The organism is Flavobacterium sp. OHVDL-2026-0007, assembly GCF_059882335.1.
Map to the genome: position 1 here is coordinate 230,687 of NZ_CM187612.1, position 57,671 is coordinate 288,357.

At 36.0% G+C, this 57,671-nt stretch carries 49 protein-coding genes (2 of these 49 running past the window's edge); 24 read left to right on the plus strand and 25 right to left on the minus strand.

The window, feature by feature from the left end:
* From AC51AA_RS01005 to AC51AA_RS01040, 8 genes are all read left to right on the plus strand, one after another.
* Positions 1-1,188, plus strand: the final stretch of a protein-coding gene (locus tag AC51AA_RS01005) for a SusC/RagA family TonB-linked outer membrane protein (RefSeq protein WP_500703884.1). The gene continues 1,842 nt to the left of window position 1, outside the view; the window shows 1,188 of its 3,030 coding nt (coding positions 1,843-3,030); the start codon falls outside the window, past its left edge; the stop codon is at positions 1,186-1,188.
* A gap of 4 nt (positions 1,189-1,192) precedes the next feature.
* A complete protein-coding gene (locus AC51AA_RS01010) occupies positions 1,193-2,668 on the plus strand; it encodes a RagB/SusD family nutrient uptake outer membrane protein (protein ID WP_500703885.1) in 1,476 nt (491 codons plus the stop codon).
* 73 nt (positions 2,669-2,741) lie between these two features.
* On the plus strand, positions 2,742-4,112 hold the full coding sequence (locus AC51AA_RS01015) for a glucoamylase family protein (RefSeq protein ID WP_500703886.1): 1,371 nt from the start codon (positions 2,742-2,744) through the stop codon (positions 4,110-4,112).
* A 13-nt stretch (positions 4,113-4,125) separates the two neighbouring features.
* A complete protein-coding gene (locus AC51AA_RS01020) occupies positions 4,126-4,827 on the plus strand; it encodes a carboxylesterase family protein (protein ID WP_500703887.1) in 702 nt (233 codons plus the stop codon).
* 10 nt (positions 4,828-4,837) lie between these two features.
* Entirely contained in the window at positions 4,838-7,138 is a 2,301-nt protein-coding gene (gene bglX / locus AC51AA_RS01025) for a beta-glucosidase BglX (protein ID WP_500703888.1), read from the plus strand.
* Positions 7,139-7,286: 148 nt separating this feature from the next.
* Positions 7,287-8,069, plus strand: coding sequence for a glycerophosphodiester phosphodiesterase family protein (locus tag AC51AA_RS01030; protein WP_500703889.1), 783 nt, complete (start codon positions 7,287-7,289; stop codon positions 8,067-8,069).
* A 2-nt stretch (positions 8,070-8,071) separates the two neighbouring features.
* Entirely contained in the window at positions 8,072-9,994 is a 1,923-nt protein-coding gene (locus tag AC51AA_RS01035; protein ID WP_500703890.1) for a family 43 glycosylhydrolase, read from the plus strand.
* 263 nt (positions 9,995-10,257) lie between these two features.
* Positions 10,258-11,646: a M20/M25/M40 family metallo-hydrolase gene (locus AC51AA_RS01040; protein WP_500703891.1), complete on the plus strand. Its 1,389-nt coding sequence runs from the start codon at positions 10,258-10,260 to the stop codon at positions 11,644-11,646.
* 111 nt (positions 11,647-11,757) lie between these two features.
* Here AC51AA_RS01040 and AC51AA_RS01045 read toward each other — a convergent pair whose 3' ends face one another.
* The 14 genes from AC51AA_RS01045 to AC51AA_RS01110 form a co-directional block, all read right to left on the minus strand.
* Positions 11,758-12,441, minus strand: a complete 684-nt coding sequence (locus tag AC51AA_RS01045; RefSeq protein ID WP_500703892.1) for a YiiX family permuted papain-like enzyme — start codon at positions 12,439-12,441, stop codon at positions 11,758-11,760.
* Positions 12,442-12,563: 122 nt separating this feature from the next.
* Positions 12,564-13,454: a hypothetical protein gene (locus AC51AA_RS01050; protein WP_500703893.1), complete on the minus strand. Its 891-nt coding sequence runs from the start codon at positions 13,452-13,454 to the stop codon at positions 12,564-12,566.
* Positions 13,455-13,473: 19 nt separating this feature from the next.
* Entirely contained in the window at positions 13,474-14,292 is an 819-nt protein-coding gene (kdsA, locus tag AC51AA_RS01055) for a 3-deoxy-8-phosphooctulonate synthase (RefSeq protein WP_500703894.1), read from the minus strand.
* A gap of 197 nt (positions 14,293-14,489) precedes the next feature.
* Positions 14,490-15,287: an arylamine N-acetyltransferase family protein gene (locus tag AC51AA_RS01060; protein WP_500703895.1), complete on the minus strand. Its 798-nt coding sequence runs from the start codon at positions 15,285-15,287 to the stop codon at positions 14,490-14,492.
* 338 nt (positions 15,288-15,625) lie between these two features.
* Complete coding sequence (locus AC51AA_RS01065) at positions 15,626-16,078, minus strand: 2-dehydro-3-deoxyphosphooctonate aldolase (protein WP_500703896.1); 453 nt, start codon at positions 16,076-16,078, stop codon at positions 15,626-15,628.
* Between the two features lie 161 nt (positions 16,079-16,239).
* Positions 16,240-16,917, minus strand: a complete 678-nt coding sequence (locus AC51AA_RS01070; protein WP_500703897.1) for a lysoplasmalogenase — start codon at positions 16,915-16,917, stop codon at positions 16,240-16,242.
* Positions 16,918-16,923: 6 nt separating this feature from the next.
* A complete protein-coding gene (locus tag AC51AA_RS01075; RefSeq protein WP_500703898.1) occupies positions 16,924-18,195 on the minus strand; it encodes a sterol desaturase family protein in 1,272 nt (423 codons plus the stop codon).
* Positions 18,196-18,259: 64 nt separating this feature from the next.
* Positions 18,260-18,535: an ATP-dependent Clp protease adaptor ClpS gene (locus AC51AA_RS01080; RefSeq protein ID WP_500703899.1), complete on the minus strand. Its 276-nt coding sequence runs from the start codon at positions 18,533-18,535 to the stop codon at positions 18,260-18,262.
* 37 nt (positions 18,536-18,572) lie between these two features.
* A complete protein-coding gene (prmA, locus tag AC51AA_RS01085) occupies positions 18,573-19,406 on the minus strand; it encodes a 50S ribosomal protein L11 methyltransferase (protein ID WP_500703900.1) in 834 nt (277 codons plus the stop codon).
* A 142-nt stretch (positions 19,407-19,548) separates the two neighbouring features.
* The gene (tpiA, locus tag AC51AA_RS01090; protein WP_500703901.1) at positions 19,549-20,301 is read right to left on the minus strand and encodes a triose-phosphate isomerase; all 753 of its coding nucleotides are present in this window, start codon (positions 20,299-20,301) and stop codon (positions 19,549-19,551) included.
* Between the two features lie 98 nt (positions 20,302-20,399).
* Positions 20,400-20,894 (minus strand): TlpA family protein disulfide reductase, encoded by a 495-nt coding sequence (locus AC51AA_RS01095; protein WP_500703902.1) that lies wholly within the window; start codon positions 20,892-20,894, stop codon positions 20,400-20,402.
* Positions 20,895-21,290: 396 nt separating this feature from the next.
* Complete coding sequence (locus AC51AA_RS01100; RefSeq protein WP_500703903.1) at positions 21,291-21,944, minus strand: YqiA/YcfP family alpha/beta fold hydrolase; 654 nt, start codon at positions 21,942-21,944, stop codon at positions 21,291-21,293.
* Between the two features lie 30 nt (positions 21,945-21,974).
* On the minus strand, positions 21,975-23,075 hold the full coding sequence (locus AC51AA_RS01105) for a BT_3928 family protein (RefSeq protein WP_500703904.1): 1,101 nt from the start codon (positions 23,073-23,075) through the stop codon (positions 21,975-21,977).
* A 28-nt stretch (positions 23,076-23,103) separates the two neighbouring features.
* Positions 23,104-23,652, minus strand: coding sequence for a DUF1599 domain-containing protein (locus AC51AA_RS01110; RefSeq protein ID WP_500703905.1), 549 nt, complete (start codon positions 23,650-23,652; stop codon positions 23,104-23,106).
* A gap of 171 nt (positions 23,653-23,823) precedes the next feature.
* Between AC51AA_RS01110 and folP the strand changes: the two genes are divergently transcribed.
* Positions 23,824-24,648: a dihydropteroate synthase gene (gene folP / locus AC51AA_RS01115; protein ID WP_500703906.1), complete on the plus strand. Its 825-nt coding sequence runs from the start codon at positions 23,824-23,826 to the stop codon at positions 24,646-24,648.
* A 61-nt stretch (positions 24,649-24,709) separates the two neighbouring features.
* Here the strand turns inward: folP and AC51AA_RS01120 are convergent, their stop codons facing one another.
* The 8 genes from AC51AA_RS01120 to AC51AA_RS01155 form a co-directional block, all read right to left on the minus strand.
* A complete protein-coding gene (locus AC51AA_RS01120; RefSeq protein WP_500703907.1) occupies positions 24,710-25,192 on the minus strand; it encodes a CHRD domain-containing protein in 483 nt (160 codons plus the stop codon).
* A 242-nt stretch (positions 25,193-25,434) separates the two neighbouring features.
* Positions 25,435-25,908, minus strand: a complete 474-nt coding sequence (rlmH, locus tag AC51AA_RS01125; RefSeq protein WP_500703908.1) for a 23S rRNA (pseudouridine(1915)-N(3))-methyltransferase RlmH — start codon at positions 25,906-25,908, stop codon at positions 25,435-25,437.
* A gap of 9 nt (positions 25,909-25,917) precedes the next feature.
* On the minus strand, positions 25,918-26,220 hold the full coding sequence (locus tag AC51AA_RS01130) for an antibiotic biosynthesis monooxygenase family protein (protein WP_500703909.1): 303 nt from the start codon (positions 26,218-26,220) through the stop codon (positions 25,918-25,920).
* A 3-nt stretch (positions 26,221-26,223) separates the two neighbouring features.
* On the minus strand, positions 26,224-27,642 hold the full coding sequence (locus AC51AA_RS01135; protein ID WP_500703910.1) for an amidohydrolase family protein: 1,419 nt from the start codon (positions 27,640-27,642) through the stop codon (positions 26,224-26,226).
* 313 nt (positions 27,643-27,955) lie between these two features.
* Positions 27,956-28,240: a GNAT family N-acetyltransferase gene (locus AC51AA_RS01140; protein ID WP_500703911.1), complete on the minus strand. Its 285-nt coding sequence runs from the start codon at positions 28,238-28,240 to the stop codon at positions 27,956-27,958.
* Positions 28,241-28,246: 6 nt separating this feature from the next.
* Positions 28,247-28,642, minus strand: a complete 396-nt coding sequence (locus tag AC51AA_RS01145; protein ID WP_500703912.1) for an OsmC family protein — start codon at positions 28,640-28,642, stop codon at positions 28,247-28,249.
* Between the two features lie 3 nt (positions 28,643-28,645).
* Positions 28,646-29,527 carry a pirin family protein gene (locus tag AC51AA_RS01150; protein ID WP_500703913.1) on the minus strand — a complete coding sequence of 294 codons (882 nt, stop codon included), beginning with the start codon at positions 29,525-29,527 and terminating at the stop codon, positions 28,646-28,648.
* A 238-nt stretch (positions 29,528-29,765) separates the two neighbouring features.
* Complete coding sequence (locus AC51AA_RS01155) at positions 29,766-30,866, minus strand: DNA alkylation repair protein (protein WP_500703914.1); 1,101 nt, start codon at positions 30,864-30,866, stop codon at positions 29,766-29,768.
* Between the two features lie 323 nt (positions 30,867-31,189).
* On the opposite strand from AC51AA_RS01155, the gene nadC reads away from it, so the two are divergent.
* The 5 genes from nadC (at position 31,190) to priA (ending at position 36,757) form a co-directional block, all read left to right on the plus strand.
* Positions 31,190-32,047 (plus strand): carboxylating nicotinate-nucleotide diphosphorylase, encoded by an 858-nt coding sequence (gene nadC, locus AC51AA_RS01160; protein ID WP_500703915.1) that lies wholly within the window; start codon positions 31,190-31,192, stop codon positions 32,045-32,047.
* Positions 32,048-32,167: 120 nt separating this feature from the next.
* Complete coding sequence (locus AC51AA_RS01165) at positions 32,168-33,094, plus strand: YihY/virulence factor BrkB family protein (protein ID WP_500703916.1); 927 nt, start codon at positions 32,168-32,170, stop codon at positions 33,092-33,094.
* The gene (locus AC51AA_RS01170; RefSeq protein WP_500703917.1) at positions 33,091-33,522 is read left to right on the plus strand and encodes a DUF2147 domain-containing protein; all 432 of its coding nucleotides are present in this window, start codon (positions 33,091-33,093) and stop codon (positions 33,520-33,522) included. The genes AC51AA_RS01165 and AC51AA_RS01170 overlap by 4 nt, the downstream gene beginning before the upstream one ends.
* A 12-nt stretch (positions 33,523-33,534) precedes the next feature.
* Positions 33,535-34,275 carry a subclass B1 metallo-beta-lactamase gene (gene bla-B1-FLAV / locus AC51AA_RS01175; protein ID WP_500703918.1) on the plus strand — a complete coding sequence of 247 codons (741 nt, stop codon included), beginning with the start codon at positions 33,535-33,537 and terminating at the stop codon, positions 34,273-34,275.
* A gap of 31 nt (positions 34,276-34,306) precedes the next feature.
* Positions 34,307-36,757 (plus strand): replication restart helicase PriA, encoded by a 2,451-nt coding sequence (gene priA, locus AC51AA_RS01180; protein ID WP_500703919.1) that lies wholly within the window; start codon positions 34,307-34,309, stop codon positions 36,755-36,757.
* Position 36,758: 1 nt separating this feature from the next.
* Here the strand turns inward: priA and AC51AA_RS01185 are convergent, their stop codons facing one another.
* Positions 36,759-37,457, minus strand: coding sequence for a LytR/AlgR family response regulator transcription factor (locus tag AC51AA_RS01185; RefSeq protein WP_500703920.1), 699 nt, complete (start codon positions 37,455-37,457; stop codon positions 36,759-36,761).
* A 176-nt stretch (positions 37,458-37,633) separates the two neighbouring features.
* Between AC51AA_RS01185 and rpsF the strand changes: the two genes are divergently transcribed.
* The 9 genes from rpsF to AC51AA_RS01230 all read left to right on the plus strand — a co-directional run bounded on the left by rpsF (position 37,634) and on the right by AC51AA_RS01230 (position 55,423).
* Positions 37,634-37,975, plus strand: a complete 342-nt coding sequence (rpsF, locus tag AC51AA_RS01190; RefSeq protein WP_007810575.1) for a 30S ribosomal protein S6 — start codon at positions 37,634-37,636, stop codon at positions 37,973-37,975.
* Positions 37,976-37,980: 5 nt separating this feature from the next.
* A complete protein-coding gene (rpsR, locus tag AC51AA_RS01195) occupies positions 37,981-38,277 on the plus strand; it encodes a 30S ribosomal protein S18 (protein WP_002987043.1) in 297 nt (98 codons plus the stop codon).
* 66 nt (positions 38,278-38,343) lie between these two features.
* The gene (gene rplI, locus AC51AA_RS01200) at positions 38,344-38,784 is read left to right on the plus strand and encodes a 50S ribosomal protein L9 (protein WP_500703921.1); all 441 of its coding nucleotides are present in this window, start codon (positions 38,344-38,346) and stop codon (positions 38,782-38,784) included.
* Positions 38,785-38,869: 85 nt separating this feature from the next.
* Positions 38,870-39,343: a DUF6495 family protein gene (locus tag AC51AA_RS01205; RefSeq protein ID WP_500703922.1), complete on the plus strand. Its 474-nt coding sequence runs from the start codon at positions 38,870-38,872 to the stop codon at positions 39,341-39,343.
* A gap of 2,146 nt (positions 39,344-41,489) precedes the next feature.
* Positions 41,490-49,559 (plus strand): Ig-like domain-containing protein, encoded by an 8,070-nt coding sequence (locus tag AC51AA_RS01210; RefSeq protein ID WP_500703923.1) that lies wholly within the window; start codon positions 41,490-41,492, stop codon positions 49,557-49,559.
* A gap of 46 nt (positions 49,560-49,605) precedes the next feature.
* A complete protein-coding gene (locus AC51AA_RS01215; RefSeq protein WP_500703924.1) occupies positions 49,606-50,538 on the plus strand; it encodes a PorP/SprF family type IX secretion system membrane protein in 933 nt (310 codons plus the stop codon).
* 11 nt (positions 50,539-50,549) lie between these two features.
* Positions 50,550-52,484 carry an OmpA family protein gene (locus AC51AA_RS01220; protein WP_500703925.1) on the plus strand — a complete coding sequence of 645 codons (1,935 nt, stop codon included), beginning with the start codon at positions 50,550-50,552 and terminating at the stop codon, positions 52,482-52,484.
* Positions 52,485-52,734: 250 nt separating this feature from the next.
* Complete coding sequence (gene ligA, locus AC51AA_RS01225) at positions 52,735-54,741, plus strand: NAD-dependent DNA ligase LigA (RefSeq protein ID WP_500703926.1); 2,007 nt, start codon at positions 52,735-52,737, stop codon at positions 54,739-54,741.
* Positions 54,728-55,423, plus strand: a complete 696-nt coding sequence (locus AC51AA_RS01230) for a lysoplasmalogenase family protein (protein ID WP_500703927.1) — start codon at positions 54,728-54,730, stop codon at positions 55,421-55,423. The genes ligA and AC51AA_RS01230 overlap by 14 nt, the downstream gene beginning before the upstream one ends.
* Here the strand turns inward: AC51AA_RS01230 and AC51AA_RS01235 are convergent.
* Entirely contained in the window at positions 55,409-56,320 is a 912-nt protein-coding gene (locus AC51AA_RS01235; protein ID WP_500703928.1) for a bifunctional metallophosphatase/5'-nucleotidase, read from the minus strand. The genes AC51AA_RS01230 and AC51AA_RS01235 overlap by 15 nt on opposite strands.
* Positions 56,321-56,373: 53 nt before the next feature.
* On the minus strand, positions 56,374-57,153 hold the full coding sequence (locus AC51AA_RS01240) for a 5'-nucleotidase C-terminal domain-containing protein (protein WP_500703929.1): 780 nt from the start codon (positions 57,151-57,153) through the stop codon (positions 56,374-56,376).
* Between the two features lie 47 nt (positions 57,154-57,200).
* On the opposite strand from AC51AA_RS01240, the gene AC51AA_RS01245 reads away from it, so the two are divergent.
* Positions 57,201-57,671, plus strand: partial view of a DUF6913 domain-containing protein gene (locus AC51AA_RS01245; protein ID WP_500703930.1) — the 5' portion only. It continues 42 nt past the right edge of the window; only the first 471 of its 513 coding nucleotides appear in the window; its start codon is at positions 57,201-57,203; the stop codon falls past the right edge of the window.

Below are 57,671 nucleotides of genomic sequence, written 5' to 3' on the forward strand. Positions count from 1 at the left end.
TGGATTATGACTAAAGAAAGTTTCTTGTCAGATATTAAGGGAGTTGATCTTATTAAATTAAGAGGTTCTTGGGGTAAATTAGGAAATCAAAATGTCCCATTAAACAGCCAGGCTTACGCTTCAGGACTAGATAGTTATTTAGGAGGTTCAATTTTGTATCCTGGTACTACAATAAACTCTCAAATTGATCCAAGCTTATCTTGGGAGATTACAGAAGAAGCTTCTGCGGGTGTTGATTTTGAATTTTTAAATAGCAGATTAAAAGGGTCATTTGATGTTTATGATAAAAACACTAGTAATGTAATTTTAAATACAAAACCGTATATGCCTTCAGGAATGACCATTGCCACTCCTGCACACGTTGGTGAAGTTTCCAATAAGGGTTACGAAATTGCTTTGCGTTGGGATGATAAAATTTCAGAAAACCTAAGCTACTGGGTTGGTGGGAATTTCTCTCACAATAAAAATGAGCTTTCTAGTTTAAAAGATTTTGATATTTCGCCTATCATAGGAGGGAATTTAGGAAATGGTCAAAACACTAAAATACTAGATAAAACTTCTGTTGGTCAGCCATTAGGTAGCTTTTATTTATATGAATATGCTGGCATTGATCCTGCAAATGGAAAAATGCTATACTATAATGAAGCGGGAGCAAAAGTAACTCAAGGGGCATTAGATGCTAATAAAGATCGAAAATACGCTGGTTCAATTTTGCCAAAAAGTAATTATGGTGTGACATTAGGAGTAAACTATAAAAACTTTGATTTATCTGTTGATGGATATGGTACTGGTGGAGCTAAGGTGTACAATGGTAAAAAAGCGCAGCGTTTTACAGGTGAAAATATTGAAGCATCATTAACAAATAATTATTGGACAGCTTCTAATACAACAGCCTCAAATCCTGCCCCATTTAATGAAGTACCAGTTGCTTCTACCTATTATTTAGAATCAGGTGATTTCTTCAGAATCAATAACATAACTTTTGGATATAAACTTCCAGTTTCAGGTACTTTTATTGAGTCTTGTAGATTATATGTAAATGCAATTAACCCATTTATTACTCAAAAATTCTCTGGTTTTTCTCCAGAATTAAACGGAAATGGTGATCCATACGGAACTCAAGGAATCGAGCTTGATGCTTATCCTACTTTAAGATCTTTCGTTATAGGTGCTAATTTAAAATTTTAATATTATGAAAAAGATATATATATCAATGTTTGCTCTGTCGGCATTGTTTTTTACGGGCTGCGCAGACGACTTTTTAGATGTTAATCCAACACAAGCTATCCCTACAACAGACGTTGAATTATACAATAGTGACAGTGGAGCAAAAACATTTGTTACGGCAATTTATAGCAAGTTCCTTGACTGGGATATGAGTTCATTTGGTTGGATTGGGTTAGCGAGTATTACTACTGATGACGCTGATAAAGGTTCATCACCAGGAGATACAGGAACGGATAAAGATGTTTTGGATGCTTTAACTTATAATTCATCTAATCCATCTGCTGAAAGTACTTTTATTGCTCAGTATGATGGTATAAACAGATGTAATCAAGCTTTAGAGATTATCCCTAAATTAGATAAAGTAGATGCTACTTTAAGAGAAAGATTAATGGGAGAGGCTAAGTTTTTAAGAGCTTTTATGTATTTTACTTTGGTAAAATGCTACGGTGGTGTTCCTATTGTAGATCGCTTACAAAGTCCTACTTCTGAAGAGGATAAAAAAATGTTACTTACTCGTAAACCTGTTGCTGAAGTTTATGCTTTTATTGAAAAAGATTTAGCAGAGGCAATTACCGTTTTACCAAGCAGAGCGGCTTATTCTGGAGATGAGAAAGCAAGAGTTTCGAAAGGTGCTGCTTATGCTTTGTTAGCTAAGGTTAGTTTGTATCAAAAGAAATGGCAACAAGTTGTAGACAATTGTAATTTAATTACAGGATATTCATTAAACCCTAGCTATGCTAAAATGTTTAGATTAGAGGGTGAAAATGATATGGAATCTATATTCGAAATTAACGGATATGGTACTGTGCCAGCAAGAGGAATTCAAGGGTATTCAAACACTCAAGGTGCTCGTGGTGCCGGAGGATGGGGATGGGGTTTCAATACACCATCACAAAGTTTATTAAATGCTTATGAGTCTGGAGATCTTAGAAAAAATGCTACTATTATTTTTAGAAACTCAACTTTATATGATGGTAGAGTTGTTCCTGAAACAGTAGAAAATCCAATGTATAACTTCAAAGCGTATTCTTCTTCATTTACGGATGGTTGGGAAACGGATGCTAACATTAAATACTTGAGATATGGTGAAGTAGTGTTGATGAAAGCTGAAGCACTAAACGAGTTGAACCAAACTTCTGAGGCAATTCCTTTATTAAATCAAATCAGGCAAAGAGCTGGATTAGGAGATACTCCTGCAACATCTCAAGGGGCAGTTAGAACTGCCATCTGGAAGGAGAGAAGAGTCGAATTAGCTTTTGAATTTGATAGATTCTTTGATTTAGTTCGAACAGGACAGGCCAAAGCTGCTTTTGCTGCTGATAAAAGTGAATTTTTCCCTAACGGAAGAACATTTACAGAAGGTAAAAATGAATTATTCCCAATTCCGGCATCATTCCTTTTACAAGCCAATGGTTTATCTGAACAAAACCCTGGATATTAATTTATAATTCTAAAATCACTTCCTTCAAAAAGAAGGAGGTGATTTTTTATTAATTTTTATTAATTTTTTTATAATGGTTAGAATTTCATTTATACTTCTATCATTTGCTTTTTTAAGTTGTGGCTCACATACAGGAGATACAAATAAAGAAAGTACAGTATCAGCTGCTTCAAAATTATCAGATGAGGAACTTTTAGCAACTGTTCAAAAACAGACCTTTAAATACTTTTGGGATTATGCTGAACCCAATTCAGGTTTAGCCAGAGAACGTTATCATCCAGATGGAATTTATCCTGAAAATGATGCTAACATTGTTACAACAGGAGGTTCCGGTTTTGGATTAATGGCAATCGTTTCAGGAATGTCTCAAGGATACATTACCAAAGAACAGGGAGTTGAAAGATTAAATAAAATTGCAGATTTTTTAGGCAAAGCAGATCGTTTTCATGGAGCATGGTCACATTGGATCGACGGAAATACAGGAAAGGTAAAACCTTTTGGAACCAAGGATAATGGTGGAGATTTAGTTGAAACTTCATTTTTGGTTGCAGGAATGATTACAGTTCGTGAATACCTAAAAGAGGGCTCTGGAAATGAAAAAGCGGTAGCTCAAAAATATGATGCACTTTGGAAAGGAGTTGATTGGCAGTGGTATACCAATAATAAAAATGTGTTGTATTGGCATTGGTCACCTTCTTATGACTGGCAAATGAATTTCCCTTTGGAAGGTTATAACGAATGTCTCATTACGTATATAATGGCTGCATCTTCACCAACACACAGCATTGACCCCAAAGTGTACCATGAAGGCTGGGCGAGAAGTGGTGGAATTGTTTCGACTAAAACAAAATACAATATTCCGTTACTGCTAAAACACAATGGAGCTGAGGAATTTGGTGGACCATTGTTTTGGGCACACTATTCTTATGTAGGACTTGATCCAAATCAATTAACAGATAAATATGCTAACTATTGGGATTTGAATGTAAATCAAGTTAAGATAGATTATGAGTATTGTATAGAAAACCCTAATAAATTTAGTGGTTATGGACCTGATTATTGGGGATTAACCGCGTCTTATTCTAGAAACCCTGATGGATCAATAGGATATAATGCGCACTTTCCAACTAATGATGTTGGTGTTATATCTCCAACTGGAGCAATAAGCTCAATTGTTTATACTCCAAAAGAATCAATGGCCGTGATCAGGAATTTATATGACAACTATAATAAAGAAACTTGGGGAGAAGCTGGTTTTTATGATGCAGTTAGTTTACAAAATAATTGGGTAGCAAAACGGTATTTGGCAATCGATCAGGGACCGGAAGTGGTGATGATTGAAAATTATCGCACTGGTTTATTGTGGAAATTGTTTATGAATGCTCCAGAAGTAAAACAAGGTTTAGTGAAACTTGGTTTCAAATCTGGGAAGTATGGAATTTAAGATGAAGGGCAAAATGGCAATACTAGTTTTTTTATTTTCTGTATGGGGTTTTGGACAGACTCAAACCACCGGAAAAATCAAAACGGTAGTGGTCACTAAATATGAGTTGGGTTATGTCTTACACAAACCAGCCAATAGCCAAGAGAAAAAAGCATTAATAGTTTTTATTTCGGGGGACGGTGAAAAAGGAACTGATCTTGAAAAAGTAAAAATTCATGGGCCTTTAAAATATCTTAAAACACATGAGTTAGATGCTTATGTTTTAGCACCACAATGTAAAGAAGATGAAAATTGGAATATCGAATCCATTTATGAATTGATTTTAAAAATTCAAAAAGAGAACCCTATAGATGCCAACCGAATATATGTGACAGGTTTGAGCTCAGGGGGGTGGGCGGCATGGAATTTAGCCCTTAGCCATCCTGACACCTTTGCGGCCATAGTGCCTATTGCAGGTTTTGTTGATTTGATACCGTTAGAAAGCAGCTGCAAGATTGCGAAGATTCCAACGAGAATCTTTCACGGATTATTAGATGATGTGGTTAAAGTGGATTACGCGATAAGCATTTACAAGGCATTACAAAAATGCGATGCCCATAATGCTGAATTGACCATTTTTGATGATGCAGGCCACGATAGTTGGTCAAGAGTATATGACAACCAAGAAATTTACCACTGGATGTTGAAACAGACAAAAAAGAATACGAACAAATAAAATTTTTAGAATGAAAAACAAATTAGTCTTACTTTTTTTAGGATGTGCTGTTTTGGGTTATGCTCAAAAAAAGAACACTAAGAATACGGTAAAAATTAAGCCGAAATCAGAATTCGTATCCGAATTAATGGCTAAAATGACATTGGATGAGAAATTAGGTCAGCTAAATTTACCCACTTCAGGGGATATCACCACAGGGCAAGCCAACAGCTCTGATGTGGCTAAAAAAATTGCTGAGGGTAAAGTAGGAGGCTTATTTAATATTAAATCTGTTCAAAAAATTAGAGAGGTACAACGAATTGCTGTAGAGGAAAGTCGATTGAAAATCCCATTGATTTTTGGTATGGATGTGATTCATGGTTATGAAACCACCTTTCCAATTCCCTTAGGATTGTCGTGTACTTGGGATATGGGTTTAATTGAAAGAAGTGCTCAAATTGCCGCGCAAGAAGCCAGTGCTGACGGTATCAATTGGACATTCTCTCCTATGGTGGATATTTCACGCGATCCACGTTGGGGAAGAGTTTCGGAAGGCTCAGGTGAAGATCCGTATTTAGGAAGCCAAATAGCCAAAGCGATGGTCAATGGGTATCAGCAACACGATCTTTCCAAGAATAATTCCATTATGGCCTGTGTCAAACATTTTGCTTTATACGGTGCTCCTGAAGGAGGACGTGACTACAATACAGTAGACATGAGTCATATCAGAATGTTCAATGATTATTTCCCTCCTTACAAAGCAGCTGTTGAGGCTGGAGTAGGTTCAGTGATGGCCTCTTTTAATGAAGTGGATGGTATCCCTGCCACTGGAAATAAATGGTTGATGACAGATGTCTTAAGAAAACAATGGGGTTTTAAAGGTTTCGTTGTGACGGACTTTACTGGAATCCCAGAGATGATCGAGCACGGAATGGGGGATTTACAAGCGGTTTCTGCTTTATCACTTAACGCTGGTGTTGAAATGGATATGGTGGGAGAAGGTTTCTTGACTACTTTGAAAAAATCATTGGACGAGAAAAAAGTCACTATGGCCACTATTGATAACGCGGTTAAACTTATTTTAGAAGCCAAATACGATTTAGGTTTGTTCCATGATCCTTATAAATATTGTGACGAAAAAAGAGCTAAAACGGAAATCTTTACTGCAAATAGCCGAAAAGAAGCAAGATCTATTTCAGCACAATCTTTGGTTTTGCTAAAAAATCAAAATCAGTTATTGCCTCTTAAAAAATCGGGAACTATTGCCCTTATAGGGCCCTTGGCAGATGCTAAGGAAAATATGCCAGGAACTTGGAGTGTAGCCACTAGAATGGAAACTGCCATTTCGTTATTAAAAGGGATTAAAGAAGTAGGGGGGGCATCGACAAAAGTATTGTATGCAAAAGGAAGTAACTTAGATTATGATGAAACCTTCGAGACCAACGCCACCATGTTTGGAAAAACATTACATCGTGATGCTCGTTCTAAAGAAGAACTTTTGGCGGAAGCTTTACAAGTAGCCAATCAAGCTGATGTCATTGTAGCCGCTCTTGGAGAATCTGCTGAAATGAGCGGAGAATCAAGCAGCCGTACCAATTTAGAAATTCCACAAGCGCAAAAAGATTTATTAAACGCTTTATTAAAAACGGGTAAACCAGTGGTATTGGTTTTATTTGATGGTCGACCTTTAGTGATCAAGGAAGAAAACGACACCGTTCCCGCCATTTTGAATGTGTGGTTTGCAGGTAGTGAAGCCGGTTATGCTATTGCAGATGTTTTGTTTGGAGAGGTGAACCCTTCTGGAAAATTGACCTCCACTTTTCCAAGAAGCGTTGGACAATTGCCTATTTATTACGCGCAGAAAAATACAGGAAGGCCCCTAGTGAATAAAGAAGGGAAATTCGAGAAATTCAGATCAAATTATATTGATGAGAGAAACGAACCTTTATTTCCATTTGGGTTTGGATTAAGCTATACCACTTTTGAGTATTCAAATTTGAAAATTTCGTCTGATAAAATAGATGTAAATGGCAAACTAAAAGTGAGTGTGGACCTTAAAAACACAGGTAACTATGATGGGAAAGAAACGGTTCAATTGTACATCAGAGATTTAGTGGGGTCAGTAACAAGACCAGTTAGAGAACTGAAAAATTTCCAAAAGATAGCCCTTAAAAAGGGAGAAAAGCAAACGGTGACTTTTGAGATTACTGTTGAAGATTTAAAATTCTATAATTCTGATTTGCAATTTGTTGCAGAACCAGGACAGTTTGATGTTTTCGTGGGTGGAAATTCAAATGCCGATCATAAAGTTAGTTTTGAATTAACGAAATAATTCGGTTAGTTAGTATTGCTCGGCCCTTCGTATGAAATTAACGAAGGGCTTTTTTTAGTCTTTAGAAAAAGGATGCGTATTAGAGTTTGGAACTCAATTTTTGGAGTAAGTAATTTATAAATAAAGGATAATTTTTAATTTCTAGAATATGAATACTAATAAAAGATATCAAGTATTCCTTTTGCTAATAGTAGTTGTTTTATCTTCTTGTCAGGCTACAAAGAATGGTATTGTGGCGCACCGTGGCGCATGGAAAAAAAAGGGCTTACCGGAAAATTCGATTGCTGCTCTTCGACATGCTATTGATTTAAAATTGGCAGGATCAGAATTTGACGTTTGGAGAACATTAGATGATACTCTTGTAATCAATCACGATGCACATTATAATAAACTTCTCATAGAAGAAACCAATTATGCGGACTTAATAAAATTTAAACTTTCAAACGCAGAGAAGTTGCCCACTTTATACGAATATATTACAGCGGGTAAAAGAAATAATAAACACACACTTTTAGTCTGTGAGATCAAACCTTCGGTTATTAGTCAAGAAAGAGGTAGAGAGACTGCTTTAAAAGTCGTTGAAACGATCAAGAAGCTTAAGGCGGAAAAAAGAACTTCTTATATCAGTTTTGATTATGAAATTCTAAAGCAGATAAGAGCAGTAGATACGAAAACTTCTTTGCAATATCTCGAAGGCAATAAATCGCCAAAAGAAGTAAAATTAGATCATATTTCAGGAGTTGATTTTCACTACTCCGTTTTTCAAAAACATCCCGAGTGGATAAAAGAAGCAAAAGAGCATAACATTATTCTAAATGTCTGGACAGTTAATGATGCTGATGTGATGGATTGGATGATTGAAAATGAATTTAATTATATCACCACCAATGAACCTGAATTATTAAATCAAAGAATAAAAAGCAAGAAGTAAAAATGAGAAAATCGTATGTCATTCCGTTTTTGTTGTTTCTAATGGGATTCCAAAGCCCTATAGGGGCACAAAAGAGTATCATATCAGGAAAAACGGCTTGGTTTGATCCAAACAAGCCAGTAACTACTTACTGTAATCCAGTCAATATTGGCTACAATTACACCACAGAGAATCACAATGGAATTCCAGAATCACGTCGTTCGAGTGCAGATCCTGTGATTATCACCTACAAAGGGGACTATTATTTATTTGCCACGAATCAAGCAGGATTCTTTTGGAGTAAAGATCTCTCCAATTGGGAATTTGTCTACGGTAGTTTTCAACGACGTCCAGCAGATGATGACCAATGTGCGCCAGCTGCTTGGGTGGTCAACGATACGCTGTTTTATGTAGGGTCCACTTGGAAAAAGGATCGTCCAATTTGGAAAACCGCCGACCCTAAAGCAGGTCGATGGATACGGCATGTCGATACGGCTATGTTGCCTACTTGGGACCCTGCAATTTTTCAAGATGACGATAAAAAAGTGTATATGTACTACGGTTCAAGTGGGAAATTACCCTTAGTAGGTACCGAAGTAGACTATAAAACCTGGTTGCCTGTAGGGGATCAGGCGGATTATGCCCAATTGTATACCGCTACGGAAGTGGAGGATATTCAACGTCCCTATGGACAGATCAAAGAGGTGGTAGGTTTAGATCCCAGCGCTCATGGTTGGGAGCGTTTTGGCCCGAATAATGATATGGAACCCGCGCCTTGGGGTAATTTCATAGAAGGAGCTTGGATGACCAAACACAACGGAAAGTATTATATGCAATATGGAGCACCAGCCACTGAATTTAAAGGGTATGCCAATGGGGTTCACGTAGGGGATCATCCCTTAGGCCCATTTGTTTATCAAAAGCATAATCCGATGTCTTATAAGCCTGGAGGTTTTGTCATTGGAGCAGGGCATGGCAATACTTTTTCGGACAATTACGGCAATTATTGGAATACAGGAACCTGCAAAATTTCGATAAAAGATCGTTTCGAGCGCCGCATCGATATGTTTCCGGCGGGATTTGACAAAGATGATGTCATGTATTCGATTACGGCTTATGGTGATTTTCCAATACTACTTTCAACAGGGCAACGTGATCAAACCAAAGGGGCTTCTTCAGGTTGGATGTTACTTTCGTATAAAAAGCCCGTGACGGTTTCTTCTCTTGAAGATTGTAGGGAAGTACAGACCCATAGAGTGGATACGGGAGGAAAAAAAGTGTTCGAAAAATTTTGTTATGATGGCGCCAACTTAACCGATGAAGATATTCAAACCTATTGGTCAGCCAAAACCAGTAATCCAGGGGAATGGTTGCAATTGGATTTAGGGAGAAAAATGGAGATCAAGGCCTTACAAATTAATTATGCTGATCATAAAGCGACCCAATACAATAAAGCCATGGATATCTATTATCAATATAAAATCTATATGTCTGATGATGCGGTAAATTGGACCCTAGTGATCGATAAATCTAAAAATGATAAAGATGTTCCTCACGATTATGTGGAGTTAACAAAATCGATTAAAGCGCGTTACATCAAGATGGAAAACATTCACAATGCCTCAGGGCTGTTTGCAGTTTCCGATTTTAGAGTTTTTGGAGATGGCTTGTTAGAAAAGCCAAAAGCAGTTTCGGGCTTTAAAGTGAAAAGAGTGCAATCAGATTCTCGAAACGCTATGATTTCTTGGAAAAAGCAAGCCGATGCAGTGGGCTATCATATTTATTATGGAATCAGTCCTGATAAATTATACAATAGTATTCAGGTATATGGAACCAACAGCTATGACTTTAGAGGTTTGGATAAAGGCACCCAATATTATTTCACCATTGAGGCTTTTAATGAAAATGGCATTAGTCCTAAAAACAAAAGTGTAGTGGTCAAATAAGAAAGGCAGTGCTGTCTTTCTTCAAAGCAAAAAACAATCCGTATTCTAATAAAAAAGGGATAGCTTCTGCGAGTTACTTAAAACTTTGTTTAGCATTATATAACCTACAGGGATCAAATTAAAATGATCTTTTGTAGGTTTTATTTTTTCGAAAAGCCCTAACAAAAGGGGAGGTGATTCTAAATAATTTCGTTCCTTTGTTTGACTTTGTTAGAACTTTAGTTTGTTCAACGATTAATTAAACCCAAAATGCTCGTAACCCTATGAAAAAAACATTTCTTTTAACTGTTTTACTTGTAAACGGATTGACCTCTTTTGCGCAGTCAAATGATGAAAAAAACATTAAATTATTCTATAAAAAAGCATTAACCGAGGCTAAATGTTATACCTGGTTAGAATATTTGTCTAACGATATTGGACCTCGTTTGTCTGGTTCTGCAAATGCGGAGAAAGCAATTGCCTATACCAAATCTCAGTTAGAAACTTTAGGACTTGACAAAGTATATTTACAAGAGGTGATGGTGCCAAAGTGGGTACGTGGAGAAAAAGAAACGGCTTATATTTTAGATAATAAAGTAAAAACGCAGGTGCCTATTTGTGCTTTAGGGGGATCGGTAGCGACTTCAAAAGCAGGATTAACAGCAGAAATTATTGAAGTGCAAGGGATTAATGAATTGGCTGCCTTAGGAGCAAAAGTAAAAGGCAAAATTGTGTTTTACAACCGTCCAATGAATCCTGAAAATATTGAAACCTTTACTTCCTACGGTGCTTGTGTAGATCAAAGATATGCAGGTGCTCAAGAGGCGGCAAAATTAGGAGCAGTAGGAACAATTGTTCGTTCAGTGAACCTGCGTTTGGATGATTTTCCACATACAGGAGCTCAAAGTTATGGTAATTTAAAACCAGAAGAGTATATTCCAACAGCTGCCATTAGTACAAATGGTGCGGAATTATTGAGTAAATCTTTGAAAGCCAACCCAACATTGAAGTTCTATTTCAAACAATCTTGTGAAACATTCGCGGATGTATTGTCTTATAACGTGATTGGAGAGATAACAGGAACGGAAACGCCAAATAATATTATGGTGGTTGGTGGTCATTTAGATTCTTGGGACTTGGCCGACGGTTCTCATGATGATGGTGCTGGAGTAGTACAGAGTATGGAAGTAGTTCGCATTCTTAAGAACTTAAACTACAAACCTAAAAATACCATTCGTGTTGTTCTTTTTATGAACGAGGAGAATGGAGGAAGAGGTGGAGCGAAATATGAAGAAGTTTCTAAACAAAAGAAAGAGAATCATATTTTTGCTTTAGAGAGTGATTCAGGAGGATTTAGTCCGAGAGGTTTCTCTATTGATGCGGATGATGCGAACTATAAAAAAATAGCGGGATTTAAGGATCTTTTTGAGCCTTATTTAGTGCATAGTTTTACTATTGGGCATGCTGGCTCAGATATTGGTCATTTGACTTCTAAAGCGATCGTTAAGGCGGGTTTAAAGCCAGATTCTCAACGTTATTTTGATTACCATCATGCAGCAAACGATAAATTTGATGCAATCAACAAAAGAGAGTTAGAACTTGGAGCTGCTACCATGACCACTTTGATGTATTTAATGGATCAAAACGGCATTACGCTTCCAACGGCAAATTAATTCTAGGAAAATAAGATATTGCAAAAGCTATGAGTTTAACTCATAGCTTTTTTTTTAGCTATTCCTTGTCTAAACTTGGATATTAGGGCTTTAAATCGCTTAAAATTAGCTTTAATAGGTATCTATTATAGTGGTTAATAAAGGAGATTTCACTAAGTCCGAAGGAGCTACTACTTTTTCATCAAAGGGAATTTTGTTCCCATATCGTTCTTGGAGTATTTTTTGAACCCTTTGATCCGTTAATTTAAAATCTTTCAATGGGTGCAATGTGGTCAATTCGATCTGGGCGCCATTTTTATAAATTTTCCAAATCAATTCCGAACAATATAATCGGGTATCGGTCCATTCAAAATAGGGGTCGTAGGGTTTGCCCATAAATTGTTGGCTATAGTCTTTCATTTTTTGCAGCGTAGTTGAGGTTAATTTGCTAGCCGCATTTTTTAATCTTAGCACTACAAACTTTTGATCTTTTCCCTGCTGGATCCAATGGGCAATTGGTGTCAGCTTTACAGGTTGGGCCGCTTCAAAGACAAACAAATCTCCGTTTATTTTATAAAGGATTCCACAATGTGAAAATTTTGAATTAGTCGCCAAACTCACCGCCTGAGACTGGCTGGATTGCGAGGTTTGAAAAATAAGGTCAGCATCTTGAATTTTATCTAGTAAAGTAGTGGCTGCTTTTGTTTTGGTTTGTGAAAAGGGATTAATTGGAAAAACTTGTAAGGCCACATACAAAGCGCAGCCAAAGCTTAGTAAAAAGGTAAGGCCTATGAAGATGTTTTTTGATTTTTTCATGTGTACAGGATAAGAATTGTGATTTGATGATCCATTCTTTGATGATCAGTCAAGCAAATTAAGGGCAAAAAAAAATAGTTACCAAAATGATAACTATTTTTTAGATTGTTTTTTATAAACGATTAGAGTCTGAAAATTCCTCCTACAGCAATAATTCTTTGTAAAAAGAAAAAGTCTTGTGAGGCTTTGTCTTCGCTGCTTTTTGTTGTTCTAATGTCTTGCATGTTGATATAACCTGTTTTCAATTCTCCTTGCACATAAAAGTACTTGAAGAAAGTAAAGTTAATACCCGCTTTTGCAGATAAACCATAACCAGAAATATGAAAATCATCATGACGTTCTTTTCCTAAAAGTGTAGTGTTTGTTTTAGGGTATAAAACGCCAATTCCCAAACCTTCAGTTAAATTAACCTGAAATTTATCGGTATTAGGCAAACCTAAGAATTTTGAAATATCATCATGTCTTGAAACCTCAGTATTGATGTAGTTCAAACCATCTGTATGTTCGTACATTAAAAATGCAGTACCACTTCCTGGATTACCACCTTCCTGGGCACCCCCTTGAGACATATCTACAGGTGTATTATTATAGAGTCCGTTGTAGATAGATCCAGCTTGATCAGCAGGTAAGTTTATATCTCCTGTTACATTTGCTATTTGATTCTGTGACATCACATATTTCATGTGGTCCCATCCAACAGAAACGCTGTAGTGATCGCTAATGAAATAACCCATTCTGAAATTGGTTTGTGGAATGGTCATGTTTGCTGGGTTGATGTAATCCACATGCCAACCTTTAGGTTTATCATGAGCTTTCATATCGGCAACGGTAAAGTTGTAATCTTTCCCTCTGAAATTAACATCAGATTTACTGTAACTTTCTCTGTTTCCTCCCCAGGAAACGAAAAATTTCCCTTTATTGTGTGCGGTGTACTTTTGTACTGCTATTTCTTCTTGGGCAAAGGTGTTCATAGAAAAACACACGAAGAAGAAAAATAAAATTTTTGTTTTCAATGAAGTAAATATTAGAAATTTAAAATGCGTTAACGGTTTGTCTGATAGCAACCAATTTGGTCATTAGATCTTCAAAATAATCTAAATGCAACATATTAGCACCGTCACTTTTCGCATTTGCAGGATCAAAATGTGTTTCGATAAAGATACCATCAACACCTACAGCAATACCCGCTTTGGCTACTGTCTCGATCATATCAGGTCTACCACCAGTAACTCCAGCTGTCTGGTTAGGTTGTTGCAACGAGTGCGTTACATCCAAAACCGTAGAAGCATATTGTTGCATAGTAGGAATTCCTCTAAAGTCAACAATCATGTCTTGGTAACCAAACATAGTACCACGGTCGGTAACCATTACGTTTTGATTCTGGCAATCTAATACTTTTTGTACCGCGTGTTTCATGCTTTCTGGACTCATGAATTGTCCTTTTTTCAAGTTCACCACTTTTCCAGTGTTAGCCGCAGCTACAACTAGATCAGTTTGACGTACTAAGAAAGCAGGTATTTGTAAAACATCTACGTACTGTGCCGCCATATCAGCATCTTCATTGGTATGAATATCTGTTACGGTAGGAACATGAAAAGTTTCAGAAACTTTTCTTAAAATTTTTAAGGCTTTTTCGTCACCTATTCCAGAGAAACTATCAATTCTAGAACGGTTGGCTTTTTTAAAGGATCCTTTAAATACATAAGGGATCTGAAGTTTGTCGGTAATACCAACTAATTTTTCAGCAATTCTAAGAGCCATTTCTTCTCCTTCAATAGCGCAAGGTCCCGCCAGTAAAAAGAAATTACCACTATCAGTATGCTTAATTTGTGGAATATGTTGTATGTTCATAATATGATTTTTTGACAGTGCAAAGGTAGTTATGATTTATGAATAGCAGATGAAGATTTATGTTTTTTTTAAGAAGCTAATCCTGTAGTTTTTTCAATCTTTTGCATCGAACCTCGGCACAAAAGGATTTTCTCTCCCATGAGGGCTAGGGCTTTAGAAGAATTACAAGTTTTTAATAAATTTAGACGATCAAAGTTCTAAGATTGTATTTTTAAATTAAATTCTGATTCCAAAATATTTTCCAATTGATTTTCTTCAAACGAAACAATTTCAGATGTACCGTTTGTTACAGATTTTATGGAATTTTTAAATAATATTTTCTTTCCCAACGGATTTTGCAAAACCACAATTAAGTTTTGGGTAAAAAAGGAATCTGGATGCGAGTAATTGTAATGATTGGCGGGTTTAAAATCGATCCATCTTTGGGGTGTCAAGTCAAATGAATAAAGGTTAGACCATTCTTTTCCAATTAATATTTGCAGTAAATAGTCATTGTCTGCTGTTTTGACCAAAGTAAAAATGTCAGAATCGTGCTGAGTCTCAGTTCCAATTTCACTCAGTTTTAAAGGTTCTCTAATACTGTTTCCACCAAATCCGAGATCAATCAGATATTCTTCATTTTCTATAGTGGCAATGATACCCAAATGAGTTTTAGGGTTTTGTCCGGGATTAACCAAAGGGCGCGCCGCAACATAATAATGCGGAACACCAATTTGCTGCAAAGCCAATGAAAACAAACCATTTATCTGATAACAATATCCGCCTCGATTTAGATTCACAATTTGATTTACAATATCATCACCCTTAAGGGATATTACTTTTCCAGCCTGAACATCAATATTTTCAAAAGGAACACTGAATAATTGGCTACGCATGAGTTTTGTAATGCCTCCAATATTCAATTCAATTTCACCTGAAAATTTGATTCTGTCTAAGTATTGCTGTAAATTGAAACTTGGTGCTTCAATTTTATATTGATTTTTTGATTGTTCCATTTTAGTTTTTTTGCCTATTGAGAAATGTTTCTAGTAGAATCAAAATTAAAGCATTTATTTAAGTAGAAGGTAGAGTTTAACTTATTTTTTGGGGATTTCCAGAGTAATATATCGTACCAAATTAACAGTAACAACACCTAAAAAGTAAGACATTCAATTAAAGAAACGGTAATCATTTTCAATTGCTTTTCTTTTTAAAAGAGATATAATTAGACTGTGCAAAATAGTAGTATTCCAGTGGTTTAAATAACGATAACCACGATTTACCTTCATGGCATCGTCTTTGAAATAAATCGTATTATTACAAGGCCTGCAACTATTTTTTTTTGATTATTTTATTACTCCTTCTTCAAGCTCAATCCCATCGGAACCATCAAGACTCCTTTTTCGTAAATATTCAAATAGAGTTTTAGAGGTTTTTTTTGACCCTCCCATCGTAATTCATACACATTCAAAAATCCAGCTCCCATATCACTTCGTTTAGTAGGGAAAGGGCAGCAAGTTTCTAGACGAGTATAGGTGATTTTTTCTCCATTTGGCCCTGCTAAGGCATTTAGAAAACGTGTTTCGTTTAGGGCTTCATCTCGGGTATTTCGAAAAAAAATATTAACCGGATAATCGGGGTGGTAACCGTATTTTTTATCCTTACTAAAAAGGCTAATTAAAAAGGTGTTGTTTTTGTTTAAAACTAAATCGGGCGCATTGTCATCCACATTTTTCAAAGTTGATTTGGAACTAATGCAAGAGCTTACAGTAAGTAATAAAACGATAAAAAGGACTATTTTTTTCATATTCTAAGATTGTTGGTCATACAAATGTAAAAGGTAAAATACTTTTGAGCACGAATTTCAGCCCTTTTTTCTCCTGTGTAAGAAGTCAAAAAATCAGCCAAAAGCTTTGAGTTAAAAAGCAATCCTCTTGAATCTGTTTTGACCGCACGATATTTAGGGTGTTATTCGACTTTTTTGAGATTCAGCTTAAGTATACCCACTACAATCAGATATTGTGCCACAAGATAGGTTAGCATAATTAAAAAAGAACTTCTTTCAATTGGCTCGTAAAATTTATTAATAGCCAGTAAGCTGTCTGAAACAACAAAAGAGATAGCACCAACAAAAACATATTTATTTCCAGGTTTTTCCCAGGACAAATAACCATTAAAAGCCAATAAGAGCATCATCGAGATGACCGTGGCATAGACTATTACGGGAATCTTTAAATCTCCTAAACTAGGGATTAAAAGAGCGAGCATTCCGATTAAATAGCAAGCAATAATTAGGCTTCCCAGAGCGAAAAAAGCACTGTTTTTCTTTTTCTTAGTTTTGGACTGTTTGTTGAATAAGGTACTGTAAATCAGGTGTGAGATTAAAAAGGAAACCAATCCCAAAATAAAATAGATTTCAGCAATATCAGCAAAAAGTAAAATAACGTCACCTATCCATGAAAAAAGCAAGGCCGCTAAAAGAGTGTTTTTTAAGGGGAACTTTTCATGGAAATAAACGGCAAATCCCAATAAAGGAATCAGCATGGGTTTTAGAAATAAATCTAAATTTTGTTGTCCAGCTAGTAAAACAAGCAGGTATAAAAGGCTAAATCCAATATAGATTTTTAAGAATAAAGTGTTTTTCATATACAGTTATGAATTAATGAGTTGGTGCTGAGAAGTTTTAAAATCTATGGTTACAAAATAAACAGATATCAGTAGCGATAGACTCAAGTAAGCTAAAATGATATAATTGCCTAGCGGTAATAGGTGGTTTAAACCAAACCAGTCGCCATAATAGCTTATAATGCAAATGGCCATCATCAAACGCAATCCTTCCCAGTAAGCCGCATACTTACTTTTGTCCATCAATTCCGTGTAGCTGTAAATAGTGATCAGTATAAAAAAACCATAAATAAAGATATTGGGTAGGCCAATTTTGGCAATATTATCAAAGAGATAGGTAAGAAATAAAAGGGTAATCAACATCTGTGTTACAGACCAATAAATCAGTTTTTGAGAGTTCTGCGTACCGTATTTGTCAAAGTTAAAAACATCCTCAATTTTGTTTACAGGATATTGTTCTTCAAAATTTTCTGGACGCCAACCTGTTGGTTTGAACCAAATAGTCAATTTGTCTTTCCAGCTTTTACTGCGCCATGCATCTTTGATTAATAAACTAAGATGTTGGAAATTAATACGAATTGGGTTCCAAGTATTGGCCGGTCTGGTAATACCAAAAACGGGAGGTACATCGTCTAATTCAGCTTGAAAAGTGCCAAAAAGTTTATCCCAAAATATAAAAATCTGAGAATGATTTTTGTCTAGATATTCCGGATTGATCGCGTGATGTACTCGATGATGGGAAGGGGTAACCAATACGTGTTCTAAAATCCCCATTTTGTTGATGTGTTTGGTATGGTACCAAAATTGCAAAAATAAATGCAGAGGTAAGGTAATGGCAATAACGGTAGCTGGAACGCCTACTAAGGCGGCAGGAATCAATAAAAAAGTGAATAGGTTCACTAAGCTAGCAACGGGTTGTCTTAACGCACAGGCTAGGTTAAACTCCTCACTACTATGATGAATGGCATGTTTATTCCAGAGGAAATTAATTTGATGGGCCCATCGATGGCTCCAATAACCGTAAAAGTCAATAACAATAAAGCCAATACAGTAGGCCAGAACGTTGGCTTCTAAATGGAAAAGGGCAATTTTAGAGACTAACCATTCGTAAGAGATAAAAGTCAAGCTCAATCCCAAAACATCTTTGACCGAGTTGGTCATTCCTGAGGTAATACTCGATACGCTGTCGATCAAAGGAGCAGTATCGTTTTTTTTATACAGGCCGTAAATTTTTTCAAGTATAATTAAAACTAAAAAAATAGGCGTGGCAATAATTAATATTTTTCCGTACTCTTCCATAAAAAAAATATTCTAATTTATTCAAATATAGAATAAATTAGAATATTTTTTACACAATATTCAATTAAACAATTTCGGCACTAAGACCAGCTTCCAAAAGTTGTGTGCATTGCGGTTTTAATTTATCCATTGGCCCTGTTTTCACAGTGCATTTCCCGTTGTAATGTACAATTAAGGAACATTGTTCTGCTTGTTCTGGTGTATGACTACAAACCCGCATTAAAGTTTCAATTACGTGATCAAAAGTGTTGACATCATCATTATAAACTATGATTTCGTTATTGAAACTAGTCGCTTCCTTTTCGCGAACTCTTTCTCTTACTTTTTCTTTAGTACTCATTTTTTTGAGGTTTTTGTACTGTTGTAATTTCGACTACCTAATTTACGTATTTTAATGAAACCCAGTTGTTTCTTTGAAATTTTTTAACATATGTTAATCCCTTTTCGGTGCAAGAGGCATCAATAAAAGGAATGTCTTCTTCATAAAAACCACTTAAAAGTAAAGTACCTTTTGGGTTTAGACAATCAACATAAGACTGCATGTCGTTTAGTAATATGTTACGGTTGATGTTGGCAATAATTAAATCGTATTTTTTACCTGCTAACAAAGCTGCATCACCTTCGTAAACCGTAATGTGTTTACAATTATTACGCTCTGCATTTTCGATAGAATTCAAATAACACCAGTTGTCAATATCAATAGCATCAATTGGCAGGGCTCCTTTCATCTCCGCTAAAATAGCTAAAATGGCAGTTCCACATCCCATATCCAAGGTTTTCATTCCTTCCACATTGGTTTCCAATAAATGTTGAATCATCATGTGAGTGGTTTCGTGATGACCTGTTCCAAAACTCATTTTAGGCTCAATAACAATATCAAATTCAGCCTCCGTTTTCGGATGAAAAGGAGCACGAACATGACATTTTCCATCTACCTCAATAGCTTCAAAATTCTTTTCCCATTCTTCGTTCCAGTTTACCTGATCGATTTCTTCAACAGTATATTCAATTTTAAATTCTGCTGATTGCAAAATATAAATGTCATCCAAAATAGTCTCATCCCATAAATCTTTCTTCACATAAGCGGATATTCCGGTTTCGGTTTCGGTAAAAGTCTCAAACGCTTTTTCTCCTAATTCCGCAATTAAAATTTCTGATCCTGGTTCTTTCGGCTCAATGGTAAAATGATAGCCTAAATAGATATTTGACATAAATAATTTTTTTGCAAAGGTAAGAATAGAAAGCAGAAGTTGCTTATAAATTGAAGAGAACATTGTTATTTTAAACTTAAATTTTGACCACAAAAAAAGCGATACCGTGAAGTATCGCTTTTCAAAATAGGGAATCTAAAAATTAGATCGCCGTTACTATAGCTAAAAAGTCATCTGCTTTTAAGGCAGCACCTCCAATTAAACCACCATCTACGTCTGGTTTAGAGAAGATCTCTTGAGCGTTATCTGGTTTTACTGAACCACCGTACAAAATAGAAACTTCCTCAGCGATATCCGCTCCAAAAGCTTTAAGTACTGTTGCTCTAATAAATTCGTGCATTTCTTGTGCTTGTTCTGGTGAAGCTGTTTCTCCAGTTCCAATAGCCCAAACAGGCTCATAAGCTAAAACAACTTTAGACCAAGATTCTTTGGCAATATGAAACAAACCATCACGTAATTGATTTTCTACAATGTTGAAGTGATTTCCTGATTGACGATCTTTTAATTCTTCACCAAAACAGAAAATTACAGTCATATCATGTTTCAAAGCAGTATCTACTTTGTTCGCGATCAAAGCATCTGTTTCGTTGAAAATAGCTCTACGCTCAGAGTGACCTAAAATTACCGTGTTAACACCAATACTAGTTAACATATCAGCAGAAATTTCTCCTGTAAAAGCACCACCTTCAGCTTGGTGTACGTTTTGAGCCGCTACAGCAATAGTAGTGTTTTTTAATTTTGAAACTGCACCAGCTAAGTTTACAAAAGTTGGGGCAACAATTACTTGAGCGTTAGTTTTAGCAGGTATTTTAGCGATTAATTCGTTTAATAATTCTTCAGTTTGTCCTGCGTTTTTATGCATTTTCCAGTTTCCTGCAACAATCTTTTTTCTCATTTTGGTAGTTTTTATTTTATTCTTTTTTCTTTTTTATTCGTGTGTGGATTAGGACAGCTGCCTTGTGTTTTAACGATGGCCCTGTCTTAAATAGGGTTCTATTTTAAACTGTTTAAAGTTTCGTTGATTTTATCAAAATCAGTTTCAATGGCGCGGTACAATACAATTTTACCTGTTTTATCCACGATGATATAACGCGGAATCCAATCCAAATCCATGGCTTTACCAAAAGCACCTTTCATACCGTCGTTGATCATAAAGTGGTCCCCTTGTATTTGGTGTTTTTCAATTCCAGTTTTCCATTTTTCAGCTGTTTTATCTGCAGAAAGGAATACATATGAAACCTCAGGGTGATTAGCTTGTAAGTCTTTTACTTTTGGCATTGCTTTTATACAATCACCACACCATGAAGCCCAAACTTCAATCACCAAAGTTTTGCCTTTGTGTTTTTTCAGTATAGATTTAAATGCAACCTGACTTCCGTCAGTGGCTAATAATTTTTCAGACAAAGCTTCTTTTGAAAAATTTGTTTTCTGAGCTTGAGAACAAGAAAAAGTAATAAACGCAATAGCGATTAAGGCAATTTGTTTCATAAGTAGATAATATTTGCTTTTTAATGGAATATGCGATCACCATTCTCGTTCCAGTATGTGATTTGGAATCAGGGCAATTTCATATAATTAAGATTTCGAACAAAGTTAAACAAACAATTGGAATGAGAAATCATCATTAACAAAATTTGAAGAGACCTTTATTTTATCACAAAACAGAAAATTTCGGTTAGAAAAAGGCCAATGAAATCGTAATAGTCGGCTTGAAAAAGGAGAATTTTTGAAAATTTGTGTACTAGAGGATAAAAAACAGCCTGCTTTTTTTATCAATGCGGCTATTTTGGACGTCAAAAAACGTCAGCGGTTTCTAAAAAAAAGTCTTCAATAAGCGGATTTTTTTCCTTTATTGAAGACTTCGTAAGTTTCGCTTTTGAGGGATTAGTTCAAATCATAATGACCATTTGCCCATTTTTTACAAGGAACAATCCATTGATCTGAAGCTAGGTACAAAAAGCCATGTTTGAGGTTGGTGTGCAACTCTATTTCTTTAAAATGATTGATTTTTAAGGTAGAAGTTTCTTTTCTTCTCAGGGCAGAAACACCATAAATATCTGATTTTTCGTAAATCGTGAGGATATTTCCACAGTAATTAATTTCCGGAATTTCCGCTATATCTACATCTCTAAAGCAGCCGATAAAAACAAAATTCACATCTGGATTGGCTAAATAAGTAGATACGAATTGCGCAATATATCCCCCTTTTGAGGTACCGATAACAGTGATGTTACTAGGGGAGACACCTCTCTGGATAAGTTTTTTGATTTGCTTGACCAGCTTTTGAGCATAGGCTGCTGCGTTGGTGTTTTTGGCTCTTATTTCACTGAAAACAATAAAGTCATCGTTCTTAAAGGCATTTAGAATTTCATTGTATTGGGCCTTTCCATACTCAGGATGTACCGCATCTACATTGTTTTCTTCTAGAAAACGATTGTGCAAAAAGAAGATATAACGTTGGTCTTGCTTTTGACTATATCCCATAATGCCCAAAAGCATAATGAATAAAAAAATAAATAGTTTAAATGTTTTCTTCATTATGCTTTTGAATTAGGTGCTTGTAAAAAATTACAATTTCAAGTCCTGGATGTCGTTGTAATGTACTTTTTGAACTATAGTACCGTTTTGTACAACCACTATACTTGGATTGGCTCTTTCGATAGTTTTTAAGGCTATGGCATCACAGAAATAAAAGTCGACGTTTAGGTTATATTGTTTTTTAGTTTTTGCTATTTGAACTGTATCAGAAGCTGTCATTGCAATTACTTTATAGCCTTTTGCTTTAGCTTCTTTGTTTACGGTTTCTAGCTGTTTCATACCCTCTGGATTAGATAAAGTCAAGTCGTAAGTAACAAATATTACTAATTTCGGAGCTTTTAAGAATTCCTCTTTATAATCAGTATCCTCTTTTACCATCGTAAAATCATGAATTGGCGGTACGTAGCCTTCTGTGATCACTTTGTCTTTTCGGTCCACAAAAGTGGCTCCTTCAGGGATATTCATTAGGTCTTTTTCAGTAAATTCTTTATCAACGCCATTTACTTTGTAGATAAAGACCATCTCCACTACTGATTTAGGGGCTCCTTCAGGAATTTCCATTGCTTTTTCAATATTAGTACCCACTTGGTAAGGACGGAAATCCTTGATTGGATTGTGATTTAAAACCCAAACTGCCATGAATACACATAAAACAATACTTAAGAAAGTAAGCATAGTACCGATGGTTTTTGAAAATAAAGGTTTTACTAATTTTTTATTGAAAAATAAAATTAAGATAAAGAAAAGTAAGATGATGTCTTTGGTAAAGGACTGCCATGGGGTTAAGTGCAGGGCATCTCCAAAACAACCACAATCTTTCACAACGTCAAAATAAGCAGAGTAGAAGGTAAGGAAGGTAAAGAGAACAATCAGTATGAATAAGGCTGAAATCGTGAGTTTTGACTTACAACCTACCAGTAACATAACACCCAAGACCACTTCAAGAATAACTAAAAATAAAGCTAATCCTAAGGCTAGAGGCTCTAAGAAAGGCATGTTAAAAACAGGCTCACTAAAATATTCAGCTAATTTATAAGAGAAACCCACCGGGTCGTTTAGTTTTATTAATCCGGAAATAATAAATAATACGCCGACAAATACTCTAGAGAATTGGGTAATGATATTTTTCATTTTTAAAATTTGGGATTTATTTCGAAATTTAGGATTTTGGTGTAAGCGGATTCAAAATCAAAGCAAAAACAGCGTAGTTGATCATGTCTTGATAATTGGCATCAATACCTTCAGAAACTAAAGTTTTCCCTTTATTGTCTTCAATTTGTTTGACGCGAAGTAGTTTTTGTAGAATAAGATCGGTCAAAGAACTCACACGCATCTCACGCCAAGCTTCCCCATAATCGTGGTTCTTGGCTTCCATTAATTCTTTGGTCAATTTGATTTTAGCATCATAGAGTTGCGTCGCTTTTTCAACATCTAAATCGGGCTGATCCACTACACCTAATTCTAATTGGATCAGGGCCATGATGGAATAATTGATGATTCCAATGAATTCGCCTTTTTCGTCTTCGTCTACTTTACGGATGTCGTTTTCTTGTAAACTTCTGATTCGTTGCGCTTTTATGAAAATTTGATCGGTTAGTGAAGGCAATCTTAAAATGCGCCAAGCACTACCGTAATCTTTCATTTTATTGATAAATAAGGTACGACAAACCGTAATTACATTATCATATTCTAGGGAAGTATTCTTCATTTATTGCTGTATATTTGCTAAAATTTCTTCAAAAATAAGGATAAATTTTTGAACGAGTTTACAGTTTTTAGAAATTAAAGGTTTTGAGTTTCTAGTTTTGTTTGTTTGCCGTTTGTAAATAGACTAGGGACTAGGGAACTTGAAACCAGAAACAAAAAAGAAACAAAAAGCATGACCATAAACTGCAAAGGCCAACTCATTGATTTGTCCATTCCTAAGGTAATGGGGATTTTAAATGTGACGCCAAACTCCTTTTTTGATGGAGGGAAATATAAAAATGAAGGAGAGATTATCTCTCAGGTGGATAAAATGCTAGCAGAAGGGGCAAGTTTTATTGATCTGGGTGCCTATTCCAGTAAACCAAGCGCAGAATTTGTTTCCGAGCAGCAGGAGATTGAGCGAATGGTGCCTACTATTGAGTTGATTTTAAAACATTTTCCAAAGGCTTTATTATCGATTGATACCTTTAGAAGCGAAGTAGCTAAAGCCAGTATAGAAAGTGGTGCCGCGATGATCAATGATATCGCAGCAGGAGAATTGGACGATAAAATGTTTGAGGTAATCGCCCATTATAATGTACCATATATTATGATGCATATGCGTGGTAATCCACAGACCATGCAAAGCCTAACGAGCTATGAAGATATTGTAAAAGAAATACTTTTTTACTTTTCTGAAAAGATCAACAAAGCCAGAAGTTTAGGGATTAATGATGTAATATTAGATCCGGGTTTCGGATTTGCCAAAACAACCGATCAGAATTATGAAGTCTTGCAAAAAATGGAGCTTTTTAAGATGTTGGATGTAGCTGTTCTAGCAGGTGTTTCAAGAAAATCTATGATTTATAAAACCTTAGATATTAGCCCTCAAGAAGCTTTAAATGGTACTACTGTTATTAATACCATAGCCTTGACTAAAGGGGCTAAGATTTTGCGTGTTCACGATGTAAAAGAAGCAATGGAATGTGTTCGCTTGTTCGAAAAAATAAAAGAATAAAAAATAAAACCAGTCTATTTTTAAGAAAAGGCTGGTTTTGTTTTTTTAGCTGTTCACGGAATTAATAACCTCCGCCTCCTCCGCCGGGAGCTACATATTTGATAAGTTGACCTCTTATTTCCCCAGCAGGGAATGCAACACTATGAATATTAACATAGTATAAATTGGACATAAGATCCGCTTCTTGAGCGCTTGTTAAGGCTATACTAGTATAGTTTATTGGAGAGGTAAAACTGCTAAAAGGAAAAACTACATCTCCACTAACGCCAACGGCTCCTTTGTGTATATGTCCATTTGTAGCAGTAACTCCAGAATAAGTAACCGTAACTGAAAGTATTTTTGTACTGTTGTTAAAGGTGGCTGTTGCTGTTCCAGTAGCCGTAGAGGCATTAGGGGGAACTTCGCTAGATCCGTTTAATGTTGCATTAAAAGTGGTAGTGGTTGGTGGTGGAGGTGTGTAGTCATCATCATTATATCCGCCACTACAGGAAAGCAAACTTGTGATAAAAAAACAAGTAGCCCATCGTTTGATCATATTTTTCATGATTCAAAATATTAAAAATTTGTTTTTAAAATAGCCAGAAACAACTAATAAGTAGTACTTCGTTAGTTGTCAGTTGATTATCGCATTACGAACTTTAGGTCTAGATTGAATTTCTACTATAAAGATATGAAATTTAATGATTAAGAAGTGGATAAGGAGTAGGATGTTTTAGTGCACTTTTAGTGTAAAAAAGTCGTTTTTTAGAACTAAAACAAAGATAAAGTAGCTCTTAAGCAAAGCTTTTATTGATGGTGATAAGGTTCGTTTCTTAAAATGGTAAAGCCGCGATAGAGTTGTTCGATAAAAAATAAACGCACCATCTGATGGGAAAAGGTCATCAGAGATAGTGAAATTTTCCCTTGCGCTTTACTGTAGACAGTATCGGAGAATCCATAAGGTCCCCCAATAACAAAGACAAGCGTTTTGACACCAGAATTCATTTTCTTTTGTAGTTCTTCTGAGAAACCAACGCTGGAGAAATTTTTCCCATTTTCATCCAATAGGATCAATTGGTCAGTTGCGGACAGTTTGGATAGAATTAATTCACCTTCTTTCTCCTTTTGTTGACTCTCTGATAAATTCTTCACGTTTTTAATATCAGGAATGATCTCCAAATCAAATTTGATATAAAACGACAAACGTTTGGTGTAATCGTCGATTAAAGTTTGAAGTGATTTATTGTCAGTCTTGCCTATGGCTATAAGTTTGATGTTCATCTGGGGAAATTAAATTTTATTTTCAAATACAGTTTCAAAATGCTCTACAATGGGAAATGGCTCATAGTAATGGTGCAATATCTTCTTCCATTCTGCATAGGCAGCAGAAGTTCTAAAACCTACTGTATGGTCTTCTAGTGTGTGCCAATCTACTAATAGAAGGTATTTGTTTTCGACTTCCAGACATTTCTCTAAACGATGCCCTAGATAACCGTCTATGGAAGCGATATAGTGGCTTGCCTTGGCAAAATCAGCTTCAAATTGAGTAGCGAAATCAGGTTTTACAAATAAAAAGGCCGCTTCTAAAATCATAGTTTATTTTTTAGAAAATTGATTTTCAAATGTCTTGAACCTGGCATCTAAGTCCTTTATTAATTGTTTTTTAATCGAGGGATCTTGAATGAAACTATAAGTAATACTGTTGTAAACATATTGTTTTAGTGTTGCATAGGAAACATCTGAATATCTCTTGACTAATAAAACATATTGTTCGGTCATATTGGTTCTCAAAATTCCGGCATCGTCTGTACTGACGACTATTGGCACATTAAATTCTTTATACAGTGTAAAGGGATGACGGCCCTCTTTGACTTTTAAAATGAATTCGTTGCTCGTTAAGTTGATTTCAATGGGAATATTGTTTTTGGCCATGAAGCGCAATAAATCATAGGCGTTTTCTTCATAGGCGATATCTACTCCGTGACCAATTCTGTTGGCTCCAGCGGTATGAATTGCCGCATTGATATGCCAGGTTAGGTCTTCAGGTTGTACGAGTCCTAAGGTTAATTCTCCTGCATGAAGTGTGTATTTTACCTCTGGAAACTTGCTGTGACAGTATTTAAACATCACCATATGCAACCAATAGTCTTTCATTGAGTTTTCTCCATGTTCGGGTGAAACGATGTTGACCCCTGCTACCAATTGGCTATCCTGTGCAGAGATAAAAGCGATGGTGAGGTTTTTAAATAAATCGACGGGATCCATAAAACGAAGCACAAAATTTTGATAACGCATCGTAAAACGATCGTCGTCCATTTTTAAGTCTTTATGCAGTTTTACGATGAAATTGTTGTTGAAATCAAGCGCATATTTTTTAGCTTCTTTCTCTTGAAGCGCTTTATACAATTGGTCCAAAAGTTTTAGCACTGCTTTTTCGTCTCTTTGGGAAGCCGCCTGACGTAGTTTTGAGTTGAAATCATTCAGATCAGTAACCTTCATATCGCAGGGAATTGTGGCTAATTGGGTTTCAATATAGCTCACATTTTCACTCAGGGCACGTTTTTTCAATTCCATTAAACCTTCAGCGAAATGACCGTCGATTAGCGGAGAGAATTTATCAAATGAATCAAAGAATAAATCATCAGAGGGCACTGCCACACCATTGTAATCTTTAGCAGACCAGGTTTGCATAATTTGTTGCTGGTAAAAAGCGAGTTTTCCACTATTTTTCAAGGAAGAAAAAGTTTCCCAATTCCCTGAGCTAGGTTTGTTTTTGGATACTTGCATCGTTTCTATATTTAAATAGAAATCTTCAGCTATGGCTCTTTCTAAAAGAGGTTCTGCATAAATGGATCCTGAAAAATGATGGTGTAAATCCCCACCTTTAGGCATTTGTTGAAAGAAAGCGGTTAAGAGCGCTTCGTTATTTCTGATTTTTTCTAGATAGAGATCAGCGGATTGTGAAAAGCCAGTTTGTGCAATGAAAAAAAAGAAAAGTGTAATTATCCTCGTCATACTCTAAGTTTAAATTACATGCAAATGTAATGGATTTTGAGGACTTTTTAAAATGCAGCTCAAAATAGCCATGAGAATGAGTTGGTTGTCCAGTGGAACATGCAGTCAAGGGCCCTTGTAGGGAAGGGTGATATTTCATGCTGTTACCAACAGTGGTGCTCGAGGTATTTGATGCCGCGTTGGAGCAGAAAAGCGCTGACTATAAAGACACAGTCCTAGCGTTTGACTTTTGGGTACAAGTTCGCTAGGCTGTCTCTTGCTGCTTAAATTTTAGGTTCTTATCAAGGTCAACCGTATGGTTTGATGCGGAATCTTAGGAAAAAAGCACATCGCGAATTTCTACTGTTTTATCGAATACACTTTTGGCAAAAGGACAAAGTGGAATGATTTTTAGATGATGGGTGCGGGCATAACCGACGGCTTCCATTACCAGTTTTTTACCCACACCTTTGCCATTAAACTCAGGATTTACTTCCGTGTGATCAATGATGAATTTAGAATCACCAGCCCAGGTATACGTCATTTTACCAGCTTGTTTTTCGTCTTCAACAGCTTCAAAATAGCCTTTTCTTGTGTCGTTGATTTGATGTATAGTCATAATATATTAGCTTAAGGAGGTTTGAATCTCAATGGTATTGGTTAGTGTTTTATGAATGGGACAACCATTGGCGATGGTGGTTAATCGCTTTCTTTGGGCTTCGTCCACTTCACCTATAATTTCGATTTTACGCTTGAGTAACGTGATGGGTTGGTCGCTATTACGCTCAAAATCGACCGTAATATTAATTGCTGAAACATCCCATTTTTTGTGGTTAATGTACATACGTAATGTAATTAAGGTGCAAGCAGCCAATGAGGAGGCTAAAAGTTCAGTGGGACTAAAACCGAGATTTTCGCCTCCAACTTCTAGGGGTTCATCTGCAATGACGATATTTCCACTAGCTGATTTTATTTCGGTGCGATACAAACGGGTGTCAATTTTAGCTGAAATGGTTTTCATATCTTATTTTAATTGAGGTTTGGGTAAAGGGACAAATTCGGTTTCACCAGGGACTTTAGGAAAAGTCTGAGCTAGCCAGTCATTTTTTGCTTTTTCAATGGTGTTTTTGTCTGAAGAAACAAAATTCCAAAAAATGAAGTGTTCTTCGGGTAAGGGCGTTCCTCCAAAGATATAGATGGTGGTGTTTTCGGATATTTCGAAGGCACATAAGGTACTGTCGTTGGTAATGAGGATCTGTTTTGGACCGTAAACATACTCGCCACTTTTGATGCTTCCTTCTAAGATATACAAGCCACTTTCACCAAATAAATCGTTTCCAATGTTTATTTTTTGAGGACTTGTACTTTTGATTTCAATAAAGTATAAGGGATTATAAACCGGAACGGGTGATTTTTTGCCAAAGGCTTCTCCGGCGATTAATTTATAGGAGACACCATCTTTTTCCCAACTCGGGATATCGCTTTGTTCTACATGGACAAAAGTGGGATCCATTTGTTCGAGTTCTTTGGGTAATGCCACCCAGATTTGTAAACCGTGAAGCATTTTATCGGAAGCTCTTAAATACTCCGGTGTGCGTTCAGAATGTACAATTCCTTTTCCAGCAGTCATCCAGTTTACGGCACCAGGTTTTATCTCCAACTCAGTTCCTAGACTATCGCGGTGCATAATACTTCCTTCGAATAAATACGTAAGGGTGGATAGTCCAATGTGCGGATGAGGAGGGACATCTAAATTTTGATATTCCTTTAAATAGGCTGGCCCCATATGATCGATAAATACAAAAGGTCCAACCGCTCTTTTTTGTATGAAAGGCAATAGTCGGCCTACCATGAAATTACCAATATTGGCGGCGCGTTCTTCAATGATTAAACTAATATTTGACATAAGGTGTTTTGTTTGAGAACAAAATTACAGTGGTCATGACGCGCTGTAACTTAATTTAGATTATGAAATTTCATTTTAGATGGTAGTTATAAAAGTAAGGAAAAGGACAGTATCTTTTTTAAAGTGCACATTAAATTTAACAGCTGTTGGTATAGAAAGCATGATTTCGTTCCTATGAGGTGAACTTTACCAAGTAGTGAATGGCTGGTTTATAAAGGATGACAAAGGGTAGTGTCTACTACTGAATCAATTCAAAGGGCAGAACTTCGTTTTCTGTTCCATTAATGATAATGGAAAGTCCGTGTGTCCCAGTATGAAAAACACGAGTAGTGATGATTTTAAACGATTGCTTTCTCTCGACTTTAATGACTTGATTGGGTGGGTAGTTTTTCTCGCTAATTTTAAAAACTTTTTTGGCTAAATGGCCTTTTGCTTTTTTGTAGTGGACGGCATACTCTAAGCGAATTGTTTTCGCCTGATTGTTTTTGTTGTTTAAGCAAAACTGAAACTGCAAGGAATCGCCAATTTTTACAACAGGCGTTTTGATTGCAAAGGCTGACAGTTCAAGATCAGTACTCTCTAGGCCATAATGACGCAGAATTTCGGGCTGTCCTTGTTTGAGAAGGGTACGGCAACCGTGTTTGATGATGCTATCGGTCTCTTGGCTGATGCCTTTCCATTGGCTGGCGATTTGGATGACGATTTGTGGATTGTCTTTGGTGATGTCGTTTAAGTGATTGGCTACGCTTTTGCGGACATAAACAGAAGGATCATTTTTTAGGTTATCTAAAATGGGAAGTACCGAAGTAGGATCTTCTTTTAAGAACGGAATGGCCATGGCCCAGGGCAAGCGTGATCGACTACCTTCGCTTGACAATCGGCGCACATGATGGTTTTCATGCAGGGACCATTGGATCATCTCAGCGATCATTTTTTCTTTATATTTTAAAATGAAAGGACGTACGGCAAATTCACAACTAATAAATTGAGTGATTGATTCAAAAGCTTTTGTTGAAGTTTCAAAATGATCTAAACCATACATTTCAATATAATCAGCAAAAAAGATAAAAGCCAAATTACTTTCTGCAAAGTTGTTTCTCTTTAGGTTTTCGATGATTTTATCCAATAGTAGAACTGCTTCTGAGAAATTTTCGGGCATGAATTGATGCAAAACGACAGTAGTGTGTTTCATTCGGTCTTTCCATTCTTTTTGGGTGAAATCACCTTTGTATATGGTTTCGATAAAAAGTTGCTTGTTGAAGGTTGGATGTACTTCAGCTACAACCTGACTGAATTTTTCGTAAAAAGTAACCGAATAAATATCTTTGATTAATGCCATGATGTGGTTTGAATGAATTTCAAAGATATTTAATGTAAGGCACTAAATGAAATAGATTTCTTTAATAAGAAGTCAAGAGCGACGAGAATTTAGAGAAAGAATGACTCTAGAAAAGAGTAGATTGTTTTTTGGATTGGTTATGCGTGTCTACTCAGGCTAGACAAGATTGCTTTTGCAGCGATTCAAAAAGGGAGGATTAGAGGGGTGTTTTTTTTAAATAGTCGAACCGATTATTTTTTTGGTTTGTAAATTTTGAGAGGGGTTAAACTTTTAAATCCACAAAATAAATCCTACTTTAGCATTTCATAAAATGTAGAAAAAAAATGATTAGCGAAGCACAGTTTCAGGCCGAATTACAACTTTTGATTAGTAACGCAATTCGAGAAGATGTTGGTAAGGGAGATTATAGCTCGTTGGCTTGTATTCCTGAATCAGCACACGGACAAGCTAAATTATTAGTGAAAGATCAAGGAATTATTGCAGGTGTTGAACTTGCTAAAATGATTTTTGAATATGTAGATCCTTCTTTGAAAGTAAAAACGTTCATTGAAGATGGTACACATGTGGAATTTGGAGAAGTTGTTTTTGAAGTTTCAGGAAGTTCGCAATCGATTCTAAAGTCGGAAAGAGTGGTTTTGAATACGATGCAACGTATGTCTGCTATTGCGACAAAAACCAATCAATATACACAAATGTTGGAAGGTACAGGAGCTAAAATCTTAGATACACGTAAAACGACACCAAATTTTAGAGTAGCGGAAAAATGGGCGGTAAAGATTGGAGGAGGAGAGAATCATCGTTTTGCACTTTATGATATGGTGATGTTAAAAGACAATCATCTTGACTTCGCAGGAGGGATTACCTTGGCTATTGCCAAGACAAAAGCCTATTTGAAAGAACATAATTTGGACTTAAAAATTATTGTTGAAGCTAGGAATTTAGATGAAATTCGCGAAATTTTGTTAAGTGATGGTGTTCATCGAATCTTGATTGATAACTTCAATTATGAAGATACTAAAGAAGCGGTTGCGTTAATTGGTACTAAATGTCAAACAGAATCTTCAGGAAACATCAACGAAAAGACAATTCGAGAGTATGCCTTGTGTGGTGTTGATTATATTTCTTCAGGAGCCTTAACACATTCCGTTAACAATATGGATTTGAGTTTAAAAGCTTTTTAATAAAAAGTGATGCGTTATTAATGGTGGTTTTAAGAGTGAAAATCTATTATAAAAAGCAAAAATAGATTTCGAAGTGTAGGTACATCCAATAATTCAAGTAGTCTAAAAATCTAAAACAATATGTCTCAAGAGATAGAAGATCGGCTCGAGAAGTTTCCAGTAATACGTTCCCTTGCTCGTTTATTAAAACGGATAAAATTGCCTTGGTTAGAAGGTTTGTCGTTATACGATTTACTCGAAATGTATATCATAGGGATTATCGAGGGGGCATTTTCTTACCATGCGAGCGCAGTTTCGTTTAGCTTTTTCATGGCCTTGTTTCCCTTTGCCTTGTTTATTTTGAATTTGATTCCCTTTATTCCTATTGAGGGCTTTCAGCAAGATTTCTTGCAATTTGTACAAGAAGGAGTACCACCCAATACCTATGACGCCATTAGTAAAATCATTAGTGATATTTTAAACAATAGTCACTCGGGTTTATTATCCTCCGGTTTTTTATTGTCTATTTTTTTGATGGCCAACGGTATCAATGGTATTCTTAGTGGTTTTGAATCCTCCAAGCATGTTTTTGATAAACGGGGGTTTTTTAGTCAATATTTAGTGGCATTAGCCATTTCGCTAGTAATGACCATTATCTTGTTTGTAACGGTGGCTACCATAGTTGTTTTTGAGGTGGTGATTCAGAAGACCATTATTCAGGACGTGCTCAGTGAGCGCATTCCACTGATTATTTTAGGGCGGTATTTGTTTGTGATTTTGATGATTTTAATAACTTCCTCAGTGTTATTGCGTTATGGCACTAAGCAGTATAATAAAGTGCCTTTTATTAGTATTGGATCTGTTTTTACCACGATCTTAATTGTTATATCTTCGTTCTTTTTTGGGATTTGGGTTATAAAATTCTCAAAATACAACGAACTTTATGGTTCGATCGGTACATTATTAATTCTAATGTTTTATATTTGGATCAACTGTATGATCCTACTTTTAGGATTTGAACTGAATGCGACCATTAGAAAATTAAAACAAAAACATAAAAAAATATGAAAAATTTGATCTTAACACTTGGTGTATTTTTTTTGACATTAGGGACAATTCAGGGCCAGACTGTTATTGGAAAATGGAAAACAATTGATGACGCAACAGGTGAGGCGAAATCCATAGTAGAAGTTTACGAAAAATCAGGAATGATCTATGGTAAAATTGTGGACATTCTTCGCGCGGATCATAAAAAAGACCTGTGTGTTAATTGTAGTGGTGCAGAAAAAAACAAACCCATTATAGGTATGGTCATTATCAATGGTCTGAAAAAAGATGGTTCAGAATATAATGGCGGAACTATTTTGGATCCTACCAATGGAAAAAAATACAAATGTTATATTACTTTGGAGTCTGCTGATAAATTAAAACTTCGTGGTTACGTTGGTATTGCACTAATGGGAAGAACGCAGTATTGGACACGAGTAAAAAATTAAACAAAATAAAAAATGCGAAAATTAGCTTCATTAATTTTATTCTTACTGACGCTTTCTACCAGTTTTGGACAACCTAAGAACTCGCCATTACAAATAAGTCATCTTACGGGTGACTTTTATGTTTATAGGACATTCCACGAATATAAAGGAACGATGATTTCGGCAAATGCCTTGTATTTGGTTACCGACAAAGGAGTAGTTTTGTTTGATTCGCCTTGGGATAAAACACAATTTCAACCTTTGTTGGATAGTATTAAGGCCAGACATCATAAAAAAGTAATCATGTGTTTTGCGACGCATTCTCATGAGGACAGAGCTGGAGGTTTGGGATTTTACAGAGATAAAGGAATTAAGACCTATACGATTAAATTAACCGATGATATTCTTCAACGCAATAAGGAAAAAAGAGCTGAATTTATACTACCGAATGATAAAACTTTTACTGTTGGACAGTATACTTTTGAAGTGTATTATCCCGGTAAAGGTCACGCCCCAGATAATGTAGTGGTTTGGTTTGCTAAAGAAAAAGTGCTTTATGGTGGTTGTTTTATAAAGAGTACTCAGGCAACCGACTTAGGGTATTTAGGTGATGCAGCTGTGAAGGAGTGGGGGAAATCGATTAAAAAAGTGCAAGCAAAATTTAAAAATCCTAAATACATCATTACTGGTCATGATGATTGGGTTGATAAAGAGTCTTTGAATCATACTTTGAAACTGGTTGACGACTATTTAGTCAAACAATCTAAAAAGTAGTTTTTTAAATCGCTAAAAAAAAAGAAAATACATGTTTTTTGTTGAAGTTATTTTACCGCTTTCCTTAGCGAAAACCTTTACGTATAGTGTTACTGAAGCTGAATTTCATTTTATTAAAAAAGGAATGCGGGTAGCGGTACCTTTTGGTAAAAGTAAAATGTATACGGGCTTAGTGATTGAAATACATCAAAACGCGCCTAGTTTATACGAGGCAAAAGAAATTCATCAAATTTTAGACGAGCAGCCTATAGCTACTGAAGTACAATTGAAACATTGGCTTTGGATAGCTTCTTATTATATGTGTGGTATTGGCGATGTATATCGCGGTGCTTTTCCAAGTGGATTGTTGCTAGAGAGTGAAACCGTCGTTTCGTATAAGGCTGATACGGTAGTGAATCAAAATGAACTTTCGGATGAAGAATTCTTGGTTTATGAAGCGCTGCAACAGCAGAGTTCACTGAAGGTTCAAGATATTATTTCGATTTTAAATAAAAAGAATATCTTTCCTGTTCTTCAAAAAATGATCACTAAAAATATAATTGTTTTAGAAGAAGAGATTAAAGAAGGGTATAAACCCAAATTGATTCGATACGTAAAACTGCATAGTAAATACGAATCAGATAAAGGTTTGGGAGAATTACTAGAACTACTGAAAAATGCCAACAAACAAAAGGAAATTGTTTTGGCTTTTTTTCAAATTACCGCCTCAGAGAAGAAACCGATTACCGTAAAAAAGCTAGTTGAAGTATCTAATTCTTCATCTGCAGTGGTCAAGGCTTTAATTGAAAAAGAGGTTTTTGAAGAGTATTTTTTGCAGCACGATCGAGTTTCCTTCGGAGGTAAGAAGTCTGAAAAAGAACTACAATTAAGTGAGGCTCAGGAGACAGCTTTTCAAGCTATAAAAAGAGATTTTGTAGAAAAAGAAGTTTGTTTGCTTCATGGTGTTACCTCTAGTGGGAAAACAGAGATCTATATCAAATTGATTGAGGAGTATTTGGCGACGGGGAAACAAGTTTTGTATTTGTTGCCTGAAATAGCCTTGACTACGCAATTGGTTTCGCGCTTGCGACTTCATTTTGGAGATAAGGTGGCTGTTTTTCATTCCAAGTATAGTAATAATGAAAGAGTTGAGGTTTGGAAACAAACGTTGGATAATGCTGAAAAAGCGCAAATTGTGATAGGAGCGAGGTCGGCCTTATTTTTGCCTTTTGCCAATTTGGGCCTGCTCATTGTGGATGAGGAGCATGAACAGACGTTTAAGCAAGTAGATCCTGCGCCACGATATCATGCACGCGATTCAGCCATTGTCTTGGCTAATTTTCATAAAGCAAAGGTGCTTTTGGGATCAGCGACTCCAAGTATTGAAACTTATTTTAATACGCAAAATCAGAAATACGGCTTGGTTACGATTTCGGAACGTTACAATAATGTTCGCATGCCGGAAATTGTCTTGGTCGATTTGAAAGACAAGCATTTTAGGAAAAAAATGACTGGGCATTTTAGCGATGTTTTAATGGCGGAAATCTCGTTAGCCTTATCTTTAGGTGAGCAAGTGATTTTGTTTCAAAATAGACGCGGATATTCTCCTATAATAGAGTGTCTTACTTGCGGGCATGTACCGCATTGCCAACAATGCGATGTGAGTTTGACTTTTCACAAACATAAAAATCAATTACGATGTCATTATTGTGGTTATTCGATTGCAAAACCGACACATTGCCACAGTTGTTCGAGTGTTGATTTGGCAACTAAGGGTTTTGGTACGGAGCAAATTGAGCAAGAATTGCTAGCACTTTTTCCAAACGCTAAAACCGGCAGAATGGATCAAGATACAACTCGAGGTAAATTTGGTTTTGAGAAGATTATTGATTCATTTAAAAATCGCGAAGTGGATATTCTCGTTGGGACACAAATGCTAGCCAAAGGCTTGGATTTTGACAATGTGAGTTTAGTGGGTATTATGAATGCGGATAATATGTTGCATCATCCCGATTTTAGAGCCTTTGAACGTAGTTTTCAGATGATGACACAGGTAGCAGGAAGAGCAGGTAGGGCTGAAAAACAAGGAAAAGTCGTGATTCAGACTTATAACCCAGATCACAATACCATACAGCAGGTAACGACTAATAATTATCTAGGTATGTATAAGGAGCAGTTGTATGATCGACAGATTTATAAATACCCGCCTTATTTTAGAATTGTTAAACTGACTTTAAAACAACGAGACTTTGATAAACTCAAAGAAGGTTCGATGTGGTTGTATCAAGTGTTAAGTCAAAATTTGAAGATGCCTGTTTTGGGACCTGAAGAGCCAGCAATTAACAGAATTAGAAATGAATATATCAGAACGATTTTAATTAAAATCCCACAGGATGCGCCATTAGGAAGCACAAAAAAAACTATTCATAAAATTCTGAATAGTTTTGAGGCTGTCGCGCAATACAGAGCTATAAAGGTCATCGTCAACGTCGATTTTTATTAAATTACATGGACGTTGACAATGCTTTTACTAGGTCTTCTTTTTTGTTTCGGCTTAGCGGAATTTTAGTAATGCCTATCTCGGCAAATTTGCTATTAAATCGTTCAACCTTGTCAATATTAATGATATAGGATTTGTGCACGCGAATAAATTTGTCTTTTGATAAATCATTCTCAAAAGACTTCATCGTCGAAAGAACCAAATTACTATCGTCTTCGGTAACCACTCTTACATAGTCTCCAAAAGCTTCAATCCATTTGATTTTAGCAGTGAAAATTTTAAGTTTTTTAAGGTTGCTTTTGATAAAAATATGCTCGCCTTCCTCTTCTTTTACCTCTTTTCTGAGTAGGTATAAGTCAATTGCTCTTTTTACAGAGGCATTAAAACGATCTACAGCAATTGGTTTTTGAAGATAGTCAGTGGCGTCATAATCAAAAGCTTTTAAAGCGTATTCGGCCTTAGAAGTGATGAATATAATTTGAGGTTTTGATTTTAATCCATCAAGGAAATCAAAACCGTTAATAACAGGCATTTCTATATCAAGAAATATTAAATCGATATTATTTAAAGAGATACAACTTTTTGCTTCTATCGCATTAGAATAATCCCCGATTAAATGTAAACCTGGGTGGTTATTGACTAATTTTGCAATAATTGTCCTCTGTATAGAACTATCATCTACAACAACACAGTTTAGTTTCATAAAAATAAATTTAGAATAAATTCAGGATAGCAGTAGTAAATGTATTGCTTTTTTGTAAAAAAAACTAAGCTGAAGGTGTATTTTTTGCATTACGACGAATAAAAGAAAAAAAGTGTTGTATATTTAAATTTTATGGTTACTTTTGCAGCCAATTTTAACAAATAAATATTGTATTTATGAATCATTATGAAACTGTTTTCATTTTAAATCCCGTTTTATCTGAGGTTCAGGTGAAGGAAACAGTAACGAAATTCGAAGAATTTCTTACTAGTAGAGGAGCTGAAATGGTGTCAAAAGAGGATTGGGGTCTAAAGAAAATGGCTTACGAAATCCAAAACAAGAAAAGTGGTTTTTATCACTTGTTCGAGTTCAAAGTAGCTGGAGAAGTTCTAATTGCTTTTGAAACTGAATTTAGACGTGACGAGAGAGTTATGCGTTTCTTAACTGTAAGTTTAGACAAACACGCTATTTCTTGGGCTGAAAGAAGAAGAGCCAAATTAAAATCTACTAAAGCTTAATTATTATGTCTACAATAGAGCAATCTGCAAAAGGAAAAAAAGACGGAGATATCAGATATCTTACGCCTTTAAATATTGAAACTAACAAAACTAAAAAGTACTGTCGTTTCAAAAAATCAGGAATCAAATATATCGATTATAAAGATGCTGATTTCTTATTGAAATTCGTTAATGAGCAAGGAAAAATTCTTCCTCGTCGTTTAACTGGAACTTCATTGAAATACCAAAGAAAAGTGTCTGTAGCTGTGAAAAGAGCTCGTCATTTAGCTTTAATGCCATACGTGGCCGATTTATTAAAATAATATTAAAAGAATAGTTGTTGGTTTCCGGTAAGATGGAACCTAACTTCTCAAATAAAGGACAACAACATGGAACTTATTTTAAGACAAGACGTACAGAATCTAGGATTTAAAGATGATGTAGTATCTGTAAAAGCTGGTTACGGTCGTAACTTTTTAATTCCTCAAGGTTTTGCTGTTTTAGCAACATCTTCTGCGAAAAAAGTATTAGCTGAAAACCTAAAACAAAGAGCTCACAAAGAAGCTAAAGTTGTTAACGATGCAAAAGCAGTAGCAGAAGCATTAAAAGCAATTGAAATTAAACTTTTCGCAAAAGCAGGTGGAGAAAAATTATTCGGTTCAATCACGAATATTGATATCGCTGAAGCTTTAGCTAAAGGTGGACAAGTAATCGACAGAAAATTCATCACTAGCGGTATCGTTAAACGTACTGGTAAATACACTGCAAACGTGCGTTTACACAGAGATGTAATCGTTGAATTAGCTTACGAAATTGTTGCTGAAAAGTAATCGTTTTATAAAGTATATAGAAATCCCGATGTGAATCGGGATTTTTTTTTGATGTGTTATAAATCAAATTTAGCATTATTTTACTATGAAATACGCAAGATTAACAAAAGAGCAATTTGATGAATTGCATGCAGAATTCGCTAGTTTCCTAGCTACACAGGCTATTGATAAAGGAGAGTGGGATTCGATTAAAATAAACAAGCCAGAAGTGGCAGAGCAAGAACTAGATGTTTTTTCAGATTTGATCTGGGAAGGTGTTTTGGGAAGAGCGGAATATTTAGAGCATTTTTCTAAGAATCATATTTTCTTATTCAAATGTTTTGAAAAAGATGTTCAATCTATAGTTTTAAAATCATTGGTTCCAGAAACTGACTTTTTAACCAAAGAAGGTCTACAATGGTTGAGTGATAATATGTTTACTGAAAACATAGAGATGAAGGTTGGAAAAAAAGTGTTTACAGAAGATAGAAATGGCTCTATATTTGAATTAATTCAACAAGGGGCATTTTTAAGTGATGGACAATTATTTATTCAGATCAATACCATTATAGAGTCGTAGTATCAGAGTTTTGTCGGTTGTACAATCCGTTCAGATTAAATAAAATAAATAGTAAGCAGTAGGAAATTCATTTTTCTTGCTGCTTTTTTTGTTTTTGGACCAATTGGATTTAGATAGAGGAGTTGTGGGAGTGGGTAAGGGCTGAATTAGAGTTGAAATACCGTTTTTAAGAGCAATATTTTCTTTATGATGGAATTGATTATTTCTATTCTTTTTTTTAGATGTAGTGGTGGATGTTGAATTCTTGACAGAATAGCATTAATGCTCTTGTAAAGCTCTTCTTCTACGAGAGAAGGTATTTAGTAGTTATGGATCAAATATGGCTTTTACAGGGCTCTTTTGACTCTATTTGATATGATTAGATCTTCTTAGGCTGTACTGGGTAAATGTCTTGGTAAAGAGATGTTTTTTCTTAATGGCACAAGGTATTTGGAATAGTGAGCTAGTCTGCTAGTTCTTTTTTAAAAGAGGTCTTGTTGAAGCTTAAGTAGTGAATGGTTTCTTAGTTTGGTATATGGGATGTAAGAGGGAGGGGAGCTTGTTTATGATGATTTCGTTCTAATTGTAACATTTGATTTGTTCAGCCTTTTATGGTCTTGATAAGAGTTTTGGTATTTAGAGATCTAAACAAGTTGTATGACTTCGAAAATGGCATAAAAAGAGTTAAGAAGGGGTGTTTACTCCATTTTGTTAGAGGCAGCTTAAGAGCGTGTCGAATAATAAAATTTTAAGGGGAAGGTTTTTCAATGCTTTAAAATCAATTCTTGTGATAGTGAGTGAGGGTAGTATTTCTTTTTGAAGATTAATCTGTCTTTCTCTCGGATGGATAATAGTTAACGGTAGGATTATGCTTTCTTTTTATTAAAACGGAAAAAATGTTTGGATGATCTGCCGTTTTGAGAAGATTATGATTGGATTTGTTCATTGTAGGAATTAAATTATCGATGGAATTGTTTGTTTTTTTAACTTTTGTTTATCTTTTTGTTTTTTTTACCCCCGTATTTATACCTGTTTTTTTAGAATAGTGCGTTTTTTTTAAGTATGAGCGACTTGAAAAAATAGGGTTATTTGTGATTATTTTTTATCTACCTGTTTTATAAGTAGTTACGGATATGTATAAGTAATATTTAACTTACTTTTATGAATTTTAAGAAAAAAAGCTTCAGTTATTGAACGACTTGGACCAATGGTATTTAGCCGTAAAATGGGGGCTTTTCTGATGTTTTTTTAATTTTGTAGTAATCGACCTCCTTTTTTTGTTTTAAAAAAATAAGAATTTTATACTTCTTTTTTAGTTTTATTTTATACTTTTACTTTAAGAAAGTTAAACAAAATAGATGTTGAAGTTTTCTCAAATAAGTACCATGATTAAGTAATCAAATTGTTCTTTTTTAAGAAAAGAGGATGAGAATGATTTTTTAAAAAGTGTGGTACGAATTAAAAGGTCAAGTTTATTAATAATTTAAATCGTTTGCTTATGGAAGTGATCATTACTTTTTTTATCAAGTTTGTGATAGGTATTCGGATTATTTTAACTTCATCTTTTATCATCTTAAATAGAATAAAATCTATACCCCAATTAGGTTTTATTTTTTCAGCAAGCCCTACCTACAGATTTAAGTCTTGCCTCAATTTTTTATTTTCAAATCCATCTCGGCGGCTTTGTTAATGAGCGGTATTTTTTGTGTTTAAATTTTTAAACTCGAAAAGTACCATTGTTTTATTAAATGCATTCATCTTTTGGAGTTTGTAAAGAATTCTAAATAGAAAAGGGTATAGATGGTCTTATCAACTGTTTATAGCTATTGATGCATACTATCATATTTGTCAAGAAGTCCCCAGTTCTGTCAAACGTAATTTTCTATTAAGAAAATTAATGTTCTAACAAATCATTGCTCCTGGAATGTTGATTGAGATCGATGTCCCTTAACACTAGAAAGTGTTTTTTGTTCAAGATGAATGAGAAGTAGTGCTTTGTGTATTTCGTTATGGAATACAACTTTTTTGTAAAACAGAATTAAAATTTTAGTTAGCTATTATTTTAGTCTTGTTTTAAATGCTTGATTATTAACGATTTTTTGTATTGCGTAAGCCTCTGGCTTATAGCGACAGATATTTTATTGTCCATTTTCTAATCTTCCAAATTATGAAAAAAATTACTTTTTATGATCTCTACTTTAAGGTGAGATTTTTATTGATGCTTTTTTTATTATTGCTTTTAGGTAATAATACATTTGCACAGAATTTTTCCTGGCCTACCTCACAAACTTCTAATAGAAGTGGGTTAGGTATTACGTGGGTAAATAATCCAAAATTGACCTACGACAATAGGTTGAATGTGGTACCTAGGACATTGGTAAGTAAGGCTACTTCTACAACCAGTGAGACTATAAAGAGCAGTGTCATTGCCCCAGCTAGCTGTGATGCGTTACTAGAGAGAGTATATGCTAACGGTCAGGTTGAAGGACCAGGGTTGTTAGGTGGTGTTGACAACGGACCTCAAGGAGCAGATGGTGATCCAAGTACATTTTCAACAATAAGAACAGGTTTATCAGTTTTATTTATTGGGACCCAATGGCAAAGACTTACATGGGCCGAAATTATACCAAAAGGAACTCCTGTAACAGTTAAATTAGGATTAGAGAATGGTTTACTTGCAGTTGGACAGACTATTAGTGTAGTAGGAACAAATGGCGGGATAGATATTGGTTCTTTACAGGTGGTAACTGGGTCATTAGTTAGTTTGTTACCAGGTCAAAATTCCTTCGAATATACCTTTGTTCCTTCAGGATCTCAAGATTATGACGGTATCCGTATTGAACTGGGGGCAGCTGTAGGTCTTGGACTAAATGCAAATGTTTATGATGCTTATTATAAAAAAGAAGTATCAACAACAACTACCTGTGGAGGTGATATTGAAGATGTTTTATCCGGTGTAAAAAAATCAGTAGTTCAAGCAGTAACAGGTCTTGTTAGTGTTCAAAATCCATGGAATATAGCCGATGGGGATGTAAATACTTATGCTGCCATGCATAACACCGTAGGACTACTTGCTGCATCCGAGTTAACGGCGGTTTTTAGAACACCATCTACGGTGAATGATACGTTAAGAATCACCATTTCAAGACAGACTGGGCTTTTAGATTTAGCTGTCCTTAATGGATTTGCTATTCAGCTTTATTTAGGAGATAATGCTGTTGGAGGTCCAATTGCAAATGGATCTAGTTTATTGAATTTAAGACTTCTTTCTGGAACTACAAGAGCAATGATAACTGTTAAACCTCAAACACAACCTTACGATAGAGTTAAAATTAGTATAGGTGGAGTTGCAGATCTATTAGGAGAAGTTGATATTCATACTATTGATCGTGTAACTAATACCAAAATTATTGGTGGAAATGATGACAATGAAATAACAGTTTGTCCAGGTAGTCCAATTTCTTTGGTAGTACCTGCTACGGAATGTGCGACTTATGAATGGTATAGTGCTCCTACTGGAGGAACGGCACTAGCTACAGGGGAGTCTTATACGCTCCCTGCAATATTGACTCCTGGCCCTCATAAATACTATATTCAACCCATTCGTTATGGTTGTCCGGTTTTCGAAAGGGGAGAAGTAACGGTAAATGTTTCCTCCGCTCCAAATACTCCAACTTTAACGACAGCTGGAACACAGTCTTTCTGTTCGACAGCAGCACCAACTTTTGCTAGTATTCTATTTAATGATACAGATATTGTTTGGTATACCGATTCGACTAGAGCTACGGCGATTGCGTCAACTACAGCCTTAACAAGTGGAACGTATTATGCCGTAATAAAAGACCCAACAACGGGTTGTGAGAGTGCAACTGGATTATTGGTAACGGTAGTTGTTACTACTCCTGGTACTCCAACTTTAACGACAGCTGGAACACAGTCTTTCTGTTCGACAGCAGCACCAACTTTTGCTAGTATTCTATTTAATGATACAGATATTGTTTGGTATACCGATTCGACTAGAGCTACGGCGATTGCGTCAACTACAGCCTTAACAAGTGGAACGTATTATGCCGTAATAAAAGACCCAACAACGGGTTGTGAGAGTGTAACTGGATTATTGGTAACGGTAGTTGTTACTACTCCTGGTACTCCAACTTTAACGACAGCTGGAACACAGTCTTTCTGTTCGACAGCAGCACCAACTTTTGCTAGTATTCTATTTAATGATACAGATATTGTTTGGTATACCGATTCGACTAGAGCTACGGCGATTGCGTCAACTACAGCCTTAACAAGTGGAACGTATTATGCCGTAATAAAAGACCCAACAACGGGTTGTGAGAGTGCAACTGGATTATTGGTAACGGTAGTTGTTACTACTCCTGGTACTCCAACTTTAACGACAGCTGGAACACAGTCTTTCTGTTCGACAGCAGCACCAACTTTTGCTAGTATTCTATTTAATGATACAGATATTGTTTGGTATACCGATTCGACTAGAGCTACGGCGATTGCGTCAACTACAGCCTTAACAAGTGGAACGTATTATGCCGTAATAAAAGACCCAACAACGGGTTGTGAGAGTGTAACTGGATTATTGGTAACGGTAGTTGTTACTACTCCTGGTACTCCAACTTTAACGACAGCTGGAACACAGTCTTTCTGTTCGACAGCAGCACCAACTTTTGCTAGTATTCTATTTAATGATACAGATATTGTTTGGTATACCGATTCGACTAGAGCTACGGCGATTGCGTCAACTACAGCCTTAACAAGTGGAACGTATTATGCCGTAATAAAAGACCCAACAACGGGTTGTGAGAGTGTAACTGGATTATTGGTAACGGTAGTTGTTACTACTCCTGGTACTCCAACTTTAACGACAGCTGGAACACAGTCTTTCTGTTCGACAGCAGCACCAACTTTTGCTAGTATTCTATTTAATGATACAGATATTGTTTGGTATACCGATTCGACTAGAGCTACGGCGATTGCGTCAACTACAGCCTTAACAAGTGGAACGTATTATGCCGTAATAAAAGACCCAACAACGGGTTGTGAGAGTGTAACTGGATTATTGGTAACGGTAGTTGTTACTACTCCTGGCACTCCAACTTTAACGACAGCTGGAACACAGTCTTTCTGTTCGACAGCAGCACCAACTTTTGCTAGTATTCTATTTAATGATACAGATATTGTTTGGTATACCGATTCGACTAGAGCTACGGCGATTGCGTCAACTACAGCCTTAACAAGTGGAACGTATTATGCCGTAATAAAAGACCCAACAACGGGTTGTGAGAGTGCAACTGGATTATTGGTAACGGTAGTTGTTACTACTCCTGGCACTCCAACTTTAACGACAGCTGGAACACAGTCTTTCTGTTCGACAGCAGCACCAACTTTTGCTAGTATTCTATTTAATGATACAGATATTGTTTGGTATACCGATTCGACTAGAGCTACGGCGATTGCGTCAACTACAGCCTTAACAAGTGGAACGTATTATGCCGTAATAAAAGACCCAACAACGGGTTGTGAGAGTGCAACTGGATTATTGGTAACGGTAGTTGTTACTACTCCTGGTACTCCAACTTTAACGACAGCTGGAACACAGTCTTTCTGTTCGACAGCAGCACCAACTTTTGCTAGTATTCTATTTAATGATACAGATATTGTTTGGTATACCGATTCGACTAGAGCTACGGCGATTGCGTCAACTACAGCCTTAACAAGTGGAACGTATTATGCCGTAATAAAAGACCCAACAACGGGTTGTGAGAGTGTAACTGGATTATTGGTAACGGTAGTTGTTACTACTCCTGGTACTCCAACTTTAACGACAGCTGGAACACAGTCTTTCTGTTCGACAGCAGCACCAACTTTTGCTAGTATTCTATTTAATGATACAGATATTGTTTGGTATACCGATTCGACTAGAGCTACGGCGATTGCGTCAACTACAGCCTTAACAAGTGGAACGTATTATGCCGTAATAAAAGACCCAACAACGGGTTGTGAGAGTGTAACTGGATTATTGGTAACGGTAGTTGTTACTACTCCTGGTACTCCAATTTTAACGACAGCTGGAACACAGTCTTTCTGTTCGACAGCAGCACCAACTTTTGCTAGTATTCTATTTAATGATACAGATATTGTTTGGTATACCGATTCGACTAGAGCTACGGCGATTGCGCCAACTACAGCCTTAACAAGTGGAACGTATTATGCCGTAATAAAAGACCCAACAACGGGTTGTGAGAGTGTAACTGGATTATTGGTAACGGTAGTTGTTACTACTCCTGGTACTCCAACTTTAACGACAGCTGGAACACAGTCTTTCTGTTCGACAGCAGCACCAACTTTTGCTAGTATTCTATTTAATGATACAGATATTGTTTGGTATACCGATTCGACTAGAGCTACGGCGATTGCGTCAACTACAGCCTTAACAAGTGGAACGTATTATGCCGTAATAAAAGACCCAACAACGGGTTGTGAGAGTGTAACTGGATTATTGGTAACGGTAGTTGTTACTACTCCTGGTACTCCAACTTTAACGACAGCTGGAACACAGTCTTTCTGTTCGACAGCAGCACCAACTTTTGCTAGTATTCTATTTAATGATACAGATATTGTTTGGTATACCGATTCGACTAGAGCTACGGCGATTGCGTCAACTACAGCCTTAACAAGTGGAACGTATTATGCCGTAATAAAAGACCCAACAACGGGTTGTGAGAGTGTAACTGGATTATTGGTAACGGTAGTTGTTACTACTCCTGGCACTCCAACTTTAACGACAGCTGGAACACAGTCTTTCTGTTCGACAGCAGCACCAACTTTTGCTAGTATTCTATTTAATGATACAGATATTGTTTGGTATACCGATTCGACTAGAGCTACGGCGATTGCGTCAACTACAGCCTTAACAAGTGGAACGTATTATGCCGTAATAAAAGACCCAACAACGGGTTGTGAGAGTGCAACTGGATTATTGGTAACGGTAGTTGTTACTACTCCTGGCACTCCAACTTTAACGACAGCTGGAACACAGTCTTTCTGTTCGACAGCAGCACCAACTTTTGCTAGTATTCTATTTAATGATACAGATATTGTTTGGTATACCGATTCGACTAGAGCTACGGCGATTGCGTCAACTACAGCCTTAACAAGTGGAACGTATTATGCCGTAATAAAAGACCCAACAACGGGTTGTGAGAGTGTAACTGGATTATTGGTAACGGTAGTTGTTACTACTCCTGGTACTCCAACTTTAACGACAGCTGGAACACAGTCTTTCTGTTCGACAGCAGCACCAACTTTTGCTAGTATTCTATTTAATGATACAGATATTGTTTGGTATACCGATTCGACTAGAGCTACGGCGATTGCGCCAACTACAGCCTTAACAAGTGGAACGTATTATGCCGTAATAAAAGACCCAACAACGGGTTGTGAGAGTGCAACTGGATTATTGGTAACGGTAACCGTTACTGATCCAGCTACACCAACAACTACAGACAATACACAAGATTTCTGTTTAGTGAATGCGCCTAAGGTTTCAGATCTTCAGGTAAACGAATCGAACGTAATTTGGTATAAAGCAGGGGTTCAAGTAGGTCCAACGACAGCATTATCGAATGGTGTTTATGCTGCTGTAATCAAAGATCCTGCGACAGGTTGTGAGAGTTCAGTGCAATTATTGGTAACGGTAACCGTTACTGATCCAGCTACACCAACAACTACAGACAATACACAAGATTTCTGTTTAGTGAATGCGCCTAAGGTTTCAGATCTTCAGGTAAACGAATCGAACGTAATTTGGTATAAAGCAGGGGTTCAAGTAGGTCCAACGACAGCATTATCAAATGGTGTTTATGCTGCTGTAATCAAAGATCCTGCGACAGGTTGTGAGAGTTCAGTGCAATTATTGGTAACGGTAACCGTTACTGATCCGGCTACACCAACAACTACAGACAACACACAAGATTTCTGTTTAGTGAATGCGCCTAAGGTTTCAGATCTTCAGGTAAACGAATCGAACGTAATTTGGTATAAAGCAGGGGTTCAAGTAGGTCCAACGACAGCATTATCAAATGGTGTTTATGCTGCTGTAATCAAAGATCCTGCGACAGGTTGTGAGAGTTCAGTGCAATTATTGGTAACGGTAACCGTTACTGATCCGGCTACACCAACAACTACAGACAACACACAAGATTTCTGTTTAGTGAATGCGCCTAAGGTTTCAGATCTTCAGGTAAACGAATCGAACGTAATTTGGTATAAAGCAGGGGTTCAAGTAGGTCCAACGACAGCATTATCAAATGGTGTTTATGCTGCTGTAATCAAAGATCCTTTGACAGGTTGTGAGAGTTCAGCGCAATTATTGGTAACGGTAACCGTTACTGATCCAGCTACACCAACAACTGCTGATACAACTCAGGATTTCTGTAAAGTGACTAATCCAACGGTAGCGAATCTTCAGGTAAACGAATCGAACGTAATTTGGTATAAAGGAGGGGTTCAAGTAGGACTAACGACAGCATTATCAAATGGTGTTTATGCTGGTGTAATTAAAGATCCTTTGACTGGATGTGATAGTTCAGAGCAATTATTGGTAACTGTAACGGTTACTGATCCAGCTAAACCGACAACTAACGATACTACACAAGATTTCTGTTTAGCTAATGCTCCTAAAGTTTCAAATCTTCAGGTAAATGAAGCGAACGTAATTTGGTATAAAGCAGGGGTTCAAGTAGGTTCAACGACAGCATTATCAAATGGTGTTTATGCTGGTGTAATTAAAGATCCTTTAACTGGATGTGAGAGTTCAGAGCAATTATTGGTAACTGTAACGGTTACTGATCCAACTAAACCAACTACGAATGATACGACTCAGGATTTCTGTTTAGTGAATGATTCTAAAGTTTCAGATATTCAAGTAAATGAGACAGGAGTTATTTGGTACAGTACAGCTACAGGAGGAACAGCATTGGCGCCAACCACTTCATTAGTAAGTGGAAGTTATTACGGAGCCATTGTGGACGCTTCAACAGGTTGTGAAAGTTCAGTTCGATTATTGGTAACAGTATCAGTAACGGATGGTGCAACGGCTACGACAAGAAATGCGACACAAGCTTTCTGTCTGGTAAATGCTCCTAAGATTTCAGATATTCAAATCAATGAAGCAGGTATTGTTTGGTACAATGTATCAACAGGAGGAACTGCTTTAGCACCTGGAACGGCATTAGTAGCAGGCACATATTATGCTGCACTGAAAAATCCAACTACAGGTTGTGAAAGTAAAGTACGATTAGCGGTAGTGATTAGTTTCCAAGGAAACGAAGTGGTTGCCATATCAGAAAGTAAAGCGAATCCATGTGTTTTTGATGAAGTTACCTATACTACTTTAGCGGGTATGTCTAATTACAATTGGACAATAACTGGTGGTACAGTAACAGGTGGTGGAACTGCTACAGATAATTTTGTAACGGTTAAATGGCCTTCAATAGGAGCAGCAAGTGTAAATATTTCGTATACCACTCAGTGTAATGAAATCAAATCGAAACTGCTTAACCTTAGCATTAAAACTTGTTCGGATATCACGATGAGTATGACGGTTGATAACCCTAATCCAAGCATTGGCGATAATGTAACCTTTACCGTTACCGTTAATAATGTTGGATCTGGAAGCTTTATCGATACAATGGTGAGTGATCTTTTACCAACAGGATATGAATTTGTCAGCTCAGACACCACTCTAGGGAACTATAGTAATGGTACTGGAGCATGGAGTATTCCGGAGCTTAAGTCGGGTGAAAGTGCAGTATTGAATATAGTAGTTAAAGTGTTACCAACAGGAGATTATTTAAATATAGCTTCAGTTCTGGTTTCAAATCCAATAGATTCGGATACAACAAATAACGTAGCTTCAGCTTCTGTAGATCCAATTTGTTTAGTGGTTTATAATGAGTTTACTCCAAACAATGATGGAGCAAATGACCTTTTCAGAATTGATTGTATTGAAAATTATCCGAACAATGAGTTAAAAGTTTTCAATAGATACGGTACCATGGTGTACAGTAAAAAACATTATGAAAATGATTGGGATGGAACTGCCAATGTATCCGGAGTAATTAGTAAAGGAGATACATTACCAACAGGAACTTATTTTTATGTGATAGAGATAGGAGATGGGGCAGTTAAAAAAGGATGGTTGTCTATAATTAGATAATCAACTTCCAGTAATCATCTAATTAATTAAATTAAAAAGTGTCATTATGAAACTAAATATAAAAACAGTAAAAGCGTATTTCATTATAGGATGTTCTTTTGTTACATTTTGTGCCAGTGCACAACAAGAACCAGGGTACACGCAATACATGTACAACACTATGGCCATAAACCCAGCTTATGCTGGGTCTACTGGCAATCTCGAAGCCTCACTCTTGCATCGATCGCAATGGGTTGGAATTGATGGAGCCCCAGAAACACAATCATTATCTATTCATGCGCCACTTCGAAATGAGATGCTGGGTGTTGGATTAAGTGTGGTTAACGACAAAATAGGGCCATCTAATGAATTGTATTTGGATGGAAATTTTTCGTATTCCATTCCTCTGGGATATGAAAAAAGATTGGCATTCGGTTTAAAAGCCGGTATGCGTATGTTGAATATAGATTGGTCTAAAGGAAGATATTATGATAAAAATGATGTTTTACTCAATCAAAATATAAACAACCAAGTAAAATTGGGTATTGGAGCGGGGGTATATTACTATACCGATAAATGGTATTTAGGATTGTCAGTTCCTAATTTTATTGAAGGGAATTATTATGATGATGTGCAGGAATCGGTAAACTATGACCGAATGCATTTTTATCTTATGGGAGGTTATGTTTTTGATTTGAATCCAAACTTAAAATTTAAGCCAGCATTTTTAGTAAAAGCGGTAGGTGGAGCGCCACTTACTGCCGATATTTCGGCCAATTTTATGATTGTAGAGAAGTTTGTTATCGGTGGAGCTTATCGAACAGATGATTCGATGAGTATATTAGCGGGTTTTCAAATTAATAAAAGTCTTTACGCCGGATATGCTTTTGATTATACAGTGAGTCAATTGAATAAATACAATGATGGCTCTCACGAAATCGTATTGCGTTACCAGTTTAATAGAAATCAAAGCAAAATTAAATCCCCTCGATTCTTCTAACAATAAAACCTATGAAAAAACTATATATTCTAAGTTTTGTATTGAGTTTTGCTTTTTGCTTTGCTCAAACGAATTTAAAAAAGGCCGATGCCTTGTTTAAGAATTATTCTTATCTAGATGCCTCTAAAGCATACGAAGAGTGTTTACAGAACATCAAAAATCCGTCTACTCAAACCTTGAAAAATGCGGCCGATTCGTACTATTTCATATCAGATTCCAGAAACGCTTTAAAATGGTATAGAAAACTATACGAAGCGCAGGATAATAATTTAACGGATATTTACTATTTGCGTTATATACAATCTATGAAAGCGGTTATGGATTATGATGAAGCCAATAGGGTTACTAGGGAGTACCTTGATAAAAAAGGTGACCAAAAAGAAATTAATAGGTACATGGCTCAAAAGAAACAAATGGATAGTTTGTCTAAAGCGAAGTCACTTTATGCGCTAAAAAATCTAGACATTAATACGAGTAAATCCGATTTTGGAGCAACTTTTTATCAAGATAAGGTGGTTTATACTTCGGCTAAAGACACCACTAGTTTTGGCGAGAAATTGTACAATTGGAACAATCAGCCATTCTTGAATTTATATGTTGCGGAACGCAATCCTGCTGACGGAAGCTTGATGAATGCAACGGTATTTTTACCCAATGTAATGACCAAGTATCATGAAGCAACTGCTACTTTTGATACACAAGGAAAAACGATTTATTATTCGACCAATATTGTAAAGAAAAACAAATTGGTTATTGATGAAACAAGAACCAATAATTTTCAAATCATTAAAGGGGCCATAGTGGATAACAAATTGGAGAATCCTCAAAAAGTGTTCTTTGATAGTGATGCGTATTCCGTAGGGCATCCTTCCTTAAGTGAGGACGGAAAATGGCTTTTCTTTGCTTCTGATATGCCAGGAGGTTATGGTGAAACAGATTTGTATTATGTAAAAATTGCCGAGGATGGTACCATGAGTTCACCAGTGAATTTAGGACCAAAAATCAATACATTAGGAAATGATGTTTTTCCTTTCTTTCGCAATGGAACACTTTATTTTTCTTCAGATGGCCATTACGGTTGGGGCGATTTAGATGTGTATGAGAGTAGACTATTAGCCAATGGAACTTTCTCAGATCCAAAAAATTTAGGAGCTCCTATAAACAGTAATAAAGATGACTTTGCTTTTGCCATTGATGCTACAGATAGCTATGGGTATCTGTCTTCCAACAGGGCAGGTGGAAAAGGAGACGATGATATTTATTCTTTTATAAAAGGAAAACCAGTTTGCAATCAAAGTATTTCAGGAATGGCCTTCGATAGAAAATCTAAATTGCCATTAACAGATGTAACCATCATGGCCTATAATTCCTATAATGATCTAATTACCCAAACCAAAACCAATTATGATGGTAAGTATGCTATAGAGGTTCCTTGTGGGAAAACCATTAGAATGGTCGCTACAAAACCTAATTTTAGTAATGACGAAAAAACGGTGGAGACAACCAATGAAAACTCAGGAGAAATTAAAGATGTTAACTTTGAACTGAGTAATTATGATGATTTAGTAGTAAAAAAGAAAGGGGTTGAAAAAGTAGATGTAAACCCAATTTACTTTGATTATGACAAATACGACATTACGCCTTTGGCAGTGGAAGAATTAGCTAAAGTAGTTTTCATCATGAAAAAATTCCCTAATATCAGAATCAAGATTGAATCGCATACAGACTCTAGAGGTAAAGATGCCTATAACTTGAAATTATCGGATAACAGAGCTAAATCAACAAGAGATTATATTATTTCTCAAGATATTGATGCTTCAAGAATTGAAAGTGCTATTGGATATGGTGAAACTCGACTAATTAATAAATGCAAAAATGGCGTAAAATGTACCGAAGAAGAGCATTTACTAAACAGACGTTCTGATTTTATCATTATACAAAAATAATGACCATTTCTCTATGGTAATGGGATGGTAGTTAGTGCAGCAGCATTATCAAATAAAGGAACCATTTGGAAGTGGGGTTTGTTTCATTCTTTTTTAAGAATAATGGACAAAAAGAAAATCAAGTTGCATCGTTTTGCAGCTTGATTTTTGATTTTTTAAAAGTTTTGCTTTTTGCTGTTTTTGAATAAAAATAATCCTAATTTTGATGTTCAGTTATTCTAAATTGTAATCTGTATCATTTTAATATTTTATGAGCATTCAAGAGACCATCCAAGCTTTAAGAGACGAACTAAATCGACACAATTATAATTATTATGTGCTGGATAACGCCAGTATTTCGGATTATGATTTTGATGTCAAATTAAAAGAACTTCAGGATCTAGAAGATAAACATCCTGAATTTTTTGATGAGAACTCGCCAACACAACGAGTAGGAGGGACTGTTACTAAAAATTTTAAAACGATAGCCCATCAATACCGCATGTATTCGTTGGATAATTCCTATTCGAAAGAGGATTTAGTGGATTGGGAAACTCGAATTCAAAAAGTATTAGGAAACGTACCGCTAGAGTATACTTGCGAATTAAAGTACGATGGAGCTTCGATCAGTATTAGCTATGAAAAGGGTAAGCTGGTGCAAGCTTTAACAAGAGGAGATGGTTTTCAAGGGGATGAAGTGACTAATAATATAAAAACGATAAAATCAATTCCGCTCCAATTAAAAGGGAATTATCCGGAAAAATTTGATATTCGAGGCGAAATTATTCTGCCTTTTGCTGGTTTTGAAAAAATGAATCAGGAATTAATCGAAATAGGAGAAACCCCTTATTCCAATCCTAGAAATACCGCATCAGGAAGTTTAAAATTACAAGATAGTGCCGAGGTGGCTAAACGTCCTTTAGAGTGTTTGTTGTATTTTGTAACGGGTAATGATTTGCCTTTTGCTACACAATTTGAAGGATTAGAATCTGCTAGAAAATGGGGCTTTAAAGTCCCCAAAGAAGCAAAATTAGTTGCCAATTTACAAGAGGTTTTTGCCTTTATTGACTATTGGGATGTGCATCGTCATGAGTTGCCTTATGAAACCGATGGTGTAGTGATCAAAGTCAATAGCATTCAGCATCAAGAAGAGTTAGGCTACACCGCTAAGTCCCCACGTTGGGCCATAGCGTATAAATTCAAATCAGAGCAAGTTTCTACTACATTAAATTCGATTACCTATCAGGTTGGTCGTACAGGAGCTATTACACCTGTGGCCAATTTAGAGCCCGTACAATTAGCGGGAACTATTGTCAAGAGAGCTTCTTTGCACAATGCCGATCAAATAGAGAAATTAGATATAAGAATAAAGGATACTGTTTTTGTAGAAAAAGGCGGTGAAATTATTCCTAAGATTATCGCAGTAGATTTAGAAAAACGTCCTGAAGATTCAGTGCCTACTCAATACATTACACATTGTCCAGAATGTCAAACCCAATTGGTCAGAAGTGAAGGGGAAGCCAATCATTATTGTCCTAATTTTTACGGTTGTCCACCCCAAATTATAGGTAGGATTCAGCATTATATTTCAAGGAAAGCAATGGATATTGAAGGTCTTGGAGGGGAAACGGTAGCGTTGCTCTTTAATAACGGATTGGTACACAATTATGCTGATTTGTATGAATTGACTGTGGAGCAGATTTTGCCTTTAGAAAGAATGGCACAGAAGTCGGCTGAAAACTTAGTAAAAGGAGTAGAGCAATCGAAAGAAATTCCGTTTGAAAGTGTGCTTTTTGCTTTGGGAATTCGTTTTGTGGGAGAGACCGTAGCCAAAAAGTTAGCCAAACATTATAAAAATATTGATGCGCTGAGTCAAGCCACTTTAATGGACTTGATTTTAGTGGATGAAATAGGGGAGCGAATTGCTAAAAGTGTTATTGAGTTTTTTGAAAACGAGGAAAACAAAATGATCATTGAGCGTTTGAAAAAGCATGGCGTTCAATTTGAAATCGTTGAAAAAATAAACCCCAATGCGACCGAAAAATTTCTAGGAAAAACATTTGTGGTTTCTGGAGTTTTTTCTCAATTTTCAAGAGATGAGTTAAAGAAAACGATAGAAGATAATGGTGGTAAGGTCGGAAGTTCTATTTCAGCAAAAACCGATTTCGTGGTGGCTGGAGAGAGTATGGGACCTGCGAAATTAGAAAAAGCAAATAAATTAAACATCCCGATATTGTCAGAAGAAGATTTTATAACTAAATTAAATGAAAGCGAATAAACCCTCGTTGATTTTGTTTTTTATAGCCTTGTTGTTCACCATCATTTTTGATTGTAGCGAACAGGACTTTTTAGCAATCTATGCTAAGGCCATAGTATTGCCTGCTATTTTTTTCTATTTTGCCATTAGTAGTGAATTTAAAATTGGAAAGATAGAAGGTTTAATCTTTTTGTTTTGTTTTGTAGGTCAGGTATTTGATCTGATGGATGTTGAGATTTCGGAGCTTGGAGGGGTCGTTAGTTTTCTAATCGTGTATATACTGCTTTTTATGCTTTTTATGAGGGGTTACGAAAAGATAGAACTGCGGAAGAAAGACGTTTTACCCATATCTATAGTGATCATATTTATCGTGTATTTGTTAATTGCTGTATTGAGTTTACAAAGCGATAGCATGAAAAAGTTTAATCTACTCTATGTGATTTACGGTATCGTTTTGAGTGTTTTAAGTTTTTATTCTTTTGTAAGTTATATCACCAAAGGAACCCATTTAAGCTTGTTAATATCTTTAATGGCTATTTGTTATATCTTTTCCGATATCTTTTTTATTTTCAATCAGTACTTTTCCTATTCGGTTGTTTTGATCTTAATACGCGATGTTACACAGATACTGGGCTACTTTTTTATGGTAGAGTATTTTCTGGAAAAGCTAAGAATCGATAAAAAAAAATTATACAATAATTGATTTGCCTTGATTGGTGTGTGCTTTATTGCGGTCAAAGTAAAAATCAATTCTGCCTAAATTGATCCCATAACAGCCTACTTGGTTCACCAGTACCTTTTCACCAGCCTTGTTTTGTACAATAGTTGGTTTGTCTAAAAAAGTGTGGGTATGGCCTCCAATAATTAAATCAATATCTTGGGTCAACTCAGCTAATTTTAGATCACAGATTTTTGAATCGTTATCACGATACTTATAGCCTAAATGTGAAAGACAAATTACCAAATCACATTTTTCTTCTTTCTTTAAGATACGCGTCATATCCTGTGCTATTTCTACAGGATTGTTATAGATTGTCTCTTTGTACATTTGTTTGTCAACTAGACCTTCTAGTTCGATACCTAGGCCAAATACGCCTACTTTAATACCGTTTTTAGTAAAGATTTTATAGGGTTTGACAAAACCATTCATGACTGTGTTTTTAAAGTCATAATTGGAGCAAATAAAGTCAAAACTGGCGTGTGGTAGTTGCGCATGTAAGCCGTCAAGACCATTGTCAAAATCATGATTACCGATAGTCGATGCATCATATTTCATCATGCTCATCAACTTGAATTCAAGTTCGCCTCCATAATAGTTAAAGTATGGGGTTCCTTGAAAAATGTCTCCAGCATCTAGTAGTAGTACATTAGGGTTTTCTTTTCGAATGCTTTCGATAAGGGCTGCACGGCGTGATACACCACCTTTATTGGCATTGCGAGGATCATCAGCAGGAAAAGGATCGATATGGCTGTGAACATCGTTAGTATGTAGAATAGTTAAGTGTTTAATATCGTTAGATTCAAAACTACTCAAGGACAAACCTAAACTTAATAAGGCAGTACTAGCAGCTGTTTTTTCGATAAATTCTCTTCTTTTCATGATCTATTTTTTTAGCGTAAACGCTGGTCATTTAATTTTATTTATGCAGCTTGTTATTCTTCAGAAATGCGAATGTCTTTGGCTACGGGTATGGTATCTACTGCTTTAAAATAATCAATCAGTACATTTCGAAGTTTATAATTCATATCAAATTTCTGCACGTTTTTTAAGAAAAAATTCATGCTGTCTCCGCCATTGGCTAAATAGTCATTGGTAGCTACATAATAAATTTTATTGGTATCTAGTGGTTTTCCTTGAATCAGTATGTTTTTAGCCGTATTGTCTTTGGCTATGGTGAAGGTCATTCCAGCTAAAGGATGTGGTTTTCTTTCTTTAATAATATAAGTCGTCATGGCTAAAATTTGCTCTCCTTTTAAAGCCAAAACCACTAAGTTGTTTTCAAAGGGCATAATTTCAAAAGCCGTTCTAGTGGTGACATCTCCTTTGGGTAATATGGCGCGTATCCCACCGTGATTTAGAAAGCACAAGTCAAGGACTTTATTCTCCCTTGTTTTAAAAACGAGATTCCCCCTTTCCAAACAGACATCAGCAAGTAAGTTTCCAATACTAGTTTGCCATTTGCCTGTACTTTTATCAAGCGTTTCAGGACTATAGGCTAAAACATTATCTAAGTCTTTATTGATGTGATCGCGATAAGGGGTAATAAAGTTTTCGATTTCAGGAGTTTGGGCTGCCTGTTGCGTTACTGGAATTTGCTTGGCTTCTATCTTGGTCAGTTGGTAATTTTTTTGACTACAGGACGCTATAAAAAAAAGTGTTAAGAATATAACAAAAAGTTTTAAAAATCCGTTATACTTTTTTAGTTTTACCATCTTAAATGCAACTTTAATAATTAATTTTGTAATCTGGTAAAAGTAATATGTTTTTAAATTATATAAAGGATTTTTTGATAAAAAAAAGATTGAAAAATAATTTACATAAGGTGAAAAACGAAGTCTTTACTGGCAAGGTGCAAACGGTTGGTTTACTGATTGATGAAAGAGATTTTCAGCAGTCCGAAGCCTTGGTAAAGGAATTGATTCTGCAAGGGATTAGTTTAGATAACCTTAAAATTGTGGTGTATAGCGATAAGTTTAAAGAGAAAGAGTCTTATTTAAGACCTACTTTTGGTAAAAAACAGCTCAATTGGCAAGGGGCACTAAGAGGTTCTCTTTTGACGGAGTTCGTCGCTATGGAATTGGATCTTTTGATCAGTTATTATAGTACCGAGAAGGCTATTCTGATGACTGTGACCAATGAATCAAAGGCTAAATTTAAAGCGGGATTTGCTTCGGTGGATATTCGCTTAAATCGGTGGGTGATCCATAGCGAGATAGAAAATTATAAACTA

What these genes read in the sequence shown, in the direction of transcription:
- AC51AA_RS01070 (WP_500703897.1), bottom strand. Translation starts at nt 16,917, where the DNA reads ATGAAAAACACTTTATTCTTAAAAATCTATATTGGATTTAGCCTTTTA.
- rpsF (WP_007810575.1), top strand. Translation starts at nt 37,634, where the DNA reads ATGAATCATTATGAAACTGTTTTCATTTTAAATCCCGTTTTATCTGAG.
- folP (WP_500703906.1), top strand. Translation starts at nt 23,824, where the DNA reads ATGACCATAAACTGCAAAGGCCAACTCATTGATTTGTCCATTCCTAAG.
- AC51AA_RS01230 (WP_500703927.1), top strand. Translation starts at nt 54,728, where the DNA reads ATGAAAGCGAATAAACCCTCGTTGATTTTGTTTTTTATAGCCTTGTTG.
- AC51AA_RS01240 (WP_500703929.1), bottom strand. Translation starts at nt 57,153, where the DNA reads ATGGTAAAACTAAAAAAGTATAACGGATTTTTAAAACTTTTTGTTATA.
- AC51AA_RS01165 (WP_500703916.1), top strand. Translation starts at nt 32,168, where the DNA reads ATGTCTCAAGAGATAGAAGATCGGCTCGAGAAGTTTCCAGTAATACGT.
- AC51AA_RS01105 (WP_500703904.1), bottom strand. Translation starts at nt 23,075, where the DNA reads ATGAAAAATATCATTACCCAATTCTCTAGAGTATTTGTCGGCGTATTA.
- AC51AA_RS01140 (WP_500703911.1), bottom strand. Translation starts at nt 28,240, where the DNA reads ATGACTATACATCAAATCAACGACACAAGAAAAGGCTATTTTGAAGCT.
- AC51AA_RS01205 (WP_500703922.1), top strand. Translation starts at nt 38,870, where the DNA reads ATGAAATACGCAAGATTAACAAAAGAGCAATTTGATGAATTGCATGCA.
- bla-B1-FLAV (WP_500703918.1), top strand. Translation starts at nt 33,535, where the DNA reads ATGCGAAAATTAGCTTCATTAATTTTATTCTTACTGACGCTTTCTACC.
- AC51AA_RS01210 (WP_500703923.1), top strand. Translation starts at nt 41,490, where the DNA reads ATGAAAAAAATTACTTTTTATGATCTCTACTTTAAGGTGAGATTTTTA.
- AC51AA_RS01030 (WP_500703889.1), top strand. Translation starts at nt 7,287, where the DNA reads ATGAATACTAATAAAAGATATCAAGTATTCCTTTTGCTAATAGTAGTT.
- AC51AA_RS01235 (WP_500703928.1), bottom strand. Translation starts at nt 56,320, where the DNA reads ATGAAAAGAAGAGAATTTATCGAAAAAACAGCTGCTAGTACTGCCTTA.
- AC51AA_RS01170 (WP_500703917.1), top strand. Translation starts at nt 33,091, where the DNA reads ATGAAAAATTTGATCTTAACACTTGGTGTATTTTTTTTGACATTAGGG.
- AC51AA_RS01015 (WP_500703886.1), top strand. Translation starts at nt 2,742, where the DNA reads ATGGTTAGAATTTCATTTATACTTCTATCATTTGCTTTTTTAAGTTGT.
- AC51AA_RS01075 (WP_500703898.1), bottom strand. Translation starts at nt 18,195, where the DNA reads ATGGAAGAGTACGGAAAAATATTAATTATTGCCACGCCTATTTTTTTA.
- AC51AA_RS01155 (WP_500703914.1), bottom strand. Translation starts at nt 30,866, where the DNA reads ATGGCATTAATCAAAGATATTTATTCGGTTACTTTTTACGAAAAATTC.
- rplI (WP_500703921.1), top strand. Translation starts at nt 38,344, where the DNA reads ATGGAACTTATTTTAAGACAAGACGTACAGAATCTAGGATTTAAAGAT.
- AC51AA_RS01060 (WP_500703895.1), bottom strand. Translation starts at nt 15,287, where the DNA reads ATGGAACAATCAAAAAATCAATATAAAATTGAAGCACCAAGTTTCAAT.
- AC51AA_RS01120 (WP_500703907.1), bottom strand. Translation starts at nt 25,192, where the DNA reads ATGAAAAATATGATCAAACGATGGGCTACTTGTTTTTTTATCACAAGT.
- AC51AA_RS01130 (WP_500703909.1), bottom strand. Translation starts at nt 26,220, where the DNA reads ATGATTTTAGAAGCGGCCTTTTTATTTGTAAAACCTGATTTCGCTACT.
- prmA (WP_500703900.1), bottom strand. Translation starts at nt 19,406, where the DNA reads ATGTCAAATATCTATTTAGGCTATCATTTTACCATTGAGCCGAAAGAA.
- AC51AA_RS01095 (WP_500703902.1), bottom strand. Translation starts at nt 20,894, where the DNA reads ATGAAACAAATTGCCTTAATCGCTATTGCGTTTATTACTTTTTCTTGT.
- rlmH (WP_500703908.1), bottom strand. Translation starts at nt 25,908, where the DNA reads ATGAACATCAAACTTATAGCCATAGGCAAGACTGACAATAAATCACTT.
- AC51AA_RS01035 (WP_500703890.1), top strand. Translation starts at nt 8,072, where the DNA reads ATGAGAAAATCGTATGTCATTCCGTTTTTGTTGTTTCTAATGGGATTC.
- AC51AA_RS01010 (WP_500703885.1), top strand. Translation starts at nt 1,193, where the DNA reads ATGAAAAAGATATATATATCAATGTTTGCTCTGTCGGCATTGTTTTTT.
- rpsR (WP_002987043.1), top strand. Translation starts at nt 37,981, where the DNA reads ATGTCTACAATAGAGCAATCTGCAAAAGGAAAAAAAGACGGAGATATC.
- AC51AA_RS01040 (WP_500703891.1), top strand. Translation starts at nt 10,258, where the DNA reads ATGAAAAAAACATTTCTTTTAACTGTTTTACTTGTAAACGGATTGACC.
- AC51AA_RS01020 (WP_500703887.1), top strand. Translation starts at nt 4,126, where the DNA reads ATGGCAATACTAGTTTTTTTATTTTCTGTATGGGGTTTTGGACAGACT.
- bglX (WP_500703888.1), top strand. Translation starts at nt 4,838, where the DNA reads ATGAAAAACAAATTAGTCTTACTTTTTTTAGGATGTGCTGTTTTGGGT.
- tpiA (WP_500703901.1), bottom strand. Translation starts at nt 20,301, where the DNA reads ATGAGAAAAAAGATTGTTGCAGGAAACTGGAAAATGCATAAAAACGCA.
- AC51AA_RS01100 (WP_500703903.1), bottom strand. Translation starts at nt 21,944, where the DNA reads ATGAAGAAAACATTTAAACTATTTATTTTTTTATTCATTATGCTTTTG.
- priA (WP_500703919.1), top strand. Translation starts at nt 34,307, where the DNA reads ATGTTTTTTGTTGAAGTTATTTTACCGCTTTCCTTAGCGAAAACCTTT.
- AC51AA_RS01045 (WP_500703892.1), bottom strand. Translation starts at nt 12,441, where the DNA reads ATGAAAAAATCAAAAAACATCTTCATAGGCCTTACCTTTTTACTAAGC.
- ligA (WP_500703926.1), top strand. Translation starts at nt 52,735, where the DNA reads ATGAGCATTCAAGAGACCATCCAAGCTTTAAGAGACGAACTAAATCGA.
- AC51AA_RS01065 (WP_500703896.1), bottom strand. Translation starts at nt 16,078, where the DNA reads ATGAAAAAAATAGTCCTTTTTATCGTTTTATTACTTACTGTAAGCTCT.
- AC51AA_RS01150 (WP_500703913.1), bottom strand. Translation starts at nt 29,527, where the DNA reads ATGTCAAATATTAGTTTAATCATTGAAGAACGCGCCGCCAATATTGGT.
- AC51AA_RS01110 (WP_500703905.1), bottom strand. Translation starts at nt 23,652, where the DNA reads ATGAAGAATACTTCCCTAGAATATGATAATGTAATTACGGTTTGTCGT.
- nadC (WP_500703915.1), top strand. Translation starts at nt 31,190, where the DNA reads ATGATTAGCGAAGCACAGTTTCAGGCCGAATTACAACTTTTGATTAGT.
- AC51AA_RS01185 (WP_500703920.1), bottom strand. Translation starts at nt 37,457, where the DNA reads ATGAAACTAAACTGTGTTGTTGTAGATGATAGTTCTATACAGAGGACA.
- AC51AA_RS01220 (WP_500703925.1), top strand. Translation starts at nt 50,550, where the DNA reads ATGAAAAAACTATATATTCTAAGTTTTGTATTGAGTTTTGCTTTTTGC.
- AC51AA_RS01145 (WP_500703912.1), bottom strand. Translation starts at nt 28,642, where the DNA reads ATGAAAACCATTTCAGCTAAAATTGACACCCGTTTGTATCGCACCGAA.
- AC51AA_RS01215 (WP_500703924.1), top strand. Translation starts at nt 49,606, where the DNA reads ATGAAACTAAATATAAAAACAGTAAAAGCGTATTTCATTATAGGATGT.
- AC51AA_RS01135 (WP_500703910.1), bottom strand. Translation starts at nt 27,642, where the DNA reads ATGACGAGGATAATTACACTTTTCTTTTTTTTCATTGCACAAACTGGC.
- AC51AA_RS01080 (WP_500703899.1), bottom strand. Translation starts at nt 18,535, where the DNA reads ATGAGTACTAAAGAAAAAGTAAGAGAAAGAGTTCGCGAAAAGGAAGCG.
- kdsA (WP_500703894.1), bottom strand. Translation starts at nt 14,292, where the DNA reads ATGAACATACAACATATTCCACAAATTAAGCATACTGATAGTGGTAAT.